The sequence below is a fragment of the Actinoplanes sp. NPDC049598 genome (assembly GCF_040675435.1).
Classification (GTDB): domain Bacteria; phylum Actinomycetota; class Actinomycetes; order Mycobacteriales; family Micromonosporaceae; genus Actinoplanes.
Genome location: NZ_JBFAOX010000027.1, coordinates 39,437 through 94,021 on the forward strand (window position 1 = coordinate 39,437; position 54,585 = coordinate 94,021).

Here is a 54,585-nt window from a genome sequence, read left to right on the forward strand (position 1 = left end):
CGGCTCGAAGCGCGGAGCTGGTAGCCCGGCCTCCGCCTTATCTAGCCGGCTCGAAGCGCGGAGCTGGTAGCCCGGCCTCCGCCTTATCTAGCCGGCTCGAAGCGCGGAGCTGGTAGCCCGGCCTCCGCCTTATCTAGCCGGCCCGAAGCGCGGGGCCGGTCGCCCGGCCTCACCCTATCTAGCCGGCCAGGAGCTCGGAGAGGGTGACGAAGCGGTAGCCCTGAGTGCGCAGGGTGGCGATCAGCGTGGGCAGGGCGTCCAGGGCGAGGAGCCGCCTTTTGTCGCCGGCGTCGTGGGCCAGGACGATGGCGCCGGGGCGCATGGTGTCGACCAGGTCGCGGGCCTGGGCGGTGGGATCGCCGGCGAATTTTCGCTCGCGCATCTGGTGCGACCACAGGGCGATGTCGTAGCCCATCGCATCGGCGGCCAGGACGGTCGATCCGCCGAGGTGGCCGTAGGGCGGGCGCAGCAGCTTGGTGTCGCGGCCGGTATGGCGCTTGATCGCCTCGTGGGTGCGTTCGAGCTCGCGGCGGGCGGCCGCCAGGTCCAATGTGGCCAGGTCGTCGTGCGACCAGGAGTGGTTGCCGACCTCGTGCCGGTCGAGGCGGCCGTGGACCAGGTCGGCGTGGGCCTCGAGGTGGCGGCCGACCATGAAGAACGTGGCCGGCGCGCGGGCCTCGTCCAGCACGTCGAGGAAGCGCGCGGTGTAGTCCGGCTGCGGGCCGTCGTCGAAGGTGAGCGCGACCAGCTTCTCGGTGGTCGGCCGGAAGTAGTGGATCTGGACGCCGCCGTTGGCCACCGCGCCGAGGTTGTCGGCGGCCGAGGCGTAGCCGCCGCCCAGTGGTGGCCGGTCCCAGCCGAGCCAATGCTTGATCTGGTCGCCGCCCGCGAAAGCCGTGGCGGCGCCGCCCGCGGCGAGCAGGGCGCCACGCAGTACCGCGCGCCGTGAAGCCATGAATCCCCCCATGAACAAGTCAGGGCTCAGCCTGGTTGATCATGGGAGGTCCGCGCCTCGGCCACCGGACTGGTTTCGCCGCCCGCGCCTATCGGCCGAAAGTGAGAGTCCTTGAGGTTTTGCCGGCGCCGTCAGTCGAAGGGGTGCGCGGTCTCGACGGTCTGCACATGCAGCAGGCGGCCCAGGCGGCCGGTGACCGGGCGGGCCTCCAGGTGGAGCCGGGCGATGTTCAGGCCGCTGTCGCCGATCACCGCGAGCAGGGCCAGTTCGCCGATCGCGTAGACCGACAGGTAGCCACCGCTGTTGCGGATCGTCACCTCCTGGAAGGTGCCCTGGCCCAGGGCCGCCCCGCAGGTACGGCTGATGCCGTGCGCGCCGGCGGCGAGGGCGGCGATGTCGTGAGGCTCGGTCGAGGACACCGTGTCGTGCAGGATCAGCAGGCCGTCGACGCCGGCGATGACGCAACCGCGTACACCGGTCACCTGGTGCCTGAGCGCGGCGAGCTCGCCCCGGACGGCCTGATATGGATCTGTTTGCACGTCTTTCTCCAGGAGGGGGAGCGGATCAGAGGAGGCGCAGGGCGCCCAGCACGCGGTCGAGGATGTCGTCGTCCGCGGTGTAGGGCCGGCCGAGCAGGCTGAACAGGTCGGGGGCGCTGCCCTCGTCCGGCGAGCCGGTCTCGGCCGGTTCGACCCGGTTGCGCCGGGGCAGTTCGCCCGGTGGCGGCACCGGCACCGGTGGGGCCGAAACGGGGGCGGAGCTGGTATACCCGGACTCGAAGGCGGCAACCTCCGGGTCCGCAACGACAAAAGCAGGCTCCGGCTCCGCGGCGCCAAAAGCCGGCTTCGCGGCGCCAAAAGCCGGCTCCGCGGTGACGAAGGCGGCAACCTCCGGCTCCGCGGCGACGAAAGCAGCAACCTCGGGGTCCGCGGTGAGGTCCGGGGCGACCTGAGCGGCCGCGATGGCCGGGGCGGGCGAGGGCGCGAGGACGGGGGCGGCCGCCTTGCGCGTCTCGTCCACCTGGCCGGCGTACGCCTTGATGAGCGACCCGAACTCGCGCCGGGCCATCGCCAGGTTGGCGCCGGCCCGGCGCAGCGTCAGATGGGCGACCAGCGGGGAGGTGCCGTCCTCGACCAGCCGCACCACATGGAACGCGTCGCTGCTGGTCAGCAGGACGTCACCGAGCTCGTCACCGGTCTCGCCCAGCATGACCATGCCGGCCGCGGCCGCGGCCAAGGTGACCACGGTCGCGGCCTGCTGCTCGTCGGGCGGGCCGCCGCCGGCCCACCACAGCACGCGGGGGCCGTCCGGATCGAGCAGCGAGACCGCGCTGGCGCCGGGGATGCCCAGGGCGTCCGCCAGCGGCGGCGGGTCCGTCGTTCGGGTCATCCCGCGAGGCCGGCGTCCAGCTGCTTCATGACGATCCGGGCCTGGGCCAGGAGCATGCCGGTGTTGGCCTGCCGGCGGCACACCACCACGGCGACGATGTCCTGGCTGACGGGGCTGCGCAGGAACACGTGCACCAGGTTGTCGCTGTGGACGAGGATCTCCTGGAAGTAGTGGTGATCGTCGTTGGGCACGCCGCGGCGCGCCTTCCAGATGTCCTCGATCATGGTCACGTTGCGGCCCTGGAACAGGTCGAACGTGGCCGCCGCGAGCAGGTCGAGCACCTCGCTGGGGTGGTCGTCGAGCGTGTCGACCGCGAGCAGCATGCCGGTGGACATGTCCACCAGGCCGCTGGCGATGCACTCCGGCACCTGCTGCCGGAACTGCCGGACCGCCTCGCTGACCAGCTGGGAGGTGCTGCGGACGCTCAGGCCGCTCTCGTCGAGGGCCGTCATACGTCGAGGTCCGCTTCGATCTTGCGGAGCTGGTGGCGGGCCAGACCGAGGTTGGCCCGGCTCTTGTTCAGCGCCAGGTAGAGGAAGAACGCCTCGTTGCCGCGGCCGTGGAGCAGCCGGATCAGGTGGTACTGCGAGTCGAGGGTGATCAGGACGTCCTCGATGCTGTCGGCCAGGCCGAGCATCTCGAGCGTGCGGACCTTGGCCCGGACCACGTCGGTGTTGCCGGCGGCGGCGACGTTCATGTCCATGTTCAGGCCGCCGCCCATGACGCCCAGGGTGAGGCCGCTGGTGTAGTCGACCAGGGCCACGCCGATGGCGCCCTCGATCGTCATGGCCTCTTTGAGGGAAGTCTCGATGTTCGCCACTTGTGTAGTCCTCCTAGAGCGAGCACCGGGGTCGCGCCGTCGACGGCGAGTGACGATGCCGGTGCTCGGGTGGGCTTTCGGGGCCAACAGTGACACGCGCGTGATTGCTCGAGCACTAAAGGAACGGCTAAAACTCCCAGGTCAACCCGAAGATCGTCGGGTCGTGAGTGGACGGCCCCGGACGGGGTCGTCCGATCGGTGTCAGAGAGATCGAATAGTGGGATGGACAGGCCCGAAAAGATGATCTTTGGGTGCGGTTCGATCGGGTAGAACGGCGCTCCGCCGGACATCCGGGACGACGGCCCCGGAGCGGGCTTTCGGGAACGTTTCAACTGTGATCTGTGTCTTGACCGCGATCGCTACCGGGCCGTAATGTGTCGGCAACGTCTGAAACGTTTCACGTGATCCTCCATACCCCTGGCGAAGGACACCATGACGAATCCCGCAGTGCGTGAGCTTCTGGAGCGCAGCAACCGGCTCGGCGCCGACCCGCGCAACACCAACTACGCCGGGGGGAACACCTCGGCCAAGGGCGCCGGGACCGACCCGGTCACCGGCGAGCCGGCCGAGCTGGTCTGGGTCAAGGGCTCCGGCGGCGACCTCGGCACGCTGACCGAGAAGGGCCTGGCCGTCCTGCGGCTCGACCGCCTCCGCGCGCTCACCGGGGTCTACCCGGGCGTCGAGCGCGAGGACGAGATGGTCGCCGCGTTCGACTACTGCCTGCACGGCCGCGGCGGTGCCGCTCCATCGATCGACACCGCGATGCATGGCCTGGTCGAGGCCCCGCACGTCGACCACCTGCACCCCGACTCGGGCATCGCGATCGCCACCGCGGCCGACGGCCCGGCGCTGACCAAGGAGATCTTCGGCGACAAGGTGCTGTGGGTGCCGTGGCGCCGGCCCGGCTTCCAGCTCGGCCTCGACATCGCCGCCGTGCAGCGGGCCAACCCGCAGGCCATCGGCGTGATCCTCGGCGGGCACGGCATCACCGCCTGGGGCGCCACCAGCGCCGAGTGCGAGGCCAACTCGCTCGAGATCATCAAGACGGCCGAGCGCTACCTGGCCGAGCACGGCCGCCCCAACCCGTTCGGCGACAAAAAGCACAATTCGCTCGCGGAGGAAACCCGGCGGGCAAGGGCGGCGGAGATCTTCCCCCACCTGCGCGGCCTGGCCTCCACCGACCGCCCCCAGGTCGGCCACTACACCGACAACGAGGTCGTCCTCGACTTCGTCAACAGCGAGCGGCTCGAAGAGCTCGGCGCCAAGGGCACTTCCTGCCCCGACCACTTCCTGCGGACGAAGGTCAAGCCACTCATCCTGGACACCGCGCCGGATGCGCCGCTCGAACAAATCATCCAACGGGCCAAGGAGCTGCACGCCGCCTACCGCGAGGACTACCAGGCCTACTACGACCGTCACGCCACCCCGGAGAGCCCGGCCATCCGCGGCGCCGACCCGGCGATCGTCCTGGTCCCCGGCATCGGCATGTTCTCCTTCGGGGCCAACAAGCAGACCGCCCGCGTCGCCGGCGAGTTCTACGTCAACGCGATCAACGTGATGCGCGGCGCCGAGTCGGTCTCCACCTACGCCCCGATCGACGAGTCGGAGAAGTTCCGCATCGAGTACTGGGCGCTGGAGGAGGCCAAGCTCCAGCGCATGCCGAAGCCGAAGCCCCTCGCGACCCGCATCGCCTACGTGACCGGCGGCGGCTCGGGCATCGGCCGCGCGATCGCGCTGCGGCTGGCCGCCGAGGGCGCCGTCGTGGTCGTGGCCGATCGCGACTTCGAGGCGGCCCGGAACGTGGCCGCCGAGATCGGTGGGGCGGACGCCGCGATCGCCGTCGCGGCCGATGTGACCAGCGCCGACGCCATCGCCGCCTCGCTGCGGGACAGCGTGCTGGCCTTCGGCGGGGTCGACCTGGTGGTCAACAACGCCGGCCTGAGCATCTCCAAGCCGCTGCTGGAGACGACCGAGGCCGACTGGGACCTGCAGCACGACGTGATGGCCAAGGGCTCGTTCCTGGTCTCCCGGGAGGCCGCGCGCATCCTGATCGCGCAGGGCATGGGCGGCGACATCGTCTACATCTCCAGTAAGAACTCGTTGTTCGCGGGCCCGAACAACGTCGCCTACGGCGCCACCAAGGCCGACCAGGCCCACCAGGTACGCCTCCTGGCGGCCGAGCTCGGGGCGTACGGCGTCCGGGTCAACGGCATCAACCCCGACGGCGTCGTCCGCGGCTCGGGCATCTTCGCCGGTGGCTGGGGCGCTAAGCGGGCCGCCGTCTACGGCGTGCCGGAGGAGAAGCTGGGCGAGTACTACGCGCAGCGGACCCTGCTCAAGCGCGAGGTGCTGCCGGAGCACGTGGCCAACGCGGTCTTCGTCCTGACCGGCGGCGACCTGACCCACACGACCGGCCTGCACATCCCCGTGGACGCCGGCGTCGCCGCGGCGTTCCTCCGGTGACGGAAAGATGACGAAAAGCTTCGCCGCGGTCGACCTCGGCGCCTCGTCCGGGCGCGTCATGGTCGGCCGCGTCGGCCCCAGCGAGATCAAGCTGACCGAGGCGCACCGGTTCGCCAACGAGCCCGTCCGGACGAAGTCCTTGAACTGGGACATTCTCGCGCTTTACCGGGGTGTCCTGGAGGGCCTGAAACGGGCCGGCCCGGTCGAGAGCATCGGCATCGACTCGTGGGCGGTCGACTACGGCTTCCTCGACGCCACCGGTGAGCTGTTGGGCAACCCGGTGCACTACCGCGACGCCCGCACCGACGGCGTTCCCGAGCGGATCGCCGAGAAGATCGACGACGAGCGGCTGTACGAGATCACCGGTCTGCAGAAGCTGCCGTTCAACACGATCTACCAGCTCGCCGCCGCGCAGGGCACCCCGCAGTACGAGGCCGCCCGCCAGCTGCTGCTCATCCCCGACCTGCTCGCGTACTGGCTGACCGGCGAGCCCGGCGCCGAGTACACCAACGCCTCGACCACCGAGCTGGTCGACGTCCGCACCCGCGACTGGTCGGCGCCCCTGATCACCGAGCTCGGCCTGCGGCCTTCGCTCTTCCCGGCGGTCCGTCACCCCGGGTCGGTCATCGGCGACTTCGGCGGTACGCGGGTAGTGGCGGTCGGCTCGCACGACACCGCCTCGGCCGTGGTCGGAGTGCCGGCGGCCGGCGGCAACTTCGCGTACATCTCCTGTGGCACCTGGTCCTTAGTGGGTCTGGAACTGCCGGCGCCGGTGCTCAGCGCGGCGTCGCGCGCGGCCAACTTCACCAACGAGGGCGGCGTCGACGGCACGATCCGTTACCTGCGCAACGTGATGGGGCTGTGGCCGCTCCAGGAGTGCATGCGCGAGTGGGGCTCGCCGGACATCACCGAGCTGCTACGGGCCGCCTCCCGGGAGAAGGCGTTCGCGGCCGTCGTCGACCTCGACGACCCGGTCTTCCTACCGCCCGGCAACATGGCCGGCCGGCTCGTGAAGGCGGCCGGGCTGCCCGCGGACGCGAGCCCGGCCGTGCTCACCCGGTGCATCGTGGACAGTCTGGCGCTGGCCCACAAGCGCGCGGTCGAGCAGGCCCAGGAGCTCTCCGGCCGGCACGTCGACGCGGTGCACATCGTCGGCGGCGGCGCCCGCAACGAGCTGCTCTGCCAGCTCACCGCGGACGCCTGCGGACTGCCGGTGCTGGCCGGCCCGGTCGAGGCCACCGCGCTGGGCAACCTGCTGGTGCAGGCCCGTGCGGCCGGTGTCATCGACGGCGACCTGACGGCGCTGCGGTCGGTGCTGCGGTCGACCCAGCAGATCGTGCGCTACGAGCCGAGCAGGTAAGGAGGCCCCGGTGCGGATCGCGCTGTTCGCCACGTGCCTGGCCGACACGATGTTCCCGGCCGCGGCCAAGGCGACCGTCCTGCTGCTGGAGCGGCTGGGTCACGAGGTCGTCTTCCCCGAGGCGCAGACCTGCTGCGGCCAGATGCACATCAACACCGGCTACCAGAAAGAGGCACTGCCGCTGGTGCGGCGCTATGTGCGGACCTTCGAGCCGTACGACGTCGTGGTGGCCCCGTCCGGCAGCTGCACCGGCTCGATCCGGCACCAGCACAAGATGGTGGCCGCCGCGGCCGGCGACAAGGGCCTGGCCGCGGGCGCGGAAGAGGTCGCGAGCCGGACGTACGAGCTGTCCGAACTGCTGATCGACGTGCTGAAGGTCGAGGACGTGGGCGCGTACTACCCGCACCGGGTCACCTACCACCCGACGTGTCACTCGCTGCGGATGCTGCGGGTGGGGGACCGGCCGCTGCGGTTGCTGCGCCACGTGCGAGGGCTCCACCTGGTCGAGCTGCCGGCGGCCGAACAGTGCTGCGGGTTCGGCGGCACGTTCGCGGTGAAGAACGCCGACACGTCGACGGCGATGCTGGCCGACAAGATGCGGCACGTCCTCGACACGGGCGCCGACGTCTGCACGGCCGGCGACACGTCGTGCCTCATGCACATCGGCGGCGGGCTCTCCCGCCTGCGCGCGGGAGTGAAAACGGTGCACCTGGCGGAGATTCTGGCCTCATCATGACGACCTTTCTCGGTATGCCCCTCGCCCACGCGCCGCGCGGGGTGGGAAACCTGCGCGGCGACGAGCCGTTCCCGGTCGCGGCCCGCACGGCCCTGGCCGACTCGCAGCTGCGGCGCAACCTCCAGCACGCCACGACGACGATCCGCGGCAAGTCGGGCCGGGTCATCGCCGAGCTGCCCGACTGGCAGGAGCTCCGGGCCGCGGGTTCGGCGCTGAAGGCGTACAGCATGGCGAATTTGCCTTTCTTGTTGGAACAGCTCGAGGAGAAGGTGACCGCGGCCGGCGGCGTCGTGCACTGGGCGGCCGATGCGGCCGAGGCCAACCGGATCGTCACCGGCCTCGTCCGCGCCACCGGCGAGCAACGGGTCATCAAGGTCAAGTCGATGGCGACCCAGGAGATCGGGCTCAACGAGGCCCTCGAACAGGCCGGGATCACCCCGGTCGAGACCGACCTGGCCGAGCTGATCGTGCAGCTCGGCGACGACAGGCCCAGCCACATCCTGGTGCCGGCGATCCACCGCAACCGCGCGGAGATCCGCGAGATCTTCCTGCGGGCCATGCCCGGCGTCGACCCGGCGCTCACCGACGACCCGCCGGCGCTGGCCGCGGCCGCCCGCCGCTACCTGCGCGAGACGTTCCTGACCACCAAGGTCGCGATCTCCGGGGCCAACTTCGGCGTGGCCGAGACGGGCACCCTCACCGTGGTCGAGTCCGAGGGCAACGGGCGGATGTGCCTGACCCGGCCCGACACCTTGATCACCGTGATGGGCATCGAGAAGGTCGTGCCGACGTGGCAGGACCTCGAGGTGTTCCTGCAACTGCTGCCGCGGGCGTCGACCGGCGAGCGGATGAACCCGTACACGTCCATGTGGCACGGCGTGACGCCGGGCGACGGCCCGCAGAACTTCCACCTCGTGCTCCTCGACAACGGGCGCTCGGCCGTCCTGGCCGACGAGGTGGGCCGCTCCGCGCTGCACTGCATCCGCTGCTCGGCCTGCCTCAACGTGTGCCCCGTGTACGAGCGGACGGGCGGGCACGCGTACGGCTCGGTCTATCCCGGGCCCATCGGGGCCGTGCTGTCGCCCCAGCTCACCGGGGTCGAGGACAACGCCTCCCTGCCGTACGCGTCTTCGCTGTGCGGGGCCTGCTTCGACGCGTGCCCGGTGAAAATCGACATTCCGTCGATCCTGGTGCACCTGCGGAACCAGGTGCCCCACCCGGCGGCCGAGAAAGCGGTGATGGCCGCCGCGGCGTACACCATGGACAGACCGCGGCTGTACGCCCGTGCGCAGCGGGCCGCGAAGTTCGCCAAGCTCGTCGGCCGGCGCGGCCGTGGTCTGCCACCGCCGCTGAACGGCTGGTCGGCCGCCCGCGACCTGCCGGCGCCGCCCGACGAGAGCTTCCGTGACTGGTGGCGGGGCCGATGAGCAGCAAGGACCTGATCCTGGGGCGGGTGCGGGCGGCGCTGGCCGACAAACCGCCGGCACCTCCGATCCCGCGCGGCTACCGCCGATCGTTTCCGCCGGCCGACCTCGACCTGCTCATCGAGCGGCTCGTCGACTACAAGGCGGTGGTCCATCGCAGCGCCGATCTACCGGCCACCATCCGTTCGATCGCCGGCGCCGGCGCGCTGGTCGTACCACCCGGTCTGCCGGCGGAATGGCTGCCGCCGGAGATTCGCCTGGTGGACGTCGAAAGCGCCGATGGCGTGGTGACCGGAGCGGCCGTGGCGATCGCCGAGACCGGGACCATCGTGCTCGACGCCTCGCCCGATCAAGGGCGGCGGATCCTCACGCTCCTGCCCGACCTGCACATCTGCGTGCTGCGGCCCGATCAGGTCGTCGCGTCCGTGCCCGAGGCGATCGCCCGCCTCGACCCCACGCGGCCGCTGACCTGGATCAGCGGGCCGTCGGCGACCAGCGACATCGAGCTCAGCCGGGTCGAAGGGGTGCACGGCCCCCGCCACCTGCACGTCATCCTCTGGGAGGTTTTGTGATTCTCGAACCCAAGGCTCGCCGCAAGGTCCGCATCGGCCTGGTCGCGGGCGGGCTGGGCACGTACTGGCCGCAGTTTCCCGGCCTCCTCCCGCAGCTGGAGGAGTCCGCCCGCTATGTGAGCGAACGCTTCCAGGAGATGGACGCGTCGGTGACGGACGTCGGCTTCATCTCGGATGCCACCGACGGCGCGCGGGCGGCCGAGGAGCTGCGTCAAGCCGACTGCGACCTCATCGTGCTGTTCCTGACGACCTACCTGACCTCCTCGATGGTGCTGCCGATCGCCCAGCGGGCCAACACACCGGTCCTGGTCATCGACCTGCAGCCGACCGAGCGGATGGATCACGCCACCTTCGACACCGGGGCCTGGCTGGCCTACTGCGGGCAGTGCCCGGTGCCCGAGGTGGGCAACCTGTTCCGCCGGGCCGGTATCCCGTTCCGGTCGGTCACCGGCTGGCTGCGGCAGGAGGCGGCCTGGCAGCGGATCGGCCGCTGGATCGAGGCGGCCCGGATCCGGGCCGCGCTGCGCACCGCCCGCCACGGCCTCATGGGCCACCTCTACCCGGGCATGCTCGACGTCTCGACCGACCTCACGCTGCTGCCGGCCACCTTCGGCTCGCACGTCGAGGTGCTCGAGTTCGATGACCTGCGCGAACGGGTGGCCACGGTCACCGACGACGAGGTGGCCGAGCGCAAGGAGCTCGCCCGCAAGATCTTCACGCTGGACGAGTCGGTGAACGACGACGACTTCTCCTGGGGCGCCCGTGTCTCGGTCGGCCTCGACCGCCTCGCCGACGACTTCGACCTGGACAGCCTGGCCTACTACCACCGCGGCCTGAACGGCGAGCAGCACGAGCGGCTCGGCGCCGGCATGATCCTGGGCGCCTCGCTGCTCACCGCCCGCGGCATCCCCACCACCGGCGAGTACGAGCTGCGGACCACCGTGGCTCAGCTGGCCACCCAGGTGGCCGGGGCCGGCGGGTCGTTCTGCGAGATCCAGGCGCTCAACTTCACCGACGACGTGGTCGAGATGGGCCACGACGGGCCGGCCCACCTCGCCGTCAGCTCCCGGCAGCCGCTGCTCCGCGGTCTCGGCGTCTACCACGGCAAACGCGGCTGGGGCGTGAGCGTCGAGTTCGACGTACGGCACGGGCCCGTGACCCTGCTCGGACTCGGCCAGGACCGGGACGGCTCGCTGTCGTTCATCGCGGCCGAGGGCACCGTGGTCGACGGCCCGCTGCTGGCCATCGGCAACACGACCAGCCGGGTCGACTTCGGCCGCGACCCCGGCGAGTGGGTCGACGACTGGAGCGCCTCCGGCGTCGGGCACCACTGGTCGCTGTCGCTCGGCCACCGCGCCGCTGACTACAAGGCGGCCGCGAGTCTGCTGGGAATCGACTTCCGGCAGGTCTGACACCGGCTCCACTGTGGATTAGGGTGTCGTCATGGTCGACGACACCCGCGTCCACTCCGCCCGCCGGTACAACTACTGGCTCGGTGGCAAGGACAACTTCGCCGTCGACCGCGAGTCGGGCGACATGATCGCCGCCGCCTTCCCCGGCGTCCGCATCACCGCCCGGGAGAACCGCGGCTTCCTCCGCCGCGCGGTGACCCACCTGGCCGGCGAGGCCGGGATCCGCCAGTTCCTCGACATCGGCACCGGCCTGCCCACCGCCGACAACACCCACGAGGTGGCCCAGCGCGTCGCCCCGACGAGCCGGGTCGTCTACGTCGACAACGACCCGATGGTGCTGGTGCACGCCCGCGCCCTGCTGACCAGCGCCCCCGAGGGCCGCACCCACTACCTCGAGGCCGACCTGCGCTCCCCCGAGAAGATCCTGGCCGACCCCGCGGTCCGCGAGGTGCTCGACCTCGACCAGCCGGTCGCCCTGATGCTCATCGCGGTGCTGCACTTCGTGCGGGACGACGCGGAGGCGGCCGAGATCGTCCGCATCCTGATGGACGCCCTGCCCACCGGCAGCTACCTGGCGCTGAGCCACGCCACCACCGACTTCACCGACGCCGCCGGGCGGGCCCGCTACCTCGCGATGATCGACGCCGGCCAGGTCGACGCGTACCCGCGCACCGCCGGCGACCTCGCCGCCATCGTCGAGGGCCTCGAAGTGCTCGATCCGGGCTTCGTCGCGGTCAGCGAGTGGCGCCCCGAGGACGACAGCCCTCGCCCGGATGCCGCCGACGTCGCCATCTACGGCGTACTGGCCCGCAAGTCCTAAGATCCGACCGTGACCACACCGATGCGGGTTCCGCCGTCCGAGCCCGAGCGTGAGCGCGCCGCCGAGCTGCTGCAGCGAGCGTGCGGCGACGGGCGGCTCACCCTCGAGGAGTTCAGCGTCCGGGTCGGCGCGGTCTGGGCCGCCGAGGACGCCGACGAGCTGGCCCGGGCCACCGAGGGCCTCGCCACCACCCCGATCGTCGGCTCGTCGCGCACCGTCGACCGGGTCATCACCATCTTCAGCGAGAACAAGCGCAAGGGCCGCTGGCGCCTGCGCGACGCCGGCCTCTCGATCCGCACGCTCTTCGGCTCGACCGTGCTCGACCTGCGCGAGATCGCCACCGACCAGTCGATCATCGAGATCACCGGCAGCGTCACCTTCGGCGAGCTCAAGCTGATCGTCCCCGAGGGCGTCGAGGTCGACCTGACCGGCGCGGCGGTCTTCTCCTCCCGCCAGCTGCACCTGGCCCGGGTGCCCCGGGTGCCCGGCACTCCTGAGGTTCGCGTGCATATCACCACGTGGTTCAGCTCGGTCGAGGTAGTTTCCAAGAGGTACGCGCTCCCTCAGTAACGCTCCCTCCGCAGAAAAACGGATCTTCGTGACAACGTCCGGGCCGGTGCGGGTGTCTTTCCCCGTGTGACGACCGTAATGAAGCACCGACCAGCCGGGACGGCGAGCGGCGCGGAGCAGGATTTCCGGGTGTTCGTCCAGGGGATCGCCGCATCGCTGCACCGCACGGCCTTCCTGCTGTGCGGGGACTGGTACCTGGCCGACGACCTGGTCCAGGAGGCTCTGGCCAAGGCCTACAGCCACTGGCGCAAGGTCCAGCGAGCCGACAACCCGTCCGCGTACGTACGGCGAATCCTGATCAACGAGGCCCGCCGCCACTGGCGCCGGGCCCGGCCCGCCGACTTCACCGACATGTCGGAGATGGCCACTCCGGACCTCTCGGACGGCGTGGTGAAACGCGCCGACCTGCTCCGGGCCCTCCAGGAGCTGCCGCTGCGGCAGCGGGCGACGGTCGTTCTGCGGTTCCTCGAGGGGCTCAGCGAGCGGGAGACCGCCGCCGCCCTGAAGTGCAGCGAGGGCACCGTCAAGAGCCAGACGAGCCGGGCGTTGATCAAGCTCAAATCCGTTCTGAACCAGGGAGAGCACTGAACCATGTCGAACGACAACCTCAGCACCGCGCTCAAGAACATCGTCGGCGACCGCCCGTACACCCCTGACTTCGACCAGATCGAGGACCGCGGCCGCAAACTGCGCCACCGCCGCACCGCGTGGCGGGCCGGCGCCGCCGGCGGGTTCGCGGTGGCCGCGATCGCCGCGGTCGCCGTGGCCACCAGCAGCACCGGTGTGCAGACCCCGCCGCGGGACATCGCCGCTCCCGGCTCGGCCACCAGCGTGGCCGCCCAGCCCCCGCTGGTCCAGCTCGTCGGCTACCTGACCACCGCCGAGAAGCCGGCCGGCGACGCGACGCTCGTGCTGCGCGACACCGACGGCATCAAGGTCTACGACCTGTGGGCCGACAACGGCGACTACTACTTCGCCAAGACCCGGGCCGGGCTCCCGGCCCAGGTCAAGGGCGGAAAGAACCGCGGCGAGGAGGGCTACCGCAAGGCGGTGGCGGCGGCGAGACTGGCCGCGAAGGGCGACCTGACCGCCGCCCGCAAGCAGATGATCGGCGCGTGGGCGCCGAAGGGCACGGTGCTGCCGACCGACGCCCCGGGCGCCGTGACGCTGGTGCCGGGCAAGCTGCCCGCCGACAAGGGCAAGAAGTACAAGTCGAACCTGGCCGACAACTGGGTCTGGAACAACTCGATGGACGCGCTCAAGGCCGGGGCGGGCGACCCGGCGGTCCGGGCCGGCGTGCTGCGGCTGCTCAACCAGATGTCCGAGGTCAAGGTCACCGACGGTACGGCCGGCGGCCAGGCCGTCCTGCACCTGACCGCCGGTGAGCCGGCCATGTCGGGCACCCCGCAGACGCTGACCATCGACGCCAAGACCGGCGTCCCGATCAGCCTGGCCGAGGGCGACCAGGTCGGCGTCACCTACACGGTGTCGCGCGTGAGCCTGGACGACGTGGCCAAGGGCTCGTTCTAGCGGGTGGCCGGGGCCGGCCCGTCCGCCGGCCTCGGCGCCTCCGCTTCCTCCGCCGCGCGGGCGGCCAGGCCCGATTGGGTGCGCAGGGGGATCTGCGGGAGGAACAGGAAGATCACGAAGGCCACGACGATGATCGCGGCGGCGGCCATGAAGATCATGTCCATGGACTGGGAGAAGCCGTGCTTGAACGGGTAGGCGACGGCGGCGCTCACGCCGTTCAGGAATGACGTGTCGTTGAGGGCGGCGCCGCTGTGCAGGGCCTCGGCCACGGCCCGGTTGGCCGGATCGGCCAGCGCCTCCTGGAAAACGCGGCCTTCCGCCCGTACGGCCGCCTGGATCTTGTCTCCCACGGTCGAGAAGAGCAGCGACAGGAAGAGCGCGGTGCCGGCCGTCGCCCCCATCTGGCGGAAGAAGGTGGCCGACGAGGTGGCCACGCCGATCTCCCGGGCCGACATCGCGTTCTGCACGGCCAGGGTGATCGGCTGCAGGATCAGGCCGAGGCCCAGACCGAGAACGGCCATGAAGACGCCGGTACGCCAGAACGGGGTCCCCACGCCGACCGTGCTCAACAGCCACATGCCGACCGCGGCCAGCACGCTCCCCACCACGGGGAAGACCTTGTAACGGCCCGTACGGCTGATGAGCTGGCCCGAGATGATCGAGCCGACCATGAGCCCCAGGGTCAGCGGCAGCAGCTGCAGCCCCGACTCGGTGGGCGTGGCGCCCCGGACGATCTGCAGGTAGAGCGGCAGCACGGCCAGACCGCCGAACATGCCCAGGCCGACGATGAAGCCACCGATCGCGGTCAGGCTGAACGTCCGGTTCCGGAAGAACCGCAGCGGGATCAGCGCGTCCTCACCCATCCGGCGCTGATCGAGCACGAAGAGCAGCAGGCCGACGGCGCCGATGGCGTAGCAGGCGTACGCCCGGCCCGAGTCCCAGCCCCAGGAGCGGCCCTGCTCGGCGATGGTCAGCAGCGGCACCAGCGCGACACAGAGCCAGGCCGCGCCCCACCAGTCGATCCGGTGCTCCCGCCGCTCCTGCTGCAACCGCAGGACCTTGGCCACCACGATCAGCGCGACGATGCCGATCGGCACGTTGACCAGGAACACCCAGCGCCAGCCGGTGATGCCGAGGATCTGGTCGGCCCCGGCGAAGAAACCACCGATGACCGGGCCCAGCACGCTCGACGTGCCGAAGACGGCCAGGAAGTAACCCTGGTAGCGGGCCCGCTCCCGGGCCGGGACGATGTCACCGATGATGGCCAGGGCCAGCGAGAACAACCCACCGGCGCCGAGACCCTGGAAGGCCCGGTACGCCGCGAGCTCGTACATCGACTGGGCGAACGAACAAGCCGCCGACCCCACCACGAAGATCGTGATGGCGGCCAGGAAGAACCGCTTGCGACCGTAGATGTCGGAGAGCTTGCCGTACAGCGGGGTGGAGATCGTCGACGTGATCAGGTAAGCCGTGGTGACCCAGGCCTGGGCGCTCAGCCCGTGCAGATCGTCGCCGATCGTCCGGATCGCCGAGGCGACGATCGTCTGATCCAGCGAGGCCAGCAACAGGCCGAGCATCAGCCCGCCGAGCACCTGCAGCACCTGACGATGGGTGAGATCAACACCCGGCGGTTGATTGGCAGTGGCGGTCATCGGTCCCCCCAGCTAGGTCGACACCGTCCGTCTACCCCCGCGTGGCCGGAGCTTAGCGTTCGCGAGAGCGCGGTCACCTGCGACGCCCGTCACCCTGATAGCCTCCGCCGCGCTATGGAACTACACCGTGACACCGGCAAGATGCTGCGCACCGCCATCTTCCTGACCGCGTTCGGCGCCCTCGGGGTCGCCCTGCCCACGCTGATCGGCCTGATCGGCTACGAGTTCCGGCTCGGCCCGTGGCTGATCTACATCCTCGGCGGCATCGTTCTGCTGGGCGGCCTGATCAACCTCTACTCGGTGCTGCGCCGCCCCTTCCGCCTGGCCGTCGAGGGCACCGTGCTGATCGTCCGAAGTGGTGGCCTGAAGGCCGACATCCCCTGGGAATCCCTCGACGCCATCACCATCGAACGCGCCCACTTCCTCGACCCGCCCGCCGCCCCGCACGTCATCGTCTGGCCGGCCCCCGGCGTCAACCTCGGCTCCAGCTCCACCTACCGCCGCAAGAACGACGACCGAACCGGCTACCTGATCATCCAGACCGACGACCTGCGCGAGCCTTACCCCGAGGTGGCCGCCTTCTTCCACCGCTTCGCCGGCCACAAATTCACCGTCCCGGCCTGAGGCAGTTGCCCTCCATGGCCGTCGACGATCAATGCTGGCCCGGTGATCGCGGACCTGTTGGGAGAAGCTGTCGCCTCGGTGCGGTCTCGGTGGGCGGCCACCACAGGGACGAGTCAGCTGATTTCGACCCAGACCTCGTCGAGGGTGCCCTGGAACTGGTCGTTGTCGGCGAAGGAGCCCTTGCCGCCGATGCTGAAGGGGAGGCGGTTGTGGACCGTGAGGTCGGTGGGGATGGTGGTCTCGCCGCGTAGGGTGCCGTCGACCAGGATGGTGAGGTGCGGGCCGGAGCGGCGGCACTCCAAGGTGTGCCAGCGGTTGTCGGCGACGCTGGTGGCGGCCAGGGCGGCGTGGATCTGCGGGCGGCGGTCGTCGACGAAGACGCAGCTGGGGCGGCCGGCCAGGCCGTCGATCTGGAGTTTGTACTGGCTGCCCTGGCGGGAGAAGCCCTTCTGCAGGATGTTCTCGCCCTTGGTGGTCTCGTCGGAGGCCAGGCGGACGGCGGCGCCGTAGCGGATCGGGCGGCGGCCCGGGTTGAGTTCGGCGGCCACGGCGCGGAGGGCGATGCGGGGGCAGGGCTCGTTGTGGCACGGGGGCGGGAAGGCCAGGGCGCGGCCGCCGTTGTGGGCGACCGTGGTGAAGGTGCCGCCGTAACGGCTCACCGGGCTGAGGTCGATGCCGCGGCCGGACATGTCGGCCAGCGGGGACGGGCCGTCGAAGGTGTAGCGCACGCCGGCCTTGGCGGGCTTGACGGCGGCAGGCTTGACGGCGGCAGGGGTCGAGGCGGCGGCGGGGTCGGTGACGGTGGGTGGGGAAGCCGCGGCGGGAGTGACAGCGGCCAGAGCCAGGACCAGGGCGCAGAGCGCCAAGCGTGTGTACATGTTTGTCAGCCGGCCGGCGGCGCGGTGGTGCCGGGCGCGCAGGGGCAGGCGCCGGCGACGAGGGACATACGCACGCCGAGCTAACGGACGGCGCGCCGAGAAGGATGCGCGCCTTTTTGACGCGTTATTAACGCGTGCTCGTGGGAGCCGCCGGTCACCCGGTGGAACCATTTCGCGGGTGACGACCACGGGGTTCCGGGACTGGATGCTGTCCGGATTGAACGACACCGCGAAGCACCATGAGGGCCCGCACGGCGTACCGGCCGATCCGGAGGAAAAGCCGCACTCGTGGTGGAAGGTGATGTGCCTGACCGGCGTGGACTATTTCTCCACGCTGGGTTACCAGCCGGGCATCGCGGCGCTGGCCGCCGGCGTGCTGTCGCCGGTCGCGACGTTGGTGCTGGTGCTGGTGACGTTGCTGGGGGCGCTGCCGATCTACCGCCGGGTGGCGGCGGACAGCCCGAACGGCGAGGGCTCCATCGCGATGCTGATGAAGCTGCTCTCGTTCTGGAAGGGCAAGCTGTTCGTCCTTGTGCTGCTCGGCTTTGCCGCGACCGACTTCATCATCACGATCACGCTGTCGGCGGCCGACGCGACCGCGCACATCGACGAGAACCCGTACCTGCCCAGCTCTTTGCACGGCCACGAAGTGGTCGTGACCTTGCTGTTGGTGGCGTTGCTGGGCGGGGTCTTCATCAAGGGGTTCACCGAGGCCATCGGCATCGCGGTCGGGTTGGTCGGCGTCTACCTGGTGCTCAACGTGGTCGTCATCGCGGACGGGTTGTGGGAGGTGGTGACGCATCCGCACGCGGTGACCGACTGGACGACCGCGCTGACCACGCAGCACGGCAACCCGGTGCTCGTGATCGGGATCGCGCTGCTGGTGTTCCCGAAGCTGGCGCTCGGGCTCTCCGGCTTCGAGACCGGTGTCGCGGTGATGCCGCACATCAAGGGTGACCGGCAAGGACGCATTCGCGGGGCGAAGCGGCTGCTCACCACGGCCGCGGTCATCATGAGCGTGTTCCTGCTGACCAGCAGCGCGGTGACGACGGTGCTGATCCCGCAGTCGGAGTTCGAGTCGGGCGGCGAGGCCAACGGGCGGGCCCTGGCCTTCCTGGCCCACGAGAACCTCGGAAATGCTTTCGGGACCGTGTACGACGTGTCGACCATCGCCATTCTCTGGTTCGCCGGCGCGTCGGCGATGGCCGGCCTGCTCAACCTCGTGCCGCGGTACCTGCCGCGGTTCGGCATGGCGCCCGGCTGGGCCCGGGCCGTACGCCCGCTGGTGCTGGTCTTCACCGGCACCGCATTCCTGATCACCTGGATCTTCGACGCGGACGTGGACGCGCAGGGCGGCGCCTACGCCACCGGCGTGCTCGTGCTGATCACCTCGGCGGCGGTCGCGGTGACCCTGTCGGCGCATCGCCGGCGGCAGCGCAAGCGCACGATCGCCTTCGGCGTCATCGCGGTCCTGTTCGTCTACACGACCATCGCCAACGTGGTCGAGCGGCCGGACGGCGTGAAGATCGCCGCCTGTTTCATCGCGGCCATCCTGGTCGTGTCGTTCCTGTCCCGGCTGTTCCGGGCATTCGACCTGCGGGTCACCGACATCGAGGCCGACGAGACCGCGCTCGGTTTCCTGCGGGACTGCCAACGCCGGCAGATCCGGCTGATCGCCAACGAGCCCGGCCGCCGGGACAGCCGCGAGTACAGCGACAAGATCGCCCAGATCCTGGCCGACAACGACATGGCCGACGACCGGGACGTCATCTTCGTCGAGGTCACCGTGCAGGACGCCTCCGACTTCGAGACCGAGCTGCGGGTGACCGGCGAGCTGCTGCACCACCGGTACAAGGTGATGCGGGTGACCAGCTCGTCGGTGCCGAGCGCGCTGGCCGCGCTGCTGCTCTGGATCCGGGACACGACCGGGCGGCGGCCGCACATCTACTTCGAGTGGACCGAGGGCAACCCGGTGGCCAACTTCGTGCGCTACCTGGCGTTCGGGCAGGGCGAGGTGGCCCCGGTGACCCGCGAGATGCTGCGCCGGGCCGAGCACGACCGCAACCGGCGACCGCACGTGCACGTCGGTTGAGAGAAGGGATGATGGTCGGATGAGCCGGCTCGAGTCCTTCCGCGACCTGCTCCGCATCCCGACCGTCTCGTCGCGCGAGCCGGGCGAGCAGGACGACGCCGCCTTCGAGGCGTTCCACGAGGCCTTGCGGCGGCACTTCCCGCTGCTGCACGACAAGCTCGAGCGGGTCCGGATCGGTCCGCACGGCCTGCTCTTCCACTGGCCCGGCGCCTCCGCCGGGCGGCCGGTGGTGCTGATGGCCCACATCGACGTGGTGCCGGTCGAGGGCGGGTGGACCCATCCACCGTTCGACGCGGTCGTCGCCGACGGCGTCATCTGGGGCCGCGGCACCCTTGACTGCAAGGCCAGCCTCACCGCCATCTGCCAGGCCGTGGAGGACCTGCTGGCCGACGGTCACACCCCGGCCCAGGACGTGTGGCTGTCGTTCGGCTCCGACGAGGAGGTGGCCGGCGTGACGGCCGGGCTCGCCGTCGACGAGCTGCGCCGCCGGGGCGTACAGCCATGGTTCGTCCTGGACGAGGGCGGCGCCGTGGCCCGTGGCGTGCTGCCCGGCGTCCCCGTGCCGGTGGCGGCGATCGGCGTCACCGAGAAGGGCGTCGCCTCGATCGAGCTCAGCGTCGAGGGCCGGGGCGGGCACGCGTCGACGCCGGCGCCGATGGGCCCGACCGCGCGGCTGGCCCGGGCCATCACCCGCCTCGACCGCTCGCCGATGCCGGCCACCACGCCTGATGTGGTGGTCGAGTTTCTGCGCCGCGTTTCCCAGCACGCCACCGGCCCGATCGGGCTCGCCCTGCGCGGCGCCGTCCGGTCCCGCCCGGTGCTCACCCGGCTGCTCCTGGCGGCCGGTCCGGAGGCGGCGGCGATGGTACGCACGACCTTCGCGGTCACCACGCTCAGCGGCTCCCCGGCCCTGAACGTCGTGGCCTCGACCGCGACCGCCGGCGTCAACATCCGCATCCTGGTCGGCGACACCATGGCGGGCGCGATCGCCCACGTCCGCAAGGTCATCCGGGACAGCAAGGTCACGATCAACGTGATCCATGACGGGGAGCCGTCACCGCGGTCACCCGTGGACGACGCGTTCCAGCTGATCGAGGCGGTCACGGTGGAGCATTTTCCCCAGGCCGTGCCGGCGCCGTACGTGATGATGGCCGCCACCGACGCCCGGCGGTTCACGGCGATCTGCGAACGGGTCTACCGCTTCACGCCGTTCGAGATGACCAAGAAGCAGCGTGAGGCGCTCCACTCCTACGACGAGCACATCACGGTCGACGCGTACCTGGCCGGGATCAAGTGGTACCGCTCGCTGCTGGAGAAACTGCCTGCCGGGCCGCGTTGACAAAGGCTGCCACCTCGCGCGAGCGGCTGCTCTCGGCCCAGGCCAGGACCAGCGTGGCCGGGACGGCGTCGAGCACCGGGCGGTAGACGACGCCCCGATGCGGCCGTTGCGAGGCCGACTCGGAGACCAGCGCGACCGCCCGGCCCAGCGCCACCAGCTGCATCAGCTCGCTGACGTCACCGACCCGCGGGCCCGGCCCCGGGTGGGCCGCCTCGGGGAACTGCGGCAGCTCCTCGCCGGCCAGGTCGGCCATGTGCAGAGCCTCGCGGGCGGCCAGGGGATGGCTCTCGGCCAGCGCCACCACCCGACCCTCCACGGCCAGCTCCTCGCTGGCCAGGCCGCGCAGGTCGTTCTGCGGGTGATGCAGCAGGCCGACGTCGGCCCGGCCGTCGCGCAGCATCGCCGCCCGGTCGCTGATCGAGAAGGCGAACTCCACCGGCAGGGCGCCCGGGCACTGCTCGTACGCGGTGAGGATGCGCGGCAGCAGCCCGGCGTCCCCACCCGGCTTCATCGTCAGCACGAGACGCGCCCGGGGCCCGGCCCGCTGAGCCCGTCGGGCGGCCGCGGCCACCGCGTCGAGCGCGGCCCGGCCCTCGGCCAGCAGCACCTCACCGGCCGGGGTCAGGGTGCTGCCATGACTCGTACGGTCAAGAAGCGCGACCCCCAGTCGATGCTCGAGCCGCCGGATGGCCCGTGACAGCGGCGGCTGGGCCATGCCCAGACGCTCCGCGGCCCGCCCGAAGTGCAGCTCCTCGGCCACGGCGACGAAGTACCGCAGCTCGCGGGTCTCCACGTCCTCCATACCCGTAGGGTATCGCCCCCGGACCCGATCGATCTTGGGCCTTGGGTGCGCCCGGTGGTCCGATGGAGGCATGACCGACACAAGAATCGCCCTGGTCACGGGCGCGAGCCGGGGAATCGGCGCGGCCATCGCCCGCGGCCTGACCGCCCGTGGAATGACCGTTGTCGCGGCTTCCCGGGCCGACCTCGACGTCACCGACGACACTTCCGTTCGTGAAGCCGCGGCTTCGCTCGAGTCCCGTCACGGCCGCCTCGACGTCCTGGTCAACAACGCCGGCATCTCCGGCGGACGCGAGGGCCAGACCCCCGGCGCGATCGACCTCGCGGTGATCCGCGCCGTCTACGAGACCAACCTGTTCGGCGTCATCCGGGTCACCGAGGCGTTCCTGCCGCTGCTGCGCAAGTCGGCCGACCCGCGCATCGTCAACGTCTCCAGCGGCACGGCCTCCCTGCACTGGAACACCGACCCGGCCCACAACTTCGCCGCCCGCGGCGCCATCGCCGGCTACCCGTCGTCGAAGGCCGCCCTCAACATGGTCACCGTGCAGTACGCCAAGGCGTTCCCCGGCATCTCGATCAACGCCATGGCCCCCGGCGCCTGCGGCACCGATTTCGCCAAGGACCTGGGTCTCAGTCTTGACCGTACGGCCGAGGACGGCGCCGCCATCGCGCTGCGGCTGGCCACTATGGACAAGCCGCCGACCGCCGCCTTCCTGCAGGACGACGGCCCGGTGCCATGGTGAGTTCTGATCAGGCCGGCCGGGCGCGGTAACCCGGCTTCGGGGTGGTCTGGTGGTCGAGGCGGGTGGCCGGGCCACCGCCCAGCCCACCGAATACCTGCACACCTACGCCGACCTGGCCGCCTGGTCCGCGTTCGCCGGCCTGATCGACGTCGCCGACCTGCGGGGCCGCGAGTCGGCGGCGGCCCTGCGGACCGCGCTGAGCCTGCGCGAGGCGATCTTCGAGGTCTTCACGGCGATCGGCCGTGGCGAACCCCCGCCGGTCGCCGCCCTCGACGAGATCCGGCAGCGCTACGCCGAGGCCACCGCCGCGGCCGAGCTCGTTCCGGCCGCCGACGGAACGTTCACCTGGCACTTCACCGGCGACAACCCCGACCGCGCGTGGTGGCCGCTCAGCACCGACGCCGTACGGCTGCTCACCACCGGCCCCCTGGACCGGGTCAAGGTCTGCGCCGCCGAGGCCGACTGCATCGGCCTGTTCCTCGACACGAGCAAGAACCGAAGCCGCCGCTGGTGCACGATGGACGGCTGCGGCGTCGAGGCCAAGGTCCAGCGCCAGGCCCGCCGCCGCAAAGCCGTCCGCGCTTCACAGACCGAGGGCTGAGGCGGCGACCTCGTACCGGCGGGCTTCGTCCCGTACGTCGACTTCGGGACCGCGCTCGTTGGTCGTGGCCATCCGGAACAGCAGGGCCCGCGCCACCGCCGACGCCGGCACGCCGACCGTCTCCCCCAGCGACGACGGCGCGCCGTGCCAGCAGAGCGCGTCCGCCACGACGACACCCTCGGCGTAGGCGGGCGGCCGCCAATAAGGCGAGATGTCGATGACGGCCGGCGCCAGCCCGGCCGCGAACAACACGTTCTGCGTCAGGTCGGCGTGCACGAGCTGCGAAGGCCCCAACGGCTCCAGCGCCACCGCCAGCCGCCGCGCCACTACGGCGAACTCGGGCCGGAAGCGGGCCGGCCGCTCACCCCACGCCACCCGATCCGCCAGCGCCCACCAGTCCCGGCGCGCATCGAGAAAGGCCGGCCGGCCGAGATGTGCGACCGCCCGGTGAAACGCGCGGCCCGCGGCCAGAATCGCCTCCCACGTCGCCACCGAGGAGTAGTCGGGCTCCGTCCCCTCGACCCACCGCGTCGCCGTCCAGCCCTGCACGACCCAGGCGCCGTCACCCGCGCCAACCGGCGACGCCAGCCGGAAACCCGCACAAGCCACCTCGGCCAACGCGCCGGCCAGCCACTCGGCTGAGTCGCCACCCTCCGGCTTGAGCACCAGATCCCCCGCCACCCACGAGGTCCCTGCCCACCGGCCAGCGGCCGAACCGGCCCGTCGACACCGAACGCGCGCAGAACGGTCAAGGGCGGCTGACGTGTCGACACCGGACGCACGATAGCCGCAGTCATCCGGCGGCGGCTGTCCCTGATCGCCCGGCGGTGTCCTTACCCGGACAGCGTCGACGCCCGGCTGTTGCCGTTACGGTGGGCGGGCGTGGCGGGCGGCGCCGACCGGCTGGGGCTCAAGGCGCTGGTCCGGTCCACGCCGATCTGCAGGTCGAGAAGGTGATCCTGAGCGTTGCGGGCGGCGTCCAGGGCGGCTCGGATCAGCTCGTGCCGCTGCTTCCAGCGCATCGCCGGGTCGGCGTCCTGATCGAAGCGTTCGGCCAGCCACTCGGCGTGCACCAGATAGCAGTGCACGAGCGGCTGGCCGTAGTAGTAGCTCATCTGCTTCGACGTCATCTGGAACGGTCGCAGGAAGACCACACTGAGGAAGCTGCTCAACCCCGCCCCGACCGCGGTCAACGTGCCCGCGGTGATCTGCGCCGCGAGGCCCTCGACCGACAACACCGTGGTGGCGCCGACCAACAGCACGAACAGCCCGGCCGCCGCCGACCCGAGGCAGGCCAAATAGGACGTGCGCGACTGGTCGATCGCCACGGCGACGAACCGGTCCATCAGCCGGACGACACCACCGTCGGCCCGGCCGCCGCGGCCGCGAACACAGCGCCCAGCACCCAGGCCGTCCGCCCCGCGCGCTGCTCGTCGCGGTGGACTACTTGTTCCAAGGTCTCTTGGCTCATCAGCCATGGTGAGGTGTCAGACATTCACCGAATGATGCCATTCGTCCTCGTCACTCTCAGTCAGATCGAGGACCGGGACGATGTTGTCATTGGTCGAACCAGGGCTTGGCTGACGGGTCGAGGGCGAGGGCGAGGCAGCGGGCCTGGTGTGGGGGCAGGGGTGGTACGTCGGCCGGGTCGAACCAGGCGACTTCGGTGGACTCGTCGTCGTTGACGTGAGGCTCGCCGGAGACGGCGCGGCACTGGAGGCCGACGGTGAGCCAGTGGATCTGGTCGCCGTTGGGGGCTACGGACAGGTCGAGGGCTTCCACGGACAGCAGGCGCTCGGCGGTGACGTGGATGCCGGTTTCCTCGTGGACCTCGCGGAGGGCGCCGGCGGCCGGCTGCTCGCCGGGCTCGAGGCAGCCGGTGGTCAGGGCCCAGTCGTGGGTGTCCGAGCGACGGACGAGCAGGACCCGGTCGCTCGGGTCGAGCACGACCGCGATCACCCCGGGGAGGGGGAGCGGGTCGTGCCCGATCTTGGCGCGGAGGGCGAGGACGAATTCCGGGATCGGCATGACGGCACCGTAGGCGGCGCCGGCAATCAGTCGGGGATGTTGCGGCGGCGGAGGCCGCCCAGGCCGAGGGCCGCCAGGACGGCGGCGACGGCGAGCAGGGTGATGACGGGGGTCGCGCTGAAGGCGCCGCCGGGGAGGTGGGGGATGTGGGTGAAGGGGGAGATGTCGAGGAGCCACTGGTCGAGTTCGAGGGTCTGGCCGACCAGCAGGATGAGCAGGCAGAGGGCGGGTGCGCCCCAGGCCGCGGGCGACAGGCGGGGGACCAGTCCGAAGAGGAGGACGGTCAGGGCGGCCAGGACCCAGACGGCCGGCAGCTGGACCAGCGTGCTGGCCAGGATGGCGCCGAGGTCGCCGTCGGTGTAGGTGAGGCCGGACACCAGGCCCTCGGCGAGCAGGGCCACGGCCGGGCCGAGCAGGGAGAAGAGCAGGTGGGAGCCGGCCCACGTGTAGCGGGGGACCGCGGTGGCCAGCAGGGGCTCGGCGCGGCCGGATTGTTCCTCGTCGCGGAGGCGCAGGGCGGCCTGGACGGCGTAGCAGGAGGCGATCAGGCCGACGATCCCGGCGATGCCGGCGAAGTAGTTGTCGACCAGGCTGTCGGCCCCGCCGAGACGGGCGAAGACGTCGCCGACCTTCTCGTTCTCTTGCACGAGGTCGACCACGCTGCCGCCGACGCCGCCGAAGACCAGGCCGAGCAGGGCGAAGCCGACGGTCCAGCCGGCCAGCAGGCCGCGGTGCAGGCGCCAGGCCAGGGCGAGCGGCGTGCCCATGGTGGAGGTGGCCGGGCCGAGCCGGGCCGGGAGCAGGCCGCCGCCGAAGTCGCGGCGGGTCAGCAGGACCGCGGACAGGCCCGCGGTGAGGACAACGAAGAGCACTAACAGAATCACCGGCCACCAGTCGTCGGCGCCCCACGGGAAGATGTGCGTGGCCCAGCCGATGGGGGAGAGCCAGCTCAGCCAGGAGACGGCCCCGTCGCCGATGGCCGAGACGTCACCGGCCACCCGCAGGGCGTACGCGGCCCCGAGTGTCACCACGGCGATGGTCCGCGCGCCGCGCGTGCTGGCCGTGAGCTGGGCGGCGACGGCGCCGACGGCGGCGAACGCGCAGCCGCTGAGGGCCAGCTCAAGACCGAACAGCACCGAGCCTTCGGCCGGCATGTCCTGGCCGATCATGGCGGCGGTCAACAGGAGGCCCAGAACGAGACTGGCCGCGCAGGTGGTGATCAGGGCGGCCGCGAGCTGGGCGTGCCGGCCGATCGCGCCGGCTGCCACGAGCTCCGTGCGCCCGGCCTCCTCGTCGGCGCGGGTGTGCCGGATGACGGTGAGCGCCGCGAAGAGCGCGACCATGATCGGCAGGAAGCCCGAGCGCCAGGCCACGATCTCGCCGAGCGATGAGCCGCGGATCAGGCCGTAGAGGCCGACGAAGCCGGCGTTGGTGCCGCTGACGGTGGCGTATTCGAGCCGGTCCTGCGCGGTCGGGAACAAGCCTTCGAACGAAGCCACGTAGCCGGCCGGCACCAGGCCGAGGATGACGACCCAGAGCGGCATGAGCACACGGTCGCGGCGGAGGATGAGCCGGATCAGCCGACCGGTCCCGGTCACGAGCCGGACCGCGAGTATTGGCGGAGGAACAGCTCCTCCAGCGACGGCGGCTGGCTGACCAGCGACTTCACACCCACCTGGACGAGAGTCCTGAGCGCGGGCTCCAAAGCGTCGGTGTCGACGTCGAAGCGTACGCGCCCGTTGTCGATCTTAAAGTCGTGGACGCCGGCCAGGGCGGACAGGCCGTCCGGGGGCCCGGCGAGATCGGCCTGGATCGAGGTGCGTGTGAGGTGGCGCAGGTCGGTGAGGGTGCCGGTCTCGACCGTACGGCCGTCGCGGATGATGGTCAGCCGGTCGCACAGCTTCTCGACCTCGGCCAGGATGTGGCTGGAGAGCAGGACCGTACGGTCGCCGCGCCTCTTCTCCTCGAGGATGACCTCGCTGAACGCCTCCTCCATGAGCGGGTCGAGACCGGAGGTCGGCTCGTCGAGGATGAGCAGCTCGACGTCGGAGGCGAGCGCCGCGACCAGGGCGACCTTCTGCCGGTTGCCCTTGGAGTAGGTGCGGCCCTTCTTGCGCGGGTCGAGCTCGAAGCGTTCGAGCAGCTGGGCCCGGCGCCGGGGGTCGAGCCCGCCCCGCAGCCGGCCGAGCAGGTCGATGACCTCGCCGCCGGTCAGGTTCGGCCACAGGGTCACATCGCCCGGGACGTACGCGAGGCGTTTGTGCAGCGCCGTCGCCTGGGCCCACGGGTCGCCGTCGAGCAGGCGTACGCTCCCGCCGTCATGCCGCATCAGGCCGAGCAGGACGCGGATCGTGGTGGTCTTGCCGGCCCCGTTGGGGCCGAGGAACCCGTGCACCTCGCCGGTCCGGACGTGCAGGTCGAGCCCGTCGAGGGCGGTGACCTTCCCGAACCGCTTGATCAGTCCCGTGGCGTCGATGGCCTCGGTCATGGTTGCTCCCCGAAGATCTTGTCGAGTTGAGCGCGCGCCTGGTCGGCCTGATCAGGCGTGATGAGGGGTTGCGAGAAAAGGTCGAGCGACGCGTTGAGCACGCGCAGCCAGCCCTCCACGGATCCGACGTCGGTCTCCATCGCGCGCGACAGCAGGTCACGCATGGTGAACATCGACATCTTCATGACGGTGAGCAGGGCGATGTACGCCCGCGGGTCCGTCACCTTGAGGTCGGATTGCTGGGCGAGCCACTCCTGGCCGTAGTCGATCATGCGGTCGAACATCGCGGTGCCGGACGGTGAGCCGTCCATCGTGGATCGCATGAAGTAGCGCTGGAGCAGGAGGATCTTCGGCGTGAGCCGGTCGAGCGAGCGGAACTCGGTGAAGTGGGCGTTGACCCGCAGGAGCTCGCTCAGCGCGAACTCGTCGCAGGCGTCGCGCAGGCCCTCTTTGGAGCCGAAATGGTGGCGCAGGAGGCCGGAGGAGACTCCGGCCGCCTGCGCGATGTCCCGGATGGTGGCCGCCTCGACGCCGCGCTCGGCGAACAGCTCGATCGCGGCGTCGCGGATGCGCGCCCGGGCGGTCAGATCGCTACTCACGTGTGCAAGTTACTACACACGCGTGTAGCTCGACTAGCGTCTATCGGGAAGCAGACGCTCCTCGTGGTCGAGCTCGCGCTCCAGGATCCGCAGACTCTCGTCGTTGAGGTTGCCCGCGTCGCGCCATCGCAGCAGCTCCTCGCGCTGCGACTCGATCACCATGCGCCGCACCATGAGCGCCGCCTCGTACTCCGGCGAGGTCGGCACCTCGTCCGCCTCGGCGTTCTCCAGCATGTCGAGCCGCTTGCTGTAGCGCTCCAGCCGGATCTCCAGCTGCTTGCGCATGTTGGCGATGGCCCGGTCCTCGACGTGGTCGTGCTGCTCCTCCTGGATGTCGTCGAGCCGGTCGAGGGCGGCCCGCACCGCGGCCGAGCGGGCCTCGTTGCGCTCCCGGGCGTCGTCGGCGTGGTTGGCCCGCAGGCCGAGCATCCGGACCAGCGGGGCAAAGGTCAGACCCTGGCCGAGCAGCGTCACCAGCACCACGACGAAGGCGCAGAAGTGCAGCAGCTCGCGGTTGGGCACCGACTCGGGCAGCGTGAAGATGGCGGCCAGGCTGATCACGCCGCGGGTGCCGGCCCAGCTCAGCGCGGTCACCTCGCGGCCGGTCAGGGCCTGCTCGGAGCGGGGGCCCTCGAAGTCCTCGCCACCCAGCCGGGCATGCAGCGAGCGCGGCAGCAGCTGGGTGAGGATCAGCCACAGCGGCCGCAGGATCAGCGTCACGCCGACCGTCACCGATACCGCGACGATGATCGTGGACATCGAGTAGTTGCTGAGCTCGTCGACCACGGTCGGCAACTGCTGGCCGATCAGCAGGAAGACGATGCCCTCGAGCAGGAAGTCGACGAGCCGCCAGACCGCGCTGGTCTGCAGGCGGCTGGCCGCCCCGCTGTAGCGCGGGGAGTCGTGCCCGATGATCAGACCGGCGATCACCACGGCCAGCACGCCGGAGACGTGCACGGACTCGGCCAGGATGTACGCGGCGAGCGGCGTGGCCAGCGAGATGGCGTTCGCGGTGAGCGGGTCCTGCCGGATGTGCCGCAGCTGCCGGATGGCGAAGGCGACCACCACGCCGGCGACCACGCCGCCGATCGCCATCAGGAAGAACTCACCGATGGCGGACGGCACGGAGAAGTGACCGCCGTTGGCGGCCGCGATCGCCACCGTGAGGATGGTCAGCGCGGTCGCGTCGTTGAGCAGGCCCTCGCCCTGGATCAGCGTAATCAGCTTGCCGGGCAGACCGGCCCGGCGGCCCACGGCCAGCGCCGCGACCGGGTCGGGTGGGGCCACGGCGGCACCTAGGGCGACACCGGCCGCCAGCGTGGCGCCCCCGACCCACATGTCGATGCCCCAGCCGATGAGCAGGGCGGTGACCAGCACCAACAGCACCGACAGACTGATCACGGTGCGCATGTGGCGGCGGATGTCGAGCAGCGAGGAATCAAGGGCCGCGTTGTAGAGCAGCGGCGGGATCACATAGGTCATCACGAGCTCGGGTTCGAGCTCTAGATTCGGCCCGGGCAGCAGCGCGTACGTGATGCCGGCGATCGTCAGGAGCGCGGCGGCCGGGAGGCCGGTCTTTTCCGCGATCAGCCGGACGACGACGATCAGCGCGACGCCACCGAGGATGAGGAGGAGTGTGGTCTCGGCGTGCACACCGTTCATCTTTCCTGGCCGACACAGGGTTAACTGTGTCGGCCAGGAAAACAGTGACTCAGTATCGGTAGTGCTCGGGCTTGTAGGGCCCGTCCACGTCGACGCCGAGGTACTCGGCCTGCTTCTTGGACAGGGTCGTCAGCTTGACGCCGAGCGCGTCCAGGTGCAGCCGCGCGACCTTCTCGTCCAGGTGCTTCGGGAGCACGTAGACCTGCTTCTCGTACTCACCGGGCTTGGTCCAGAGCTCGATCTGGGCCATCACCTGGTTGGTGAACGAGTTGGACATGACGAAGCTGGGGTGACCGGTCGCGTTGCCCAGGTTCATCAGGCGTCCCTCGGAGAGCACGATCACCGAGTGACCGTCCGGGAAACGCCACTCGTGCACCTGCGGCTTGATCTCGACCTTCTCGACGCCCGGCACCTTCTCGAGGCCGGCCATGTCGATCTCGTCGTCGAAGTGCCCGACGTTGCCGACGATGGCGTTGTGCTTCATCGCCTGCAGGTGCTCGACCCGGATGATGTCCGTGCCGCCGGTGGTGGTGATGAAGATGTCCGCCTCGCCGACGACGTCCTCGATCCGGGCCACCTGCATGCCGTCCATGGCCGCCTGCAGCGCGCAGATCGGGTCGACCTCGGTGACGACGACGCGGGCGCCCTGGCCGCGCAGCGTCTCGGCCGCGCCCTTGCCGACGTCGCCGTAGCCGCAGACGAGGGCGAGCTTGCCACCCAGCATCACGTCGGTGGCCCGGTTGAGACCGTCGACCAGCGAGTGGCGGATGCCGTACTTGTTGTCGAACTTGCTCTTGGTGACCGCGTCGTTGACGTTGATCGCCGGGAAGAGCAGCGTGCCCTCCTTGGCCAGCTTGTACAGCCGGGCCACACCGGTCGTGGTCTCCTCGGTGACGCCGCGGATGTCGGCCGCGACCCGGGTGAACCGCTGGGCGTCGGAGGCCAGCGAGGACCGGAGCGTCTCGAGGATGATCCGGTACTCGTGGCTGTCGGCCTCGGTGGCCTGCGGAACCGCGCCGGCCGCCTCGAACTCGACGCCCTTGTGCACGAGCAGGGTGGCGTCGCCGCCGTCGTCCAGGATCATGTTGGGACCCTGGCCGTTGCCGAAGTCGAACAGGCGCATGGTGGCCCACCAGTACTCGTCCAGCGACTCGCCCTTCCAGGCGAAGACCGGGACACCGGCGGGAGCGTCGACCGTGCCGTTCGGGCCGACGACGACCGCGGCCGCGGCCTCGTCCTGGGTCGAGAAGATGTTGCAGGACACCCAGCGCACCTCAGCGCCGAGCGCGACCAGCGTCTCGATCAGCACGGCGGTCTGCACGGTCATGTGCAGCGAGCCCGCGATGCGGGCGCCGCTGAGCGGCTTCGAGTCGCCGAACTCGGTACGCAGGGACATGAGGCCCGGCATCTCGTGCTCGGCCAGGCGGAGCTGGTGACGGCCGGCCTCGGCCAGTGAGATGTCGGCGATCGCGAACTCGAGGCCGTTGCGAGTCTGGAGCTTGTCGCTCATGAAGAGAGAATCCTCCCTCTCAGGAGGCGCCCTTGAGTGCAGGAACCCGGACCGAGCGTGGCGGACGCCAGGGCTAGCCCAGGGGGTCCGTCGCAGCGCCTCTCGGACGCGGGCTCTAATACTCTAGCGTCTCCCGACTGGCAGGGTAGGTCTTCATGCGGCTCCGCACTCAGCTCACCTTTGCCGTCACCGCGGTCGTCGCCCTCGTCGTCGCCCTGGCCGGGCTGTTCGTCCTGCTCCGCATCGACAGCCGGGATCAGGGCGTGCTCGACCGTGAACTTTCGTCCCGGGCCGATCGGATCCGGGTCACCGCGTCGAAGAGCGGCACGCTGTCGACGGACGGCACGTTCGCCGCCCGGCTGGTCAAAGACGGCGAAGAGGTCAAACAGGTCGGATCGTCGGCCGGCTTCCCGCTGCCGGTCGCGAACGGCTACTCGACGGTCGAGGCCGGTGACGCGCAGTGGCGTTCGTTCGGCGAGACACTGTCGAACGGGTCGCAGTTGCAGATTCTGATGACTCAGGAACACCTCAACGACCAGCACGGCAGTAACGTGCGCACCGTGGTTCTCCTCGTGGTCCTCGCGGCCCTCCTCAGCGCGGCCGGTGTCTGGTTCGCGACGGGCTACATGCTGCGCCCGTTCCAGCGGCTGCTGACCTCGGCCCGTGATCTCGACCCGGCCGACCCGAGCCAGCGCCTGCCCGAGGTGCGCAGCCCGCGCGAGGTGGCCGAGCTCGCCTCGACCCTGAACGGGCTGCTCGACCGGGCCCGGGGGGCCCGGCAGGTCGAGACCCGGCCCGCCGTCAGCGCGGAGACGGTGGAGATCCCCAAGATCGTCGTCAAAGAGGTCGTCACCGAGACCGTCGAGAAGGTCGTCAAGGTCGAGGGCCCGGACCTGCGGCCCCCGCTGGCCGATCTCGGCGCCAACCTCGAGGCCCTGCTCGACAACCCGGACATGCCGGCCACCCAGCGCCACCTCCTCCTGGCCGCGATGGCCGACGAGCACCGCCGCATGATCGACCTGCTCGCGCAGGAGTCCCGCTCATAACTCGCTGAACGTTCCCGGCTGAGGGTGTCCGGAAAAGGGGGCCGCCGTTCGTCACCCTGGTGACCAACGATCCCCGAGGGAATGGACCGCCATGAAGTACATGATGTTCGTCTGCACCGACACCGAGCCGGAGACCGACGAGTCCCGAGTGCCCGACATCGACGTGTGGGTGGCCGAGAACGACGCCGCCGGGCGCCGGGTCACCGGCAACGTGCTCTCCTCGCCGTCGGCCGCCACCACCGTGCGGGTGCGCGGCGGCGAGGTGCTGCTCACCGACGGCCCGTTCACCGAGACCAAAGAGGTGATCGTGGGCTTCGACATCCTCGAGTGCGCCGATCTCGATGAGGCGATCGCGGTGGCGGCAGCGCACCCCATGGCCCACAGCGGGCGGATCGAAGTAAGGCCGTACCCATCCGACCGCCCCGCCCGCCGCCCTTAAGCGGACTGAAGGCCATTTCACCTGTGAAGGAAGTAGCGGACGCTGCTCAGGACTCGTACACCCGGATCGTCGCGTCTTTGATCCGGGTGACGGGGGACTGGACGCTGGCCGAGGACTGCGCGCAGGACGCGCTGACCGCCGCGCTGGAGCGATGGCCGCGCGACGGCGTGCCCGGCAACCCGGGCGGCTGGCTGATGACGGTCGCCCGCAACCGGGCCATCGACGTGCTGCGGCGCGCCTCGGTCGAGGAGACCAAGCTGCGGGAGATGGCGATGCTGTGGGAACCGGCGCCACCGGACGACCGGCTGCGGCTGATCTTCACGTGCTGTCATCCGGCGCTGTCCCTGGAGGCTCGGGTGGCGCTGACGTTGCGGACCGTCGCCGGGGTCCCGACGGCCGGCATCGCCCGCGCCTTCCTGGTCTCCGAGGCGACCATGACCCGCCGCCTCACCCGGGCCAAAGCCAAGATCGCGGAAGCCCGGATCCCGTACCGGGTGCCCAGCGGCGAGGCGCTGGAAGAGCGCCTGCCGGGCGTGCTCGCCGTGCTCTACCTGCTCTTCACCCGGGGGTACGACGCCGACGGCGAACCCGCCTTCGCCTCGGAGGCCATCCGCCTGGCCCGTTTGCTGGCCGCCCAGATGCCCGGTGAGCCCTCGGCGTTGCTGGCGTTGTTCCTTCTCCAGCACTCGCGGCGCGACGCCCGGCGGGACGAGGCGGGCGACCCGGTGACGTTGGAGCGGCAGGACCGGTCGCGGTGGGACCGGGCGGCGATCGTCGAGGCGCTGGAGATCCTGGCCCGGACGCCGGTCGAGGGGCCGTACGCGATCCAGGCGCACATCGCCGCCTGCCACGCGGGCGAGGAGACGGATTGGCCGCGGGCCGCCCAGTGGTACGACGAGCTGACCCGGGTGCAGCCGACGCCGGTGGTCGAGCTGAACCGCGCCGTGGCGCACGGCTACGCGTACGGCCCGGCCGCGGGTCTGGCCCTGCTCGCCGCGCTCAGCGGCGCCCCGGAGGGTTATCGGCTCGCCGTCGAGGCCGACCTGCGGGCCCGCAACGGCGAGGAGGCGTCCGCCCTGTTCCGCCGAGCGGCCGCCGCCTTCCCGGACGGCCCCGAACGCCGGGCCATTCTCAAACGAGCTCTCTGAATCCGCTCACGCGGGCCGGTCGGCGCCGTATCGCTCGGCGAGCGCGTTGCCGATCGCGGCGAGGTGGTCTCGCACCCGCGGCGGACCGGTCACGTCCAGATAGTCGACCAGCCCGGCCAGTTCGCCGGCGAGCACCTGCTCGTCGTGGCCGCGAATCACGATCTCGACGCGGCCGTCAGTCGTGGGACCGCCCACTTCCAGTCGATCGCCGAACCCCATCCGGAGCACGCCGATCCCCTCCGGCGCGCACGTCGCCCGGGCCTCGAAGGGCGTTCGCTTGCGTTCGACCTCTACGGCGATCGCGTGCCAGCTCTCGGCCAGGTCGAAGTCCTCGGGCCGGTGCACGGGATCGGCGGTCGGGTCGACGGACGACACGCGATCGATCCGGAAGGACCGCCGGCCGGTGGCGGTGCCGGCGACGAGGTACCACGACGGGCCCTTGGCGACGATGCCCAGCGGGTGGATGGTTCGCTCGGTTTCGGCGCCCTCGCGGTCGACGTAGCCGAGCCGGACCTGGACGCCGCGGATCACCGCGTCCTGGAGCTCGTCGAGCAAGCGCGGCGGCCGGGGCCCGGTCCGGCTCGACCCCCATCGTCGTGGATCCATGACCAGCGACGACGCCGCCCGCTCGGCCTGCACCCGGAACGGCTCCGGCAGGGCATGGACGAGCTTGCGCAGCGCCGTTCTCCCGGCCGGCGTCACCGACGAGGCCGGACCGGCGACCAGGAACAGGGCGCGGGCCTCACCCGCGGTCAACCCGGACAGGTCGGTGCGGGCGCCACCCACGAGGCGCCAGCCGCCGCCCCGGCCCTGCACGGAGTACACCGGCACCCCCGCCATACCCAGGGCGTCGAGGTCGCGGCGGGCGGTGCGCTCGGAGATCTCCAGCTCGTGGGCGACCTCCGCCGCGGTCACCCGCTCGCGACGTTGCAGCAGGAGGAGGATGGCCATCAACCGGTCGGCTCGCACCCGGACGATACTTCCGCGAAAACCGGTCAGGAGATGACCGGTACAGCTCCGCAAGATGCCGGCATGACAATCGATTTCCCTGAGCCCACCCGCGTTTCGGTCAACGGTGTGGAGCTCGAAGTCTTCGAAGCGGGCCGGGAGAATGCCGGACGGCCCCTCGTGCTCTGTCACGGCTGGCCCGAGCTCGCCTTCTCCTGGCGCCATCAGGTGCCGGCCCTGGCCGCGGCGGGCTACCACGTCATCGTTCCGAACCAGCGCGGCTACGGCAATTCGTCCCGTCCGGCCACGGTGACGGACTACGACATCGCCCACCTGTCGGGAGACCTCGTCGCCCTCCTCGATCACTACGGCTACGCGGATGCCACCTTCGTCGGCCATGACTGGGGCGCTTTCGTCGTCTGGGGCCTGGCCCTGCTGCACCCGAGCCGGGTCGACGGCGTGGTGGCGCTGAGCGTGCCCTACCAGGAACGCGGAGAGATGCCCTGGATCGAGCTCATGGAGGCGGTGCTCGGCGCCGACTTCTATTTCGTCCATTTCAACCGGCAGCCGGGCGTCGCGGACGCCGTGTTCGAGGAGAACACGTTCCAGTTTCTCCGCAACCTGTACCGGAGGAACCTGCCCCTCCCGGAGCCGCAGCCGGGCAACGCGCTGATCAATCTCGCCGGAGCGGAGATCCCGCCCGGTGACCCCGTCATGAGTGACAGCGAACTGGCCGTCTTCGTCTCCGCCTTCGAGTCGACGGGGTTCACGGGCGGAATCAACTGGTACCGGAACCTGGACCGCAACTGGCGCCTGCTGGCCGACGTCGACCCGGTCGTCCGGCAGCCCGCCCTCATGATCTACGGCGACCGCGACACGGTCGCGAGGGCGGAGAGACTGACGGAGTTCGTGCCCGAGGTGACGGTGCTCAGCATGGATTGCGGTCATTGGATCCAGCAGGAGAAGCCGCGGGAAACGACCGAGGCGATCCTGAAATGGCTGGCCGAGCGCGATGCCGGCTGAGACCCCTAGCCGCCCGGCATCTCGACGATCGTGCCGCCCTGGCCGCCACGCAGAAGCTTCAGCGCGACCTCGACGATCTCCTCGGGTGGCACCAGCGCGGGCCGCGATGCCGCGGGCATCGCGGCCACCTCGGCGTGCGCCCGTTCGAGCCCGATCCAGCCCGGCACGATGGCCATGACCCGGGTCAGCGGCAGGTCGCCCAGGCTCGCCGTGAATCGGATCAGCCCGGCCTTGGCCGCGCCGTATTCGGGGGAGCCGTACGGACCGTCACCCAGCCCCGCCGACGAGGCGATGTTGAGGATCGCGCCGCCCCCGAACGCAGCCATCGGTTCGAGAGCCAGTTGCGTGAGATGCATCGGAGCGGTCAGGTTGAGCTCGAGCGTGCGCATCCAGTCGCCGGCGGCCGCGGCCGGGTATTGCGCGCCGGGTGTCCACCCGCCCGCGTTGTTGACCAGGATGTGGGGGCCGCCGGCCGCGGTGGCCAGCGCGATCAGCCGTTCACGATCGCTGGGGACGGTGACGTCGCAGCGTACGGCCTCCATGCCGTTGATCTCGGAGGGTGACGGGTCGATGTCGGCCGCGAGGACCCGCGCCCCCGATGCGGCCAGGCCGCTCGCCAAGAAGCGCCCCAGCCCGCCGGCGGCACCCGTGACGACGGCGACTGCTCCATCGAGATCCATGGTTCGACGTTACGCGGCCGCCAGCTTGTTGGAGGCGTCCAGGGCCTTGGTCGACCAGCGGACGGCGTCCATGTACTCGCCGACCAGGTTGGCGTCGGCCGGGCCGCATTCGCCGTGCTCGTAGGCGTCGACTGCCTGCAGCACCCGCCCCAGCTTGCCCGTGCCGTTGGTCAGGGCCGCCGCCACCTGCGGGGCCAGCGGGAACTGGTCGGCCATGGCGGCCGGCGGCATGCCGAGCACCGCGGCCACGCCGGTGATCACCCCGGCCATGAAGGCGGCGTCGGACGGCGCGCCGAACGAGCGGGCCACGTTCTCGCACAGCCGGGCCCGGGTCAGCACGTCGAGCATGTGTTCCTCGGTGGACCCGCCGACCTCGTCGAGCACCATCAGCATGGCCCACTGGCGGATGTGCGGCAGCCCGACCATCACCACCGCCTGGCGCACCGAGGACACCCGGTTGGCGTGCCCGGCCGCCACGGAGTTGCTGGCCCGCAGCACGCGTAGGGAGAGCGCGGGGTCGCTGGCGATGATCGAGACGATCCGCGGCAGGTCGGTGTCGGGCGCGCTGAGGGCGGCCACCAGTTCGAGGCGGCGCAGCCGGGACGGCGAGAGGCTGGCCACGGTGAGCACCTGGGGGTGGCTCAGCGCGTACCCCTGGCGCAGCTCCATGCCGTAGCGGTCGGCGATGGCGACCTGCTCGGCCGTCTCCAGCCGCTCCGCCACGATCTTGATGTTGGGGTGTTCGCGGCAGGCCGCGACGACCTCGTCGAGGTGGCTCAGGTCGCCGTCGAGCAGGTCGAGCTTGACGTACGAGGCCAGACCGAACAGCTGCTCGTGCCCGGAACCCCAGACGAAGTCGTCGAGCGCGATCCGGTATCCGGCCTCGGCCAGCCGGGTGATGCCGGCGACGACCTCCTCGTCCATCTCGACCGTCTCCAGCACCTCCAGCACCACCTGGGCCGGGCCGAACGGCAGGGCGAGCTGCCCGGTCAGGAACTCCCGGGTGAGGTTGATGAAGCAGAGCCGGTCGCCGGCCACCTCACCGATGCCGAACTCGGTGAACGCGTTGACGATGACCGTGCTCGTGGCGTACGTGTCCTGGCGGCCCGCCGCGACCGCTTCCATGCTGCCGCGGAAGAGCAGTTCGTAGGCGAACACGTCGCCCTGCTCATCGAAGATCGGCTGGCGCCCCACGTGGACGAGCTGGGTGCCTGCCGAGGAGGCCGTGGATGTCACACCGCTGCTATCGGCCACTACTCATCCGACTTGAGCCACCATGGGCTCGAGTAGGCGACGGCCCAGTCGTTGCACGGGTGGCCGGGCGGGCCGGGGGAGTCGTTCTCCTGTCCGGGATCGGAGACGCGCAGCAGGACCCAGTCGCCGTCGCCGGCGTCCATCGGGACGGTGAATGTGGTGACCCGGCCGACCTCTACCCCGACCACATCGGCCACCTCGGGGTAGAGGGTGCCCGGGCGCAGCACCTGCACGAGCAGCTCGCGGCCGTCCCAGTGCCGGCCCCGGTCGAGGTCGAGCTCGAATTTCACGTCACCCTTGGTGACGGGCAGGTGCTTACCCATCCGTACGCCGTTGGCCCGCGCGTCCAGACGGAGACCGCTGACCCGGGTCGCGAAGAACCGGCGGCGCCGCATCGCGTCGAGCACTCCGGCCCGGGTGTTCTCGGTGACCCAGATGCCGGTGCGCCCGCGTCCCTCGTCGAAGCCCCAGTCGGTGCCGTGCTCGTCGGCCACGCCGGTGATCCCGGTCCGCCAGCCCGCGTTGAGGCAGGCGTTCAACGGTGAGCCCCGCAGCGGCCAGCCCTCGAAGAGGTAGTCGTCGCGGTTGTTGAACATCTCCAGGCTGACCATCTGCCGGCGCAGCGCCGGATGGTAGGCGAAGTCGTCGAAGCGCAGGAACTGCCGGCCGGGGTGGTTGAACCCGCAGATCCCCGGGCCCCGGCTGATCCAGTCGTAGAGCTGGCGCATGGTGCCGGTCTCGGTCGGCTCGGTGTAGTCGCCGCTGAACCAGACGTTGACGTGGCCGAGGTCGGAGTGCGACCACTCGAAGCCGCGGATCGCCGTGTAGACGCCGGATTCGTCGGCCTGGTCGGCCAGCCGGCCGGTGCGGCGCCACTCGGCGTCGTCGAGCCCGTCGATGCCGAAGAGCTTGGAGTGGTCGGTCAGCGCGGCCACGTCGAGGCCGGCCGCGCGCATCGAGGCGAAGGCGAGCGCGGGGTCGCCGTGGCCGTCGGACATGAGCGTGTGGTTGTGCAGGTCGGCGTGGACGAGCCGGGTGCCGTCGCTGATCTGCGAGCGGCGGGAGGCGCCGGGCCGGCGCTTGCCGGCGAGGGCGCCGTCCGGGGTGGCCGCGAGCATGAGCATCCCCCCGGCAGCGGCCAGGAGGGAGCGTCGGGCGATATGGGGGTTTTCGTCCGAGATCATGCACGCAGCATGCCAAGTGCGGGCCGTGATGCGCGGTTGAACCGGCGAACGCCTGTGCAGGTTGGTCCTCACGGGGGCCATCGGGTGCAAGAAGAGAACAGATCGACGAAATTAGCCGACAAGACCTTGTGTACTACGTCACAGCGACCTTATGGTCACCGGCATCGCTCCCTTCCCGCAGAGAAGAGTTCGTCGATGTTCCTGGAACTGAGACGTGGCGGCTGGGTCATCGCAGCCGCCGCAGCCTTGGGAACCGTCCTCAGCGGCGGCGCGGCCTACGCCGCGCCCGCCACGACCGATGTCAAGGTCACCCGCGCCGGCCTCGAACCGTCCCTCGTCGCCGGCCGCGGCGCCACCGTCAACTTCCTGGAGCAGGAGGCCGAGAGCGCGCGCACCAACGGCGCCGTCATCGGCCCCGACCGCACCGCTTACACGCTGCCCGCCGAGGCGTCCGGCCGCTCCGCCGTGCGGCTCACCCCGGGCCAGTACGTGGAGTTCACGCTGCCCAAGGCGGCCAACGCGCTCACCATCCGCTACAGCCTGCCCGACGCGCCGACGGGCGGCGGCATCACCGCGCCGCTGACCGTCAAGGCCGGCAGCCTCACCCGCACGATGACGCTGACCTCGCAGTACTCGTGGCTCTACAACCAATACCAGTTCACCAACGACCCCAACGCCGACCTGCTGCACCCGGACTGGTGGATCACCGAGTGCGCCTGCGTGCCGGCCGCCACCACGCCGGCGCCGGTGATCACCAAGCCGTTCCGGCCCATGCACTTCTACGACGAGCAGCGCCTCCTGCTCGGCAAGACGGTCAAGGCGGGCGAGAAGGTGCGCCTGACCGCCTCCTCGAAGGCCGCCTGGACCGTCATCGACCTGCTCGACTCCGAGCTGGTCGGCCCGCCCGAGGTCAGCCTGGTCGCGGCCAACGTCCTCGCCTTCGGGGCCGACCCGACCGGCCGCCGTGACTCCGCTCCCGCCTTCGACAAGGCCATAGCCTTCGCCCGCAAGACCAAGCTCAAGGTGTACGTGCCGCCGGGCGTCTTCCAGGTCAACCGGCACATCGTCGTCGACGACGTGACGATCGAGGGCGCCGGCAACTGGTACACGATCATCAAGGGCCGCCAGGTCGCCCTGCCCACGCCCGCGCCCGACGGCTCCGTGCACACCGGCGTCGGCTTCTACGGCAAGGACGCCAAGGACGGCGGCAGCCGCAACGTGCACCTGTCCGGCTTCGCCATCGAGGGCGACGTCCGCGAGCGCATCGACACCGACCAGGTCAACGGGGTCGGCGGCGCGATGAGCGACTCGACGATCGACGGCCTCTACATCCACCACACCAAGGTGGGCCTGTGGTTCGACGGCCCGATGGCCAACACGAAGGTCACCAACAACGTGATCGTCGACCAGATCGCCGACGGGCTCAACTTCCACACCGGGGTGGCCAATTCGGTGGTACGCAACAACTTCATCCGCAACACCGGTGACGACGCCCTGGCCATGTGGTCGGAGAAGACGGCCAACCGCGGCAACACGTTCGACCGCAACACGATCCAGACGCCCACGCTGGCCAACGGCATCGCGATCTACGGCGGGGCCGACACCACGGTGTCGGACAACCTGGTGGCCGATCCGATCCGCGAGGGCAGCGCCATCCACGCCGGGTCGCGGTTCGGGGCCGAGCCCTTCACCGGTTATCTGCGGATCACCGACAACACGACGGTGCGCTCCGGGACGTACGAGCTGAACTGGAACATCGGTCTCGGCGCGATCTGGATCTACGCGCTGGAGCGCGACATCGACGCCGACATCCAGGTCACCGGCGACCACTTCCTGGACAGCACCTACAACGCGATCATGCTGGTGGCCGACTGGCCGGTGAAGGACCTCTACTCCATCACCAACCTGCACTTCAAGGACATCAGGATCGACGGTGCGGGTACGAGCGTGCTCAGCGCGCGCGTGGCCGGCGGGGCCTCGTTCGAGAACGTCGACGCCCGCAACGTCGGCGCGGTGGGTGTGAACAACTGCGGCACGTTCCACTTCACCCCGGCCGGCTCCGAGTTCACGGTGTCGGATCTCGGCGGCAACGACGGCGGCTGGCTGGCCCCGTGGATGCTGCCGAACACCCTCACCTGCGACGACCGCCCGCCGGTGGTCGCGCCCCCCGCCCCCTCGCCCTGGTAACACTTGGGTCACCGCCCCGCTCGATCGATTCGGGCGGGGCGGTCTCCGCTTGGTAGCCTCGCCTCCAAGCCCGGACGGAGGAAGTCGTGAGTCAAACGTTGCTGGTCACCGGTGGTGCCGGATTTGTCGGGTCCGCCCTGATCAAGTCTTTGCTGACCGACTTCCCCGGGGCGGCGATCGTGTCGCTCGACAACTACTTCACCGGCGTGCCGGAGAACCACGTCAACGACCCCCGGGTGACGTATGTCGACGGCTCGACCATCGACCTGGCGAAGATCTGGGCCGACCGCGGCCTGCCCCGCCCCGAGATCGTCTTCCACCTCGGCGAGTACTCGCGGATCGTCCAGTCCTTCGAGGATCACGACCTGACCTGGGAGTTCAACCTCCACGGGACCAAGGAGGTCGTGAAGTTCGCCTCGGCTCAGGGCGCCAAGCTGATCTACGCGGGGTCGAGCTCGAAATTCGGCAACGACGGCCAGGACGAGAACCTCAACCCGTACGCCTGGACCAAGGCCAAGAACATCGAGTACATCAAGAACTACGCGGACTGGTTCGGCCTCGACTACGCCATCACGTACTTCTACAACGTGTACGGCCCGGGCCAGATCACCAGCGGCAAGTACGCGACCGTGATCGGCATCTTCGAGGACCACTACCTGCGCGGCGAGCCGCTGCCGGTGGTCTCGCCGGGCACGCAGACCCGCGACTTCACCCACATCGACGACATCGTGCGCGGCATCGTCCTGGTCGCCCAGAAGGGCAGCGGCGACGGCTACCTGCTCGGCGCCGGCCACGAGCGCCCCATCCTCGAGGTGGCCGAGATGTTCGGCGTCCCCTACGAGCTGGTCCCGGCCCTGCGCGGCGAGCGCGTCCGCGGCCAGGCCGACACCACCAAGGCGGCCGAGCTGGGCTGGCGGGCCGAGCGTCACCTGGACGAGTACGTTGCCGCCTTCGTGGCCGCGCACCCCGTTTGAGGCCTGATCAAGCGGGCAGTCGCGCCGCATGGACCAGCGGCGCACCCCGGTGCTCGTCGGCCCTGCTCTACGGCTCGGTCGACGTCTCCCGGCTCGGCTCACCGGCTACCAGGTGATGGACTGGATGTCGGAGAAGAAACGCCTGAGCCTGCAGCTCGGCGACTCGCGCCGGGTGATCTGCTCGCTGACCTACTCCGACACCGACGCCGCGATGAACCGGCTCGCCACGGCCTTCGAGGATCTGGTGGCCGAGCGCTTCAACGAGGCCGTGGTCACCTACCTGCGAGCCGGCCGGGCGGCCGGCATGGTGATTCCCGACGCATCGGACCCCGAATTGGCCACCTTCCGAGTCGTACGAGACGCTGCTCACTGAGCTTCCGGCCGCTCACCGGGTAGATCTGCTGGGTGCGACGTTCCCTGGTTCTCGTTCTGGCCGTGGCCTGCGGGCTCACCGTGGCCAACATCTACTACTCGCAGCCCCTGCTCGACCTGATCGCCGATTCGTTCCATGTGAGCCAGGGCGCGGCCACCGTCGTGGTCACGCTGACCCAGGTCGGGTACGCGGCGGGGCTGCTCTTCCTGCTGCCCCTCGGCGACCTCGTCGAGAACCGCAAACTGACCACCCGCCTGCTCGCCGGGACCGCGACCGCGCTGCTCCTGGCCGCGGTCTCACCCGCGTACAGCATCTTTCTGGTCGTCTCGGTCCTGATCGGGGTGACCTCGGTGGTGGCCCAGATCCTGGTGCCGTTGGCGGCCCACCTGGCGCCGGCCGAGCAGCGGGGGGCGCTGGTCGGGAAGGTGATGAGCGGCCTGCTGCTCGGCATCCTGCTGGCCCGGACGGTCTCCAGCCTGGTGGCCGAGGTGTGGGGCTGGCGGGCGATCTACTTCGTCTCGGCCGCGCTGATGGTGATCCTCGCCGTGGTGCTGCGCCGGATGCTGCCGGCTCGCCCGGCCGATCACACCGCCGGCTACGGCTCGCTGATGCGCTCGGTCGGCACGCTGGTCCGTGAGGAACCGGCGCTGCGCCGCCGGGCGCTGAGCCAGGCCACGATCTTCGGCGCGTTCACCGCTTTCTGGACGGCGATCGGCTACGAGCTGATCGACGAGCACGGTTTCAGCCAGGGCGCGATCGCGGTCTTCGCCCTGATCGGCGCCGGGGGCGCGCTGGCCGCGCCGATCGCCGGCAAGTTCGCCGACCGCGGGTACGGCCAGGCGGCCAGCGGGGGCGCCCTGCTGCTGGCGGCGCTGATGCTGATCCTGGCCGCGGTGGGGCACGGCAGCGTGATCGTGCTGGCCGTGGCCGGCATCCTGCTCGACTTCGCCGTGCAGGCTCACCAGGTGATGAGCCAGCACGAGATCTACGCGCTGCGTGAGAACGCCCGGGCCCGGATCAACACGGTCTTCATGACCACCGTCTTCTCCGGCGGCGCGATCGCCTCGGCCCTGACGGGCGTGCTGCACGACCGGTACGGATGGACGGGCGCCTGCGTCCTGGGCGCGGGGTTGGCCTTGGCCGGTCTCGGAGTGTGGGCCACGGGCTTGCGTTCCTCACGCGCCCTATTGATTTTCGATAGGTAACGCGCGATAGTCGATACATGTTCGAACATAGGGCCGTGGCGCCTCTTCGTGGTTTTCTGCTGTTGCTGTTTGCGGTGCTGATCTTCTTCCAGGTCGTGTCGCTGCCGGGTCAGTTCGCGTCCATGGCGCGCGAAGATCCGTCGGGGGCCTATCTGAGGTGGCCGGCCACGATCATCACGATCTTCTGGGTGCTCTGCGTGCAGGCCGTCATCGTGGCCACCTGGCAGCTCCTCACGTTGGTCAAGAAGGACCGCATCTTCACGCCGGCCTCGTTGCGCTGGGTCGACCTGATCCTGGCCGCGGTCGGCGCCGGCTGGGTGACGCTGGTGGGCGTCTTCCTCTACGTCGGCTTCAAGGCCCAGGACCCCGGGCTCCCGCTGCTGCTCTTCCTCGTGCTGACCGGCGTCACCGTCCTCGGCCTGCTGATGACCGTGCTGCGGGCGCTGCTGCGGCAGGCCACTACGCTGCGGACCGACATGGAAGCGGTCATCTGATGCCCATCGTGGTGCGTATCGACGTCGAGCTGGCCAAGCGCAAGATGAGCGTGGGCGAGTTCGCCGAGAAGGTCGGCCTCACCCCGGCCAACGTCGCCGTGCTGAAGAACGGCCGGGCCAAGGCCGTACGCTTCAGCACCCTCGAAGCCATGTGCCAGGTGCTCGGCTGCCAGCCCGGCGACCTGCTCGAGTACGTCGAGGACGGGGTCACACCGGAGCCGGAGTAGCGATCCGCAGGGCCTCGATCAGGCCGCGGTAAAGCTCGTCGGTGGCCAGCAGGGACTCGTGGGTGCCCTCGGCGCGGACCCGGCCGTCCTGCAGCACGATGATCCGGTCGGCGTCGATGACCGTGGACAGGCGGTGGGCGATCGTCACGACGGCCGAGGTCCGAGCCCGCTCCCGGACGTTGCGGTGCAGGGCGGCCTCGGTGAGCGCGTCGACCTGGGCCGTGGCCTCGTCGAGCAGCAGCACCGAGGGGGAGCGGAGCAGGGCGCGGGCCAGGGCGATGCGCTGGCGTTCGCCGCCGCTGAGCTCGGCCCCCGATATGGCGGTGTCCAGCCCTTCAGGCAGGCTCTCGACCTTGTCTCGCAGGATCACGCGGTCGAGCACGTCGAGCAGGTCCGCCTCCTTCGCGTCGGGCTGGCTGAGCAGCAGGTTCTCGCGGATGGTGCCGGGGACCACGGGGGCTTCCTGCTCGACGTACGCCAGCTCGTCGCGGATCTCTTCATGCGTGAGATCACGGTAGGGGCGGCCGTGGAGCAGCACCTGGCCCTCTTGCGGATCCAGGAAGCGCAGGATCAGCGAGAACATCGACGTCTTGCCCGCGCCGGACGGGCCGACGATGGCAGTGTGGCCCCTCGCTGAAATGTCCAGATTTATCGTCTTAAGCGCCTCGGTCGACCCGTAATTGAGGGTCACATCACGGAACGCGAGGACCGGTGCTTCATCGTGGAAGGAGCCGGGCTGGGGCGTCGACGTCTCCTCGTCCATCGCGTAGACCTCGCTGATCCGGCGGGCCGCGGCGATGCCGGACTGCAGGGCGGTCACGTTCTGGGTCAGCTCGCCGATCGGCCCCATCAGCTGGAACGCGTACAGCAGGAACGCGATCAGGCTGCTCACCTCGAGCAGCCCCGCGTCGGCCCGCCATGCGCCGACGCCCAGCACCGCGATCACCGCGAACGAGACGCCGCTCCACGAGACCGTCCACACCCAGGCCGCCCTCTTCGCGGCGCGAACGTTGTGATCGGCCGCCCGGCGGGCGTCCGCCTCGATCTTGGCTTCCTGCCGCGTCTCGGCCCGGCTCGCCTTGACCGTACGCATCGCGCGCAGCGTCCCCTCGAGCTCGCCGCCCAGATTGCCGACCGCGTCCTGCGCCGCCTTCTGGGCGCGGCTGATCGTCGGCAGCAGCACGGCCATCACCGCGCCGACCACGATGACCGCGGCCAGCGTGCACAGCAGCAGCACCAGGTCGAGCGTGCCCATCAGCACCAGCGTGGCGATGAAGGCCAGCCCCGCGTTGATCAGGCCGACGATGCTGGACGAGGCCGCGTGCAGCAGGCCCGGGTCGGCGGTGACCCGGGTGACCAGCTCGCCGGCCGGGCGCCCGGTCAGCTCGGCCAGCCGGGCCCGGAAGTAGCGCTGGATGACCGAGACCCGCGCGTCGAGCACCACCTGCTCGGCCAGCGTGCCCATCAGGATCCACTGCCAGAGCCCGATCACCGAGCCGACCACGACCAGCGCCAGCAGCAGGGTGATGGGCCCGGTCAGCGCTCCGCCGTCGCCCAGCGTGTCGATGATGCGCTTCGTGGCGAGCGGGGCGGCGAGGTTGGCCGCGTTCGAGACGAGGCCGAGGACGAGGCCGAGAAGCAGCACCGGCCAGTGCGGTCGAAGAAGGCGCAGCAGAATCTGCATGTTCTGTAGTGGAACACAGGTGTTCCATCGCGGGCAATGCCAATTCCCGTAAGGTATGCGCGTGACCTCCGGCATCAAGAACCGCACCCGCCAGGCGATCGTCGACGCCGCGATCAATCTGCTCGCCGGCAACCCGGCCTGCTCGCTGGGCGACATCGCGGCCGCGGCCGAGGTCGGGCGCACCACCCTGCACCGCTACTTCGCCGAGCGGGCCGACCTGCTGGCCGCCGTCTCGGTCGAAGGCGGCGAACGGCTGGCCCGCGCGGCCCGCCTGGCCGAGCTCGACCGGGGCACCGGCGCCGAAGCGCTGCTGCGACTCTGCCGCGAGTACTTCGACCTGGGCGCCCTGCTGTCGCTGGTCTTCACCGAACCCGGCGACGAATGCTGGACCGCCCCCGACGGCGCCCCGCCGCTGGCCGCCGTGGTCAAGCGCGGCCACGCCGACGGCTCGATCGACCCGGTCCTACCGGCCGACTGGGTGATCGGCTTGCTGTGGTCGCAGCTTTACGCCGCGTGGGAATACCTCCGCGACCACCCGGACGCGTCCCGCCACCACGTCCTCGATCTGCTGATCAGGACGATGGGAAACGCTGTGCGTGGGCCCGGCGCGATTTGAACGCGCGACCTACCGCTTAGGAGGCGGTTGCTCTATCCACTGAGCTACGAGCCCGTCATGGCGAGGGTACCAGCGCTCGTGATCCGCGGCGCACCTGCACGCGGGCTCACGAGCCCGCTTCCAGGTAGACCTCCACGTCGTAGAGCAGGTGCACCGGTTCGCCGTTGGTCACGCCGACGAACACGGGCTCGCCGGCGGGCGTACGCCCAAGCCGGACGACCTCGGCCCGCGCTGCGTCCCGCGAAGCCCGGTCGACACGGCCGGCCCGGTGCAGCGCCAGCACCTTTTTCGCCGCACCCCGGTCACTTTCCACCTGGACCCGTACCGAAGGCATGTCTATCCCTAACGCCCGGAAGGTCCGCGCCGCAACCGAGTTTTCGCAGATCAACTGGGCTGGCGGCAGGGAGTTACCGTCATCGCCGGCACGTGATCCGGAGGCAACGATGAATTCATGCAACCTCGGCGCGACCGGGATCGTCATCGGGGTGTGAGACGAGACAGCGGCTCGGGCCTGACCGAGCGAGACGAGCAGTTCCACGATTTCGTGGTCGGCCGGCGGCCTCGCCTTCTCCACACGGCGACCCTGCTCACGGCGGGTGACACCCACCTGGCGGAGGATCTGGTCCAGGCGGCGCTGACCAAGCTGTACGTCGCTTGGCCGGCCTTCCAGCGCGCGGACAACCCCGACGCGTACGTCCGGCGGGTGTTGGTCAACACGCTGATCGACGAGCGTCGCCGGATCTGGCGGCGGCGGGAGAAGCCGGTGGCCGAGCTGCCCGACATGCCGGCCCTGGCGGAAAGCGGCGATGTCGGTGAGGCCGTGCAGCAAGCGCTGCGCGAGCTGCCACCGAAGATGCGGGCCGCGGTGGTGTTCCGCCATTTCTACGACCTCGGGGTCGCCGAGACCGCGGACGCCCTCAACTGCTCGGAGGGCAACGTCAAGAGCCAGACCGCCCGTGGGCTGGACCGTCTCCGGACTGCGCTCGCCGCGGCGCAGACCACCTTTCTCAGTAGTCAAGGAGCCACCCGATGAGCGACCTGCGCCATCACTTCGAAAGGATCGCGGGCCCCGTGCAGCCGACCCCCACCTCCGCCCAGACCGAAGCTGACCTCGCCCGCGGCCGCAGCGCCCTGCGCCGCCGCCGCACCGTCCAGACCATCGCCGGCTCCGCGTTCGGCGTGGCCGCCCTGGTGGCCGCGTTCGCCGTCGCCACCTCCGGCGGTCCCGGCGAGGCCGGTGCCCCGACGGCGGCGGAAAGCCCCGCCGTCGAGCGTTCCGCCGGCGCCCGGCCCGCGCCCGCTGTGGAGCTCGTCGCCTACAAGGGCGAGCAGCCCAAGGGTTTCACCGTCGACAAGGTGCCGGCCGGCTGGTTCATCCAGAACGACGACAACTACTCGCTGGTCTTCGCCCCCGACAAGGCCAAGAACCCGGGCCCGGACGTCAACCCGTCGGCCGACCCGCTCTACGACCCGAACAGTTTCATGGACAAGATCGTCGTGATGCTGGAGTCGAAGGATCAGAGCGGTCCCAGCCGTAAGGGCAAGACGGTCAAGGTGGGCGACCAGGAGGGCTTGCTGCTCAAGAGCCTCAACGGCGAGACCCCCGCCCCCGACAGCGACACCGGCTGGGAACTGTGGGTCAAGCAGCCCTCCGGCATCTACATGATCGTCCAGGTCTGGGAGGGCCTCGGCCTGAGCGAGTCCCAGATCGTCGAGCTCGGCGCCGGCGTCCACGTCCACGAGGGCGCCCAGCAGGGCGTCGGCTGATCGTCATCCGGCCGATTTGGCAGAGTTGGGTAGCCTCGGGGCATGTTTCCCGGGCCGGGTGAGCCGGCGGCCGGCCCGTGGCTGGCTGAGAGTGTGGAAACCGTCGCCGAAGCCCTTTTCGACGACGGTTTCTCACGCAGCGGCGGCCCCCGCATCATCGCCGTCGACGGCCGCGGCGGCTCCGGCAAGACCACTTTCGCGTCGACTTTGGCCGGCTTCATCGAGGGCGCCGAGATCGTCCACACGGACGACGTGGCCTGGTGGCATTCTCGCTTCGACTGGGCGGCCGCGATGATCGACGGCATTCTGGCCCCTTTGAAAGCCAAGCAGGACGTCCACTTCACCCCGCCGGGCTGGGCTGCTCACGGGCGTACAGGCGAGATCTTCGTCCCTGCCTCGGCCCCCGCAGTCATCATCGAGGGCGTGGGCGCCTCCCGGCGCGAGCTGGCCCGGTACCTCGACGTCGCCGTCTGGGTCCAGACCGACTTCGCCGCCGCCCGCGCCCAGGGCCTGGCCCGCGACCTGACCGAGAAGGGCCTGGTCTTGGCGGACGCCGAACGCGAGTGGGACGAGTGGATGGCCGAGGAGATCCCGTTCCTGCTGGCCGACCAGCCGTGGCGGCGGGCCGACCTTATCGTCCCGGGCTTCGGGGAGTTCCGCGTGGCCTAGCCTGGGGTTATGGTCCCGCATGTAGTGCTGCCACCCGCCGGCGGTCCTCGGCCGGAGGCTCCCGTTGTGGTCGGCTACCACCTGCTTGATGAGCCGAGCACGCCTGCGGCTTTCGCTGACGCTGTGCCGCTGGCGGGCCTCGACGCCTGGAAGATCTACCTGCGCCTGCCGGTGCCGTCCTTCAGCCAGGACGAACTGATGGCGGAACCCGTCTTGAGCGTCCACCAGCATGTGGTCCTGGGTGCGCTTGCCGAGTTCCCGTCGGCGCTTGCTTCTGTGCGCCGGTCTCATGGGCTGTTCGAGGACACCCCTCTTTGTCTGATGGGTGGCTCCATGGGAGGTGCGGCGGCCCAGCTCGTGATGGCGGAGAGCGGCTTCGCTTTCCATGCCGCTGTCCTGATCAACCCGGTGGTCCGCCTGCGCGACACGATCGATGGCCTGTCCGAGCACGCCTATGCGTGGACCGCGCCGTCTTCCGCCATTGCTTCTCGCCTTGACTTCGTCGCCCGGTCGCGCGACATTTCCGACATTCCGCTTCGCTTCATTACTGGTGCGGACGACATGCCCGACGCCATCGTGAAACCGGTGGGCTTCGCCGTCGATTCTTTGACGGCTCTTGGTGCCACTGTCGACTGGAAGGTCATCCCGGCGATGGCGCACGCCGTGACCTCTCCATCAGCTGTGGACGAGCTGGCCGTCGAGTGGTTCCGGCGCTACCTGTTCTGAAGCTTCACCCAGGCGTTTGTCTCGGCCGAGCGGGACATGGCGTCCAGCGCCTCCGCGCTCCGGATGGCGTCGGTCAAAGTCGCTCCGTACGCCTTGCCGTCAGCTATCGACCGTAGGAATCGCGCGGCCTCGATCACCTTGAGATCGTCGTACGCCATGGGGGTGCCGGCCCCTGGTTGGAAGGCCCCGAAGTCACCGTCGGGCGGCCCGACAAATCGTGTTTGGGCCGGCTCGTCCTGATAGTTGTCGCCGGCCGCGACACCCAGCTCGCCCATGCGCCGGAAATCCCAGTAGAGGGCGCCACGCGTGCCGTGGATCTCGAAGCCGTAGCTGTTCTGCTCACCCACCGCGACTCGGCTGCAGTCGAGCGTCACCCGCGCACCTGAGGTCATCCGCAGCAGGCTGCCGAAGTAGTCCTCGTTTTCTACTGGTCCGGGCGCGCCGCTGCCTCGCTCGTGCCCTGCCGTCGCCCCCACCGGTCTGGGCCGCTCCGGGATGAAGATGGCCGTGTCGGCTACGAGCTCGCGGATCTCGCCGAGCAGGTAGCGGATCAGATCGACGCCGTGCGCCCCGAGATCGCCGAGGACGCCGTTGCCTCCGCGGGCCCGCTCGAACCGCCAGCTCAATGCTCCATCGGGGTGAGCCGCGTAGTCGCTGAGAAACCGGAATCTCGCGTGCGTGACCGCCCCGATCGCGCCGTCGGCGATGAGCTCCTTGGCCCGCTCGACCGCTGGCGCATTCCGGTAGTTGAACCCGACCGAGACCTGGACGTCCCCGACGATCGCGCGCGCGTCGTCGGCACTGAGCCCGACCGGCTTCTCAATCCAGATGTGCTTCCCGGCTCGGGCGAACGCCGACCCGATCTCCCGGTGAAGGAAATTGGGCGCCGTGATGCTGACAGCGTCGATGCCAGGATCGTCGGCGAGCTCGCGCCAGTCTTCTGTAGACCGCTCGAAGCCGTACCGCTTGGCCGCAGCCTCGGCTCGTCCCGGCACGTCATCAGCCACCGAAACCAGCCTCACGGCCGGCGCATCAGCAAAGTGATGAGGCACCCGCACATACGCCTGCGTATGCACCCGCCCCATCCACCCGAAGCCAACAACAGCGACGCCGAGCGATCTCTCCATCACCTCCGGCAGCATAACTCTTTACCTCGCCGTCCATTCAGGCGTGTGCTCGCCGCTGTGGCTCCTCGCTTGCATGCAGTGCTCGCCATGAGGGAGCCCGGCGCCGCAGAAGAGGTAGGAGTGTGGAGCTTGCCCGCCTTCGGTGATGACCAGGCTGGAAGCAGTGTCAATCTCAGGAAAGACGCCGTGCATCAGACGCAGGAAGTGACGGGGAGCGCTCAGGACTCTCGACGTCCATCTTTAGGTGGAGGACATAGCTCACCGGACCACCATCCCTTGACCGACCTCCAGAGTCGCCTCCGTTAATGGATGAGCGTCGACTGCGCCGCATCCGCCACGTCTTAACCGGCGCTGGCCACCTCCGGCTGCCAGCGCCGCGGACCCCTGAGCTCCAGGTTCGGCGTTCAGATGCGGGACCCAGCACTTTGCCTCGTCGATCTTCAATATGCAACGTTGCATTTGCGACTGTGCATGCGTTAGCCCCATTTGGGTGCGCGCTGAGCTGCCAGGGAGACTGAGAAGATCGGAGAGGGAACATGGAGTTGCCGCGTCGACAGGCACCCACCGTGCGGTTGCGCCGGCTGGCCGCGGAGCTCCGCGCGCTTCGTCACGAGGCCGGGCTGACACCCAAAGCCGTACAGGAGCGGACGGAGATCAACCCGGCGACTCTGTACCGCGTAGAGACTGCCAAGGTCAGGCCCCAGCGCCGCACCCTCATCTCCCTACTGGAGGCCTACGGCGTCGCAAAGCCCAGGCAGGAGGAACTGCTAGAACTTCTCAAGCAGTCCGCGGAGCAGGGATGGGTGGCTGCCTTCGAGAACGAGCTGCCCGAGCTCTACCTGCACTACGTCAACTTCGAGGCCGACGCCCGCTCCCTGCGCAACTACGAGACCATCTTCGTCCCCGGCCTGCTCCAGACCCGCGACTACGCCCACGCCGCCATCACCCAGGCCGGCCTACCAATCGCCTCCGCCGAGGACATCACCCGCCGAGTCGACGTGCGAATCCAACGGCAGTCGCTGCTCGAAAAGGACTCGCCACTCCAGCTCTGGGCCATCCTTGACGAGTCCGCCCTGCGCCGCATGGTCGGCGGCCCCGCCGTGATGCGAGCGCAACTCGAGCACCTCCTGCAGGCCGGTGAGTCACCCAACATCGTCATCCAGGTGATCCCCTTCGACGCCGGCGCCCACGCCGGCATGCCAGGCAGCTTCGTCATCCTGGACTTCCCCGACCCCCAGGACCCCGACCTCGTCTACTCAGACAGCATGGCCGGCGACCTGTTCCTGGAAAGCGAAGCCGACATCCGCCGCTTCTCCGCCATCTTCGACCTCCTGCGAGCCGCCGCCTTGAGCCCCCAGGAGTCAGCGCGCATGATCACCCAACGCGCCCACACGTTGAAGAAGGGACCCACCTCATGAGCACCTGGAAGAAAAGCACCCGCTCCTCCCAGTCCGGCCAGTGCGTGGAGTGGTCAATCGACCACGAGCCGAACCTGATCTGCGTGCGCGACTCCAAAGACCCGGACGGCCCGATACTACGCTTTACCGCAACCGAGTGGACGGCCTTTTTGGCTGGCGTCCATCAAGGCGAGGCGGATCTCTAAGACCGGGCTGGCGAACGCTTAGGACACAGGCCTCTTGCAAATCGTCGAGCCCCTCGGCGAGTGCGAAGCGTTCGCGAGGCTATCGCAACGCATACATGAGCCCGTGCGTGATGCGTCCTCGTTGGTACACCCGGGCGGCACCGTCATCCTGCGCAACTAGTGCGGTGACGACCTGCGCTGGTGCGCCAGGGCAGGTTTCCGCGCTAACGCCGCCCTTGCAGCTAGCCTGACTCAAGTCGTTGACCCGATCCAACGCTTGGTGCCATTCTCTTAGGCGGCCGACCTTTGGTAGCCGGGGTTAGAGTGCTGCGCGCCCAGGTACATCTTGATCAGGAATTGGTTAGGTTTGTGTCGTTTAGGGCCATGCTAGTTGCTTATTAATAGCGCCATGTTCAGTAATTATGCGAGCGTTGAGCCGGGCGATTGCTGGCAACGCCAATACCGCGCACGACAGTCCGCAAGAAAGGCCATCGCCGCCAAGTAGACACAGCGTCTGGCCGATTAGATCCTATGAAGCGCAGCGAATTAGACAAGGAGATAACGAATTCAGTCGATGCAACTACGGCTGGGGCGGTTCGACAAACATGCTGACATCGTGCTATCGGTGCTTTCCTACTAGGTCTTTCTCTGCGTTTGATGGTGACGCTGAGCGACTGCAGCGGTAAGTCCGTCTAGGCCGTGTATGGCTACCGTTACAATGGTACCTAACGATGAGATGCCATCTAGGTAAGCAAGATGGTTAACATTACGACCACTGTCTGCAACGTCGGCCTTCCCTGGCAGTGTGCTGCAGTATGAGGATCTTTTTCTTGAGTTCGGCTTGACCTGCATGTGCCCATCCACTAGTGTCGACCGTATTGCGTCGACATGGAGGTAAGCTTGTGGAGCGGCAGCGACGACCGCATGGTGAATTGAAACATGCAATGCGGGAATACTTGGCCAGCCTTAGGGGTGAGTCGGCCAGCATTGCCGAAATCAAAGAGGGGATTTCTTCTAGTGTGGGCCGCGCGCCGGACTCCTCATATAGGAGCGCCCTTCAAGACGAACGATATTTCGAGCGTGTAAGTCGTGGAGTATTTAGGCTGCGAGACGGTGCAAAAAGTGGTGAATAGCGAATTTTCTCTAGTAAATTTAGCCGTTGCACTTGGTGCCTGCGATTTCGGTGGTCCTCTCTCTGCTTCTGAAGAGGGACTCGTGCGAGACGCTTCTGAGATGGGTGAAACACCCAGTTCTGGGCAAATCGATGATGTTCGCACTGAGGTCGCTGTTGGCGGCGATCCGCTAGGCCGGATTTTCTATTCGCTCCGAGATGCAGGGAGGAGGCGGAATGATGGCGCCGTCTACACGCCAGACCTTTTGGTGGCTCCAATGGTCGAATGGACATTAGGCCAAGAGCCAAGTCGGGTTGTCGATGTGGGTTCAGGGAGTGGGCGATTCTTAACGGCGATCGCGCGTGCTCGACCAGAAGTTACGCTAGTGGGCGTAGATCTTGATCCCTTGGCCACTCTTATGACGCGTGCCTCCCTGGCTGTCTTAGGAGCAAAGTGTTCTCAAGTTTTCCACAGCGACTATACTTTGTTTGACCTTCCAAGCGTCGAGGGCACTACTGCCTTTATCGGGAATCCGCCTTATGTTCGGCATCACCAGATTCCTGGTGAAACAAAAGCGTGGGCTCAGACGGCCTCGAAGCGGCTGGGCCACAAGATTTCTGGCCTTGCCGGCCTTCATGCATATTTCTTCCTGGCAACTGCATTATATGGACGTCCGGGTGATGTAGGTTCTTTTGTGACGTCTGCCGAGTGGCTGGATGTCAATTACGGCGCGATCGTCCGAACTTTATTGCTCGAAGACTTGGGCGGTGAGTCGGTCCATGTCGTCGAACCGCGGGTGCTCCCCTTTGAGGAAGCTCAGACGACGGCGGTGGTAACCAATTTTCGAATTGGCCAGCGGCCAGATATAGTCAAGATGCGGTCAGTCAGCTCACTGGCTGAGATGCGAAAGCTTGCCTCCGAAGGAATCGCTGTTTCCCGGCAGCGACTCATGGAAACGCCGAGGTGGTCTAGTCTACTTCGTTCGCCGGATGCAGTGCCCGAAGGAATGATTGAACTCGGAGAGCTATGTCGCGTTCATCGCGGAGCTGTGA

General features: G+C 69.6%; 57 protein-coding genes and 1 tRNA gene (1 of these 58 running past the window's edge). 33 read left to right on the top strand and 25 right to left on the bottom strand.

All coding sequences use genetic code 11. From position 1 onward, the window contains the following. Positions 1-178: 178 nt before the first annotated feature. The 5 genes from AB0J66_RS40190 to AB0J66_RS40210 all read right to left on the bottom strand — a co-directional run bounded on the left by AB0J66_RS40190 (position 179) and on the right by AB0J66_RS40210 (position 3,164). Complete coding sequence (locus AB0J66_RS40190; RefSeq protein ID WP_364672465.1) at positions 179-955, bottom strand: polysaccharide deacetylase family protein; 777 nt, start codon at positions 953-955, stop codon at positions 179-181. A 131-nt stretch (positions 956-1,086) separates the two neighbouring features. Next, positions 1,087-1,494 (bottom strand): roadblock/LC7 domain-containing protein, encoded by a 408-nt coding sequence (locus tag AB0J66_RS40195; RefSeq protein WP_364672467.1) that lies wholly within the window; start codon positions 1,492-1,494, stop codon positions 1,087-1,089. 25 nt (positions 1,495-1,519) lie between these two features. After that, positions 1,520-2,344 carry a hypothetical protein gene (locus tag AB0J66_RS40200; RefSeq protein WP_364672468.1) on the bottom strand — a complete coding sequence of 275 codons (825 nt, stop codon included), beginning with the start codon at positions 2,342-2,344 and terminating at the stop codon, positions 1,520-1,522. Beyond that, entirely contained in the window at positions 2,341-2,796 is a 456-nt protein-coding gene (locus AB0J66_RS40205; protein WP_364672470.1) for a hypothetical protein, read from the bottom strand. The genes AB0J66_RS40200 and AB0J66_RS40205 overlap by 4 nt, the downstream gene beginning before the upstream one ends. Then, on the bottom strand, positions 2,793-3,164 hold the full coding sequence (locus AB0J66_RS40210; protein WP_364672471.1) for a hypothetical protein: 372 nt from the start codon (positions 3,162-3,164) through the stop codon (positions 2,793-2,795). Before AB0J66_RS40210 ends, AB0J66_RS40205 begins: the two co-directional genes overlap by 4 nt. Positions 3,165-3,596: 432 nt before the next feature. Between AB0J66_RS40210 and AB0J66_RS40215 the strand changes: the two genes are divergently transcribed. From AB0J66_RS40215 to AB0J66_RS40260, 10 genes are all read left to right on the top strand, one after another. Continuing rightward, entirely contained in the window at positions 3,597-5,627 is a 2,031-nt protein-coding gene (locus AB0J66_RS40215) for a bifunctional aldolase/short-chain dehydrogenase (protein ID WP_364672473.1), read from the top strand. Between the two features lie 7 nt (positions 5,628-5,634). Then, complete coding sequence (locus AB0J66_RS40220) at positions 5,635-6,987, top strand: rhamnulokinase family protein (RefSeq protein ID WP_364672474.1); 1,353 nt, start codon at positions 5,635-5,637, stop codon at positions 6,985-6,987. Between the two features lie 10 nt (positions 6,988-6,997). After that, on the top strand, positions 6,998-7,723 hold the full coding sequence (locus tag AB0J66_RS40225) for a (Fe-S)-binding protein (RefSeq protein WP_364672476.1): 726 nt from the start codon (positions 6,998-7,000) through the stop codon (positions 7,721-7,723). Beyond that, the gene (locus AB0J66_RS40230) at positions 7,720-9,150 is read left to right on the top strand and encodes a lactate utilization protein B (RefSeq protein WP_364672478.1); all 1,431 of its coding nucleotides are present in this window, start codon (positions 7,720-7,722) and stop codon (positions 9,148-9,150) included. The genes AB0J66_RS40225 and AB0J66_RS40230 overlap by 4 nt, the downstream gene beginning before the upstream one ends. After that, on the top strand, positions 9,147-9,719 hold the full coding sequence (locus tag AB0J66_RS40235) for an LUD domain-containing protein (protein ID WP_364672480.1): 573 nt from the start codon (positions 9,147-9,149) through the stop codon (positions 9,717-9,719). The genes AB0J66_RS40230 and AB0J66_RS40235 overlap by 4 nt, the downstream gene beginning before the upstream one ends. After that, a complete protein-coding gene (locus tag AB0J66_RS40240; protein WP_364672482.1) occupies positions 9,716-11,131 on the top strand; it encodes an L-fucose/L-arabinose isomerase family protein in 1,416 nt (471 codons plus the stop codon). The genes AB0J66_RS40235 and AB0J66_RS40240 overlap by 4 nt, the downstream gene beginning before the upstream one ends. Positions 11,132-11,162: 31 nt before the next feature. Beyond that, positions 11,163-11,951, top strand: a complete 789-nt coding sequence (locus AB0J66_RS40245) for an SAM-dependent methyltransferase (RefSeq protein WP_364672483.1) — start codon at positions 11,163-11,165, stop codon at positions 11,949-11,951. 9 nt (positions 11,952-11,960) lie between these two features. After that, on the top strand, positions 11,961-12,521 hold the full coding sequence (locus AB0J66_RS40250) for a DUF1707 domain-containing protein (protein ID WP_364672485.1): 561 nt from the start codon (positions 11,961-11,963) through the stop codon (positions 12,519-12,521). A gap of 78 nt (positions 12,522-12,599) precedes the next feature. Then, positions 12,600-13,109: a SigE family RNA polymerase sigma factor gene (locus tag AB0J66_RS40255; RefSeq protein WP_364672487.1), complete on the top strand. Its 510-nt coding sequence runs from the start codon at positions 12,600-12,602 to the stop codon at positions 13,107-13,109. A gap of 3 nt (positions 13,110-13,112) precedes the next feature. Next, a complete protein-coding gene (locus AB0J66_RS40260) occupies positions 13,113-14,051 on the top strand; it encodes a hypothetical protein (protein WP_364672488.1) in 939 nt (312 codons plus the stop codon). Here the strand turns inward: AB0J66_RS40260 and AB0J66_RS40265 are convergent. Then, the gene (locus AB0J66_RS40265; RefSeq protein ID WP_364672490.1) at positions 14,048-15,703 is read right to left on the bottom strand and encodes an MDR family MFS transporter; all 1,656 of its coding nucleotides are present in this window, start codon (positions 15,701-15,703) and stop codon (positions 14,048-14,050) included. The two genes, AB0J66_RS40260 and AB0J66_RS40265, sit on opposite strands and share 4 nt — an antisense overlap. A gap of 114 nt (positions 15,704-15,817) precedes the next feature. On the opposite strand from AB0J66_RS40265, the gene AB0J66_RS40270 reads away from it, so the two are divergent. After that, positions 15,818-16,327, top strand: coding sequence for a hypothetical protein (locus AB0J66_RS40270; RefSeq protein ID WP_364672492.1), 510 nt, complete (start codon positions 15,818-15,820; stop codon positions 16,325-16,327). A 113-nt stretch (positions 16,328-16,440) separates the two neighbouring features. Here the strand turns inward: AB0J66_RS40270 and AB0J66_RS40275 are convergent, their stop codons facing one another. Further along, on the bottom strand, positions 16,441-17,205 hold the full coding sequence (locus tag AB0J66_RS40275) for a LamG-like jellyroll fold domain-containing protein (protein ID WP_364672494.1): 765 nt from the start codon (positions 17,203-17,205) through the stop codon (positions 16,441-16,443). A gap of 205 nt (positions 17,206-17,410) precedes the next feature. On the opposite strand from AB0J66_RS40275, the gene AB0J66_RS40280 reads away from it, so the two are divergent. Both AB0J66_RS40280 and AB0J66_RS40285 read left to right on the top strand, forming a co-directional pair. Beyond that, complete coding sequence (locus AB0J66_RS40280) at positions 17,411-19,297, top strand: amino acid transporter (RefSeq protein ID WP_364672612.1); 1,887 nt, start codon at positions 17,411-17,413, stop codon at positions 19,295-19,297. A 19-nt stretch (positions 19,298-19,316) separates the two neighbouring features. Next, positions 19,317-20,636 carry a M20/M25/M40 family metallo-hydrolase gene (locus AB0J66_RS40285; RefSeq protein WP_364672495.1) on the top strand — a complete coding sequence of 440 codons (1,320 nt, stop codon included), beginning with the start codon at positions 19,317-19,319 and terminating at the stop codon, positions 20,634-20,636. On the opposite strand, the gene AB0J66_RS40290 is transcribed toward AB0J66_RS40285, so the two are convergent. After that, positions 20,587-21,438 carry a LysR family transcriptional regulator gene (locus AB0J66_RS40290; protein ID WP_364672497.1) on the bottom strand — a complete coding sequence of 284 codons (852 nt, stop codon included), beginning with the start codon at positions 21,436-21,438 and terminating at the stop codon, positions 20,587-20,589. The genes AB0J66_RS40285 and AB0J66_RS40290 overlap by 50 nt on opposite strands. A 70-nt stretch (positions 21,439-21,508) precedes the next feature. Between AB0J66_RS40290 and AB0J66_RS40295 the strand changes: the two genes are divergently transcribed. Further along, a complete protein-coding gene (locus tag AB0J66_RS40295; RefSeq protein ID WP_364672498.1) occupies positions 21,509-22,180 on the top strand; it encodes an SDR family NAD(P)-dependent oxidoreductase in 672 nt (223 codons plus the stop codon). A gap of 49 nt (positions 22,181-22,229) precedes the next feature. Continuing rightward, complete coding sequence (locus AB0J66_RS40300) at positions 22,230-22,781, top strand: ABATE domain-containing protein (RefSeq protein ID WP_364672500.1); 552 nt, start codon at positions 22,230-22,232, stop codon at positions 22,779-22,781. On the opposite strand, the gene AB0J66_RS40305 is transcribed toward AB0J66_RS40300, so the two are convergent. The 9 genes from AB0J66_RS40305 to ahcY all read right to left on the bottom strand — a co-directional run bounded on the left by AB0J66_RS40305 (position 22,764) and on the right by ahcY (position 31,068). Beyond that, on the bottom strand, positions 22,764-23,462 hold the full coding sequence (locus tag AB0J66_RS40305) for a TIGR02569 family protein (protein WP_364672502.1): 699 nt from the start codon (positions 23,460-23,462) through the stop codon (positions 22,764-22,766). The genes AB0J66_RS40300 and AB0J66_RS40305 overlap by 18 nt on opposite strands. A gap of 152 nt (positions 23,463-23,614) precedes the next feature. Continuing rightward, the gene (locus AB0J66_RS40310; RefSeq protein WP_364672504.1) at positions 23,615-24,127 is read right to left on the bottom strand and encodes a hypothetical protein; all 513 of its coding nucleotides are present in this window, start codon (positions 24,125-24,127) and stop codon (positions 23,615-23,617) included. Further along, positions 24,127-24,276, bottom strand: a complete 150-nt coding sequence (locus tag AB0J66_RS40315) for a hypothetical protein (RefSeq protein ID WP_364672505.1) — start codon at positions 24,274-24,276, stop codon at positions 24,127-24,129. The genes AB0J66_RS40310 and AB0J66_RS40315 overlap by 1 nt, the downstream gene beginning before the upstream one ends. Positions 24,277-24,338: 62 nt before the next feature. Next, complete coding sequence (locus tag AB0J66_RS40320) at positions 24,339-24,809, bottom strand: NUDIX domain-containing protein (protein WP_364672507.1); 471 nt, start codon at positions 24,807-24,809, stop codon at positions 24,339-24,341. 26 nt (positions 24,810-24,835) lie between these two features. Beyond that, positions 24,836-26,407, bottom strand: coding sequence for an ABC transporter permease (locus tag AB0J66_RS40325; RefSeq protein WP_364672509.1), 1,572 nt, complete (start codon positions 26,405-26,407; stop codon positions 24,836-24,838). After that, on the bottom strand, positions 26,404-27,297 hold the full coding sequence (locus AB0J66_RS40330; RefSeq protein WP_364672511.1) for an ABC transporter ATP-binding protein: 894 nt from the start codon (positions 27,295-27,297) through the stop codon (positions 26,404-26,406). Before AB0J66_RS40330 ends, AB0J66_RS40325 begins: the two co-directional genes overlap by 4 nt. Next, positions 27,294-27,896 (bottom strand): helix-turn-helix domain-containing protein, encoded by a 603-nt coding sequence (locus AB0J66_RS40335; RefSeq protein WP_364672513.1) that lies wholly within the window; start codon positions 27,894-27,896, stop codon positions 27,294-27,296. Before AB0J66_RS40335 ends, AB0J66_RS40330 begins: the two co-directional genes overlap by 4 nt. Positions 27,897-27,929: 33 nt before the next feature. After that, the gene (locus AB0J66_RS40340) at positions 27,930-29,558 is read right to left on the bottom strand and encodes a Na+/H+ antiporter (RefSeq protein ID WP_364672514.1); all 1,629 of its coding nucleotides are present in this window, start codon (positions 29,556-29,558) and stop codon (positions 27,930-27,932) included. 49 nt (positions 29,559-29,607) lie between these two features. Next, positions 29,608-31,068 (bottom strand): adenosylhomocysteinase, encoded by a 1,461-nt coding sequence (ahcY, locus tag AB0J66_RS40345; protein WP_364672516.1) that lies wholly within the window; start codon positions 31,066-31,068, stop codon positions 29,608-29,610. 155 nt (positions 31,069-31,223) lie between these two features. Between ahcY and AB0J66_RS40350 the strand changes: the two genes are divergently transcribed. The 3 genes from AB0J66_RS40350 (at position 31,224) to AB0J66_RS40360 (ending at position 33,701) form a co-directional block, all read left to right on the top strand. Beyond that, positions 31,224-32,114: a HAMP domain-containing protein gene (locus AB0J66_RS40350; protein ID WP_364672517.1), complete on the top strand. Its 891-nt coding sequence runs from the start codon at positions 31,224-31,226 to the stop codon at positions 32,112-32,114. Positions 32,115-32,205: 91 nt separating this feature from the next. After that, positions 32,206-32,553: a YciI family protein gene (locus AB0J66_RS40355; protein ID WP_364672519.1), complete on the top strand. Its 348-nt coding sequence runs from the start codon at positions 32,206-32,208 to the stop codon at positions 32,551-32,553. 23 nt (positions 32,554-32,576) lie between these two features. After that, positions 32,577-33,701 (top strand): DUF6596 domain-containing protein, encoded by a 1,125-nt coding sequence (locus AB0J66_RS40360; protein WP_364672521.1) that lies wholly within the window; start codon positions 32,577-32,579, stop codon positions 33,699-33,701. A gap of 6 nt (positions 33,702-33,707) precedes the next feature. On the opposite strand, the gene AB0J66_RS40365 is transcribed toward AB0J66_RS40360, so the two are convergent. Then, entirely contained in the window at positions 33,708-34,652 is a 945-nt protein-coding gene (locus tag AB0J66_RS40365) for a WYL domain-containing protein (RefSeq protein ID WP_364672522.1), read from the bottom strand. Between AB0J66_RS40365 and AB0J66_RS40370 the strand changes: the two genes are divergently transcribed. Then, positions 34,629-35,672: an alpha/beta hydrolase gene (locus tag AB0J66_RS40370; RefSeq protein WP_364672524.1), complete on the top strand. Its 1,044-nt coding sequence runs from the start codon at positions 34,629-34,631 to the stop codon at positions 35,670-35,672. The genes AB0J66_RS40365 and AB0J66_RS40370 overlap by 24 nt on opposite strands. A 5-nt stretch (positions 35,673-35,677) precedes the next feature. Here AB0J66_RS40370 and AB0J66_RS40375 read toward each other — a convergent pair whose 3' ends face one another. The 3 genes from AB0J66_RS40375 to AB0J66_RS40385 are packed head-to-tail and all read right to left on the bottom strand — an operon-like array spanning position 35,678 to position 38,790. Continuing rightward, entirely contained in the window at positions 35,678-36,352 is a 675-nt protein-coding gene (locus AB0J66_RS40375) for an SDR family oxidoreductase (protein ID WP_364672526.1), read from the bottom strand. Between the two features lie 9 nt (positions 36,353-36,361). After that, the gene (locus AB0J66_RS40380) at positions 36,362-37,588 is read right to left on the bottom strand and encodes an HDOD domain-containing protein (protein WP_364672527.1); all 1,227 of its coding nucleotides are present in this window, start codon (positions 37,586-37,588) and stop codon (positions 36,362-36,364) included. Between the two features lie 17 nt (positions 37,589-37,605). Beyond that, positions 37,606-38,790, bottom strand: coding sequence for a CehA/McbA family metallohydrolase (locus AB0J66_RS40385; protein ID WP_364672529.1), 1,185 nt, complete (start codon positions 38,788-38,790; stop codon positions 37,606-37,608). 195 nt (positions 38,791-38,985) lie between these two features. On the opposite strand from AB0J66_RS40385, the gene AB0J66_RS40390 reads away from it, so the two are divergent. The 6 genes from AB0J66_RS40390 (at position 38,986) to AB0J66_RS40415 (ending at position 44,250) form a co-directional block, all read left to right on the top strand. Then, positions 38,986-40,977: a glycosyl hydrolase family 28-related protein gene (locus AB0J66_RS40390; RefSeq protein WP_364672531.1), complete on the top strand. Its 1,992-nt coding sequence runs from the start codon at positions 38,986-38,988 to the stop codon at positions 40,975-40,977. A gap of 86 nt (positions 40,978-41,063) precedes the next feature. After that, entirely contained in the window at positions 41,064-41,951 is an 888-nt protein-coding gene (locus tag AB0J66_RS40395; RefSeq protein WP_364672532.1) for an NAD-dependent epimerase/dehydratase family protein, read from the top strand. A gap of 28 nt (positions 41,952-41,979) precedes the next feature. Next, a complete protein-coding gene (locus AB0J66_RS40400) occupies positions 41,980-42,324 on the top strand; it encodes a hypothetical protein (protein ID WP_364672534.1) in 345 nt (114 codons plus the stop codon). Between the two features lie 32 nt (positions 42,325-42,356). Then, a complete protein-coding gene (locus AB0J66_RS40405) occupies positions 42,357-43,529 on the top strand; it encodes an MFS transporter (RefSeq protein ID WP_364672536.1) in 1,173 nt (390 codons plus the stop codon). Positions 43,530-43,564: 35 nt separating this feature from the next. Further along, positions 43,565-44,023, top strand: a complete 459-nt coding sequence (locus tag AB0J66_RS40410) for a DUF2975 domain-containing protein (protein ID WP_364672537.1) — start codon at positions 43,565-43,567, stop codon at positions 44,021-44,023. Continuing rightward, positions 44,023-44,250: a helix-turn-helix transcriptional regulator gene (locus AB0J66_RS40415; RefSeq protein WP_364672538.1), complete on the top strand. Its 228-nt coding sequence runs from the start codon at positions 44,023-44,025 to the stop codon at positions 44,248-44,250. The genes AB0J66_RS40410 and AB0J66_RS40415 overlap by 1 nt, the downstream gene beginning before the upstream one ends. On the opposite strand, the gene AB0J66_RS40420 is transcribed toward AB0J66_RS40415, so the two are convergent. After that, a complete protein-coding gene (locus tag AB0J66_RS40420) occupies positions 44,231-45,934 on the bottom strand; it encodes an ABC transporter ATP-binding protein (protein WP_364672539.1) in 1,704 nt (567 codons plus the stop codon). The two genes, AB0J66_RS40415 and AB0J66_RS40420, sit on opposite strands and share 20 nt — an antisense overlap. Positions 45,935-45,989: 55 nt before the next feature. On the opposite strand from AB0J66_RS40420, the gene AB0J66_RS40425 reads away from it, so the two are divergent. Beyond that, on the top strand, positions 45,990-46,550 hold the full coding sequence (locus AB0J66_RS40425; RefSeq protein WP_364672541.1) for a TetR/AcrR family transcriptional regulator: 561 nt from the start codon (positions 45,990-45,992) through the stop codon (positions 46,548-46,550). On the opposite strand, the gene AB0J66_RS40430 is transcribed toward AB0J66_RS40425, so the two are convergent. Both AB0J66_RS40430 and AB0J66_RS40435 read right to left on the bottom strand, forming a co-directional pair. Continuing rightward, positions 46,532-46,604 (bottom strand) — tRNA-Arg (locus AB0J66_RS40430). The two genes, AB0J66_RS40425 and AB0J66_RS40430, sit on opposite strands and share 19 nt — an antisense overlap. 52 nt (positions 46,605-46,656) lie before the next feature. After that, positions 46,657-47,031, bottom strand: a complete 375-nt coding sequence (locus AB0J66_RS40435) for a hypothetical protein (RefSeq protein ID WP_364672542.1) — start codon at positions 47,029-47,031, stop codon at positions 46,657-46,659. 6 nt (positions 47,032-47,037) lie between these two features. Between AB0J66_RS40435 and AB0J66_RS40440 the strand changes: the two genes are divergently transcribed. The 4 genes from AB0J66_RS40440 (at position 47,038) to AB0J66_RS40455 (ending at position 49,712) form a co-directional block, all read left to right on the top strand. Continuing rightward, on the top strand, positions 47,038-47,583 hold the full coding sequence (locus AB0J66_RS40440; protein WP_364672544.1) for a SigE family RNA polymerase sigma factor: 546 nt from the start codon (positions 47,038-47,040) through the stop codon (positions 47,581-47,583). Further along, the gene (locus AB0J66_RS40445) at positions 47,580-48,317 is read left to right on the top strand and encodes a hypothetical protein (RefSeq protein WP_364672545.1); all 738 of its coding nucleotides are present in this window, start codon (positions 47,580-47,582) and stop codon (positions 48,315-48,317) included. Before AB0J66_RS40440 ends, AB0J66_RS40445 begins: the two co-directional genes overlap by 4 nt. Positions 48,318-48,359: 42 nt before the next feature. Next, positions 48,360-48,986, top strand: a complete 627-nt coding sequence (locus tag AB0J66_RS40450) for a hypothetical protein (RefSeq protein WP_364672547.1) — start codon at positions 48,360-48,362, stop codon at positions 48,984-48,986. 66 nt (positions 48,987-49,052) lie between these two features. After that, the gene (locus AB0J66_RS40455) at positions 49,053-49,712 is read left to right on the top strand and encodes a prolyl oligopeptidase family serine peptidase (protein WP_364672548.1); all 660 of its coding nucleotides are present in this window, start codon (positions 49,053-49,055) and stop codon (positions 49,710-49,712) included. Here the strand turns inward: AB0J66_RS40455 and AB0J66_RS40460 are convergent. After that, a complete protein-coding gene (locus AB0J66_RS40460; RefSeq protein WP_364672549.1) occupies positions 49,700-50,854 on the bottom strand; it encodes a Gfo/Idh/MocA family oxidoreductase in 1,155 nt (384 codons plus the stop codon). The genes AB0J66_RS40455 and AB0J66_RS40460 overlap by 13 nt on opposite strands. 521 nt (positions 50,855-51,375) lie before the next feature. Between AB0J66_RS40460 and AB0J66_RS40465 the strand changes: the two genes are divergently transcribed. The 3 genes from AB0J66_RS40465 to AB0J66_RS40475 form a co-directional block, all read left to right on the top strand. Next, entirely contained in the window at positions 51,376-52,257 is an 882-nt protein-coding gene (locus AB0J66_RS40465; protein ID WP_364672551.1) for a helix-turn-helix transcriptional regulator, read from the top strand. Beyond that, positions 52,254-52,442 (top strand): DUF397 domain-containing protein, encoded by a 189-nt coding sequence (locus tag AB0J66_RS40470; protein WP_364672553.1) that lies wholly within the window; start codon positions 52,254-52,256, stop codon positions 52,440-52,442. Before AB0J66_RS40465 ends, AB0J66_RS40470 begins: the two co-directional genes overlap by 4 nt. 1,068 nt (positions 52,443-53,510) lie before the next feature. Continuing rightward, positions 53,511-54,585 carry the 5' portion of a methyltransferase gene (locus AB0J66_RS40475; RefSeq protein ID WP_364672555.1) on the top strand. The gene runs 578 nt beyond the window's last position, so 1,075 of the gene's 1,653 nt are visible here — the first part of the coding sequence; the start codon lies at positions 53,511-53,513; the stop codon falls past the right edge of the window.

What these genes read in the sequence shown, in the direction of transcription:
- AB0J66_RS40190 (WP_364672465.1), bottom strand. Translation starts at nt 955, where the DNA reads ATGGCTTCACGGCGCGCGGTACTGCGTGGCGCCCTGCTCGCCGCGGGC.
- AB0J66_RS40200 (WP_364672468.1), bottom strand. Translation starts at nt 2,344, where the DNA reads ATGACCCGAACGACGGACCCGCCGCCGCTGGCGGACGCCCTGGGCATC.
- AB0J66_RS40205 (WP_364672470.1), bottom strand. Translation starts at nt 2,796, where the DNA reads ATGACGGCCCTCGACGAGAGCGGCCTGAGCGTCCGCAGCACCTCCCAG.
- AB0J66_RS40215 (WP_364672473.1), top strand. Translation starts at nt 3,597, where the DNA reads ATGACGAATCCCGCAGTGCGTGAGCTTCTGGAGCGCAGCAACCGGCTC.
- AB0J66_RS40220 (WP_364672474.1), top strand. Translation starts at nt 5,635, where the DNA reads ATGACGAAAAGCTTCGCCGCGGTCGACCTCGGCGCCTCGTCCGGGCGC.
- AB0J66_RS40230 (WP_364672478.1), top strand. Translation starts at nt 7,720, where the DNA reads ATGACGACCTTTCTCGGTATGCCCCTCGCCCACGCGCCGCGCGGGGTG.
- AB0J66_RS40235 (WP_364672480.1), top strand. Translation starts at nt 9,147, where the DNA reads ATGAGCAGCAAGGACCTGATCCTGGGGCGGGTGCGGGCGGCGCTGGCC.
- AB0J66_RS40245 (WP_364672483.1), top strand. Translation starts at nt 11,163, where the DNA reads ATGGTCGACGACACCCGCGTCCACTCCGCCCGCCGGTACAACTACTGG.
- AB0J66_RS40255 (WP_364672487.1), top strand. Translation starts at nt 12,600, where the DNA reads ATGAAGCACCGACCAGCCGGGACGGCGAGCGGCGCGGAGCAGGATTTC.
- AB0J66_RS40260 (WP_364672488.1), top strand. Translation starts at nt 13,113, where the DNA reads ATGTCGAACGACAACCTCAGCACCGCGCTCAAGAACATCGTCGGCGAC.
- AB0J66_RS40265 (WP_364672490.1), bottom strand. Translation starts at nt 15,703, where the DNA reads ATGACCGCCACTGCCAATCAACCGCCGGGTGTTGATCTCACCCATCGT.
- AB0J66_RS40270 (WP_364672492.1), top strand. Translation starts at nt 15,818, where the DNA reads ATGGAACTACACCGTGACACCGGCAAGATGCTGCGCACCGCCATCTTC.
- AB0J66_RS40275 (WP_364672494.1), bottom strand. Translation starts at nt 17,205, where the DNA reads ATGTACACACGCTTGGCGCTCTGCGCCCTGGTCCTGGCTCTGGCCGCT.
- AB0J66_RS40280 (WP_364672612.1), top strand. Translation starts at nt 17,411, where the DNA reads ATGCTGTCCGGATTGAACGACACCGCGAAGCACCATGAGGGCCCGCAC.
- AB0J66_RS40285 (WP_364672495.1), top strand. Translation starts at nt 19,317, where the DNA reads ATGAGCCGGCTCGAGTCCTTCCGCGACCTGCTCCGCATCCCGACCGTC.
- AB0J66_RS40290 (WP_364672497.1), bottom strand. Translation starts at nt 21,438, where the DNA reads ATGGAGGACGTGGAGACCCGCGAGCTGCGGTACTTCGTCGCCGTGGCC.
- AB0J66_RS40295 (WP_364672498.1), top strand. Translation starts at nt 21,509, where the DNA reads ATGACCGACACAAGAATCGCCCTGGTCACGGGCGCGAGCCGGGGAATC.
- AB0J66_RS40310 (WP_364672504.1), bottom strand. Translation starts at nt 24,127, where the DNA reads ATGGACCGGTTCGTCGCCGTGGCGATCGACCAGTCGCGCACGTCCTAT.
- AB0J66_RS40315 (WP_364672505.1), bottom strand. Translation starts at nt 24,276, where the DNA reads ATGTCTGACACCTCACCATGGCTGATGAGCCAAGAGACCTTGGAACAA.
- AB0J66_RS40320 (WP_364672507.1), bottom strand. Translation starts at nt 24,809, where the DNA reads ATGCCGATCCCGGAATTCGTCCTCGCCCTCCGCGCCAAGATCGGGCAC.
- AB0J66_RS40330 (WP_364672511.1), bottom strand. Translation starts at nt 27,297, where the DNA reads ATGACCGAGGCCATCGACGCCACGGGACTGATCAAGCGGTTCGGGAAG.
- AB0J66_RS40340 (WP_364672514.1), bottom strand. Translation starts at nt 29,558, where the DNA reads ATGAACGGTGTGCACGCCGAGACCACACTCCTCCTCATCCTCGGTGGC.
- ahcY (WP_364672516.1), bottom strand. Translation starts at nt 31,068, where the DNA reads ATGAGCGACAAGCTCCAGACTCGCAACGGCCTCGAGTTCGCGATCGCC.
- AB0J66_RS40350 (WP_364672517.1), top strand. Translation starts at nt 31,224, where the DNA reads ATGCGGCTCCGCACTCAGCTCACCTTTGCCGTCACCGCGGTCGTCGCC.
- AB0J66_RS40355 (WP_364672519.1), top strand. Translation starts at nt 32,206, where the DNA reads ATGAAGTACATGATGTTCGTCTGCACCGACACCGAGCCGGAGACCGAC.
- AB0J66_RS40365 (WP_364672522.1), bottom strand. Translation starts at nt 34,652, where the DNA reads ATGGCCATCCTCCTCCTGCTGCAACGTCGCGAGCGGGTGACCGCGGCG.
- AB0J66_RS40375 (WP_364672526.1), bottom strand. Translation starts at nt 36,352, where the DNA reads ATGGATCTCGATGGAGCAGTCGCCGTCGTCACGGGTGCCGCCGGCGGG.
- AB0J66_RS40385 (WP_364672529.1), bottom strand. Translation starts at nt 38,790, where the DNA reads ATGATCTCGGACGAAAACCCCCATATCGCCCGACGCTCCCTCCTGGCC.
- AB0J66_RS40390 (WP_364672531.1), top strand. Translation starts at nt 38,986, where the DNA reads ATGTTCCTGGAACTGAGACGTGGCGGCTGGGTCATCGCAGCCGCCGCA.
- AB0J66_RS40400 (WP_364672534.1), top strand. Translation starts at nt 41,980, where the DNA reads ATGGACCAGCGGCGCACCCCGGTGCTCGTCGGCCCTGCTCTACGGCTC.
- AB0J66_RS40415 (WP_364672538.1), top strand. Translation starts at nt 44,023, where the DNA reads ATGCCCATCGTGGTGCGTATCGACGTCGAGCTGGCCAAGCGCAAGATG.
- AB0J66_RS40420 (WP_364672539.1), bottom strand. Translation starts at nt 45,934, where the DNA reads ATGCAGATTCTGCTGCGCCTTCTTCGACCGCACTGGCCGGTGCTGCTT.
- AB0J66_RS40425 (WP_364672541.1), top strand. Translation starts at nt 45,990, where the DNA reads ATGCGCGTGACCTCCGGCATCAAGAACCGCACCCGCCAGGCGATCGTC.
- AB0J66_RS40435 (WP_364672542.1), bottom strand. Translation starts at nt 47,031, where the DNA reads ATGACGATCCCGGTCGCGCCGAGGTTGCATGAATTCATCGTTGCCTCC.
- AB0J66_RS40445 (WP_364672545.1), top strand. Translation starts at nt 47,580, where the DNA reads ATGAGCGACCTGCGCCATCACTTCGAAAGGATCGCGGGCCCCGTGCAG.
- AB0J66_RS40450 (WP_364672547.1), top strand. Translation starts at nt 48,360, where the DNA reads ATGTTTCCCGGGCCGGGTGAGCCGGCGGCCGGCCCGTGGCTGGCTGAG.
- AB0J66_RS40460 (WP_364672549.1), bottom strand. Translation starts at nt 50,854, where the DNA reads ATGCTGCCGGAGGTGATGGAGAGATCGCTCGGCGTCGCTGTTGTTGGC.
- AB0J66_RS40465 (WP_364672551.1), top strand. Translation starts at nt 51,376, where the DNA reads ATGGAGTTGCCGCGTCGACAGGCACCCACCGTGCGGTTGCGCCGGCTG.
- AB0J66_RS40470 (WP_364672553.1), top strand. Translation starts at nt 52,254, where the DNA reads ATGAGCACCTGGAAGAAAAGCACCCGCTCCTCCCAGTCCGGCCAGTGC.